We start from the raw sequence: 55,232 nt of genomic DNA on the forward strand, positions 1-55,232 counted from the left end.
CAATGGCCGTATTGTCATCCTGAAAGCCGCTGAAGTAAGAATCATAGTGGGCAGACAGTAAAACCATGCGGTCCGGATGACGGCCGGGAATACTTCCCACGATGTTGTAGGTGGTACAGTCCCGGGTGACACGGCTGTCTGCATCCAGGGTGATGGTTATCTCGGCAGTGCGCTCCAAAAGCTCTTTTAAGGGATCGGAGTCCTTCCGGGAGATGGAGAACGCAGGTGCATTCTCCGGGCCTGCGATATCCTGGGCATTTAAGGCTTCGTCATCGATCTCTCCGTAGCCGCCGCTCTGCACAGCGATCAGCGCAGCAGCGCCCTTTAAGTGTGCCTGGTAAACCGGGTAATTGATCCACCATTCATCGCGCTGGTTGATATCTACGAGAACCAGCTTGCCGGTGACATCCTTCCCTTCGTAGTCAGCAGCGGTTCCCTTTCCAAGATACATCAGGGAAAATTCCTTCGGTCCGTCGGTAACAAACGTCGTCTGGTAAGCGCCAAGCTGGATCTCGTGACGAGTACCATCTTCACCGGAGTAGGAAAGAACAGCTTTTTTAAATTCCCAGCCATCTACCTTGACGGCATCTTTTCTCACATCGGAAAGGCCAATGGCTTCCATTTCCTGTTTCAGCATTTCACCGGTCTCAAACTCGGCGCGGGAACCGGCCGGACGGTAGCCCAGAACCGGATTGGTGCGAAACTGCTCCATACGCTTGGCCAGCCGGTAGGAGTAATCTATATCAAGGTTTTTCAGAATGGATTCCTGTAAGTTCATGTATGTGCAACCTCCGTTTTTACAATCAAAATGATTATAACAGATTATAACACTGAATGACAGGATAGGAAAGAAAAATGGTGAAAAAGAAAAATTCTAAAAAAACTACTTGATTTTCTGAAAATTGCGTGGTAACATTCAAATCAACAAAACAAAACAGTCTTCAGGGCGGAGTGAAATTCTCCACCGGTGGTAAAGCCCACGAGCCGCAAGGCATGATTCGGTGTAATTCCGAAGCCGACAGTACAGTCTGGATGAAAGAAGAAAAACGATGTGCATTTCCGGTGGGAATGTACCGTATCAAGTTAGAATCGAAGCTCTGGAATTCAAATTCCGGAGCTTTTTCTTTTTTTGGACCTGGGACCTGCAAAGGGAGGCATGTAATTTTGACGGAATATGAATGGATGCGCCGGGCCATAGAGCTGGCAAAACAAGGAGAGGGCTGGACAAGTCCAAATCCGCTGGTTGGCGCTGTGATCGTAAAGCAAGGACAGATCATTGGAGAAGGCTATCATGCCAGATATGGTGAATATCATGCAGAACGAAATGCCCTGATGGCCTGCACAGAACCGGCAGAGGGGGCGGATCTGTATGTAACGCTGGAGCCATGCTGCCATTACGGGAAGCAGCCGCCTTGTGTGGAGGCCATTGTGCAGGCCGGGATCCGGAGGGTGTTCGTTGGTTCGGATGATCCGAATCCGCTGGTAGCAGGAAAAGGGATCCGGTATCTGCGGGAGCGGGGCATCACAGTGGAAACCCATGTGCTGAAAGAGGAATGCGATCGTTTGAATCCGGTATTTTTTCATTACATCCGAAAAAAAACGCCCTACGTGGTTATGAAATATGCCATGACGATGGATGGAAAGATTGCTGCCTATACCGGCGCGTCGAAGTGGGTTACCGGAGAGCAGGCCAGGGCATATGTTCAGCAGGAGCGGCACCGCTATCGGGGAATTATGGTGGGAGTCGGTACCGTGCTGACAGATGACCCCATGTTAAGCTGCAGGATGCCCGGCGGGAGAAATCCGGTGCGGATTATCTGTGACACGCATTTGCGGACACCGGTTTCTTCTCAGGTTGTGAAGACGGCAAAAGAAATCCCTACGATCCTGGCAGTCTGTGAGACAGACAGGAGCAGATACCAGCCTTATGAAGAGGCCGGATGTCAGATCCTGACACTGCCTGATGCTGATGGCCATCTGGATCTGAATGCCCTTATGGAAAAGCTTGGGGAAGAACGGATCGACAGTGTTCTCTTAGAGGGCGGAGGAACCCTGAACTGGGCAGCCTTAAAAAGCGGAATCGTACGTGAGGTACATGCTTATATGGCACCAAAGCTTTTTGGCGGCTCGGAGGCAAAAACTCCGGTGGAAGGCCGGGGCGTGCCTGACCCTGCAGAGGCGGTACATTTAAAGGTCAGGGAAATCCGTCACCTGGGAGAGGATTTACTGATTGAAAGTGAGGTGCAGGATGTTTACGGGAATTGTTGAAGAAATCGGAACGCTCAAAAGGATTGTCTGGGGCACCCATTCGGCGGCACTCACCATTCAGGCAGATCGTGTTCTTTCGGACGCGGCAGTAGGTGACAGCATAGCAGTGAACGGAATCTGCCTGACGGTCACGAGTCTGGGAAATGCAGCTTTTACGGCAGATGTGATGCACGAGACGCTGAACCGTTCCTCCTTAAAAGGGGCAAAGCCCGGCATGCATGTGAACCTGGAGCGTGCTATGGCAGCAGGAGGACGGTTCGGAGGCCACATTGTGAGCGGCCACGTTGACGGAACCGGAACAATCCGGGAAATCCGGACGGATGACAATGCCGTGTGGTATACGATCAGTGCGGAGCCAAAGCTTCTTCGCTATATCGTAGAGAAAGGCTCCATCACCATCGACGGTATCAGCCTGACGGTGGCAGCTGCAGCTGCAGACCACTTTTCTGTATCCACGATCCCGCATACAAATGCGGTGACAACGCTTGGAGAACGGAAGGTTGGAGATCTGGTCAATCTGGAAACCGATATCATCGGAAAATATGTGGAGAGACTTATGCGTCCGGAAGAACCGGAGACGCAGCAGAATACAGGAGCCGGCATGAAGCATAAGACAGAAGCATCCGCTGGCGGCATCACGAAAGAATTTTTGACCAAATATGGTTTTTAGGATACAGGAAGGAGAATAAGCATTATGATTCAGTACAATACAGTAGAGGAAGCATTGGAAGAGCTTCGAAAGGGACATGTCATCCTGGTGACAGACGATGCAGACCGGGAAAATGAGGGTGATTTTATCTGTGCGGCAGAGTACGCTACTACCGAGAATATTAATTTCATGGCAACACACGGAAAAGGCCTGATCTGTATGCCGATGTCTGCAGCTTATGCGGAAAAGCTCCAGTTTCCGCAGATGGTTTCGAACAATACGGACAATCATGAAACTGCATTTACGGTTTCTGTGGACTGTGTCGATACTACGACCGGTATTTCTGCGGCGGAACGCTCTGTGACGGCATTGCGCTGTGTAGCCGATGATGCAAAGCCGGCAGATTTTCGCAGACCGGGTCATATGTTCCCACTGGTGGCAAAGAAAAACGGAGTGCTGGAGCGAAACGGACATACAGAAGCAACCGTTGATCTGTGCCGCCTGGCCGGTTTAAAGGAATGCGGCCTCTGCTGTGAGATCATGCGGGAGGACGGAACGATGATGCGCACTTCGGAGTTGATAGAGCTGGCGAAAAAGTGGGATCTGAAATTTATCACGATCCAGGCTCTGCAAGCATATCGGAAATGCCATGAGAAGCTGGTGGACCGGGTGACCGTAACCCGCATGCCGACAAAATATGGAGAATTTACGGCATACGGATTTGTAAACCGTCTAAACGGCGAGCATCATGTGGCACTGGTGAAGGGCAGCATCGGCGATGGTGAGGATGTTCTTTGCCGTATTCACTCAGAGTGTCTGACAGGTGATACCTTCGGTTCCCTGCGCTGTGACTGCGGACAGCAGTTTGCCGCAGCTATGACCCAGATTGAACAGGAAGGCAGAGGTATTCTTTTGTATATGCGTCAGGAAGGACGGGGCATTGGCCTTATCAATAAGCTGAAGGCTTATGAGCTGCAGGAACAGGGCATGGATACACTGGAAGCAAATCTGGCTCTGGGCTTTGCGGGAGATGAGCGGGAATATTACATCGGCGCACAGATCCTGAAAGATCTCGGGGTGAAGAGTATGCGGCTTCTCACCAACAATCCGGATAAAGTGTACCAGCTTTCCGAGTTTGGCATGACGATCAGGGAACGGGTACCGATTCAGATGAGTGCCACAAAATATGACCTGTTTTATCTGCGGACTAAGCAGCAGCGTATGGGACATCTGCTGCGGTATTAAAACTGGTTATTGAGAATCATATAATATATAGAAGAAAGAAGGAACAATCATGAGAGTACTGGAAGGAAAAGTAGTAGCACAGGGAATCCGCGTAGGAATCGTGGCAGCAAGATTTAATGAGTTTATCACATCGAAGCTGGTGGGAGGTGCCCTGGACGGGCTGAAACGTCATGACGTAAAAGAGGAAGATATTGATGTGGCCTGGGTGCCGGGTGCTTTCGAGATTCCGCTGATTGCGTCTAAAATGGCAAAGAGCAAAAAATATGATGCAGTGATCTGCGTTGGCGCAGTGATCCGCGGCAGCACAAGCCATTATGATTATGTGTGCAGCGAGGTCTCCAAGGGGATTGCCAATGTTTCCTTAAACAGCGATATTCCGGTGATGTTCGGTGTGCTGACAACCGACAATATAGAGCAGGCTATTGAACGGGCCGGAAGCAAGGCGGGAAATAAGGGATACGAGTGTGCCACCGGTGCCATTGAGATGGTGAATCTGATCCGCGCACTGGAGTCATAAAAACAAAAAGCCTGGAAAATGCGGCCACTTTTGCAATGTGAAGCAATAAAATATTGACGAATCTTATTTTTCGGTTACAATAGGTAATAGCGATGTTATTACAAAGAACTGAAAGTGAGGAAATTTGCGATGTTAAGACAGGTTTCTGTTTATGCTGAAAATAAAAAGGGGGCATTAAAGGTCATTACCGGAATTCTGACTGAAGCTCAGATCAACATACTGGGTTCTGTTACCAACGACAGCGCGGAGTATGGAATCATCCGCATGGTAGTCACGGATCCGGATAAGGCGCAGGAAATCCTTCAAAAGGCAGGTTATCTTTGCCGCCTGACCAATGTGCTTGGCATTGAGGTCGAGGATGAGGTTGGAAGCTTAAACCGTGTGCTGGCAGCATTCCTTGAGAGCAACATTAACGTAAATTACCAGTATCTGTCCTTTAACCGCCAGTCCGGCAAGCCGGTCATGGTACTCCACACCGATGATTGTGAGTTCGTGGAGAAATGTCTGGCAGCAAAGGGCTTTCAGATGACCGAAGTATAAAACAACAGGATCCGATAAAATGAGGGATGTGATGGTAGTATGCCAGGCATCCCCATTTTTGGTATTGGCAGGAGAGAATGACATGAAATTTGATAAACTGGAACAGAACATTATTGATATGATCAAGGAGGAGCAGGCCAAGCTTGGTTATCGGAGGGAAAATATCCGCCTGTATTATCCTCTCAGTTCCCTGGTCCATCTGACCGGAGAAAAGCTTGGAGAACAGGAGATGCTGGCCCTGCTGACTGAATTCGGCAAAAAAACAAAGACATGTCTCGGCGGCGTGACGGTTGCGGCAAAGAAGGAACGCTTCTGTTTTCTGATTCCGGAGGAGGGTGTTGCTTATGTAAAGGAACATACCAGACCCAATGAATTTATCCGCGATCTTGTAGAACTGGTGGGAAAGCACGGCTGTACTATGGAGGAAATCAAAGCACTATTTGAAAAACAGCCCTGGCCGGTAACAGTGGAGCCGGTGAAAAACGGAGAATTTGATATTCTAATCCGTTTTGACAAAGAGGCAGAGGATCCTTATTACTATTGTTTTAAAGACGAAGGATGCCACATCATTTATCACCGTTTTTTACCGGAAGATTACGCAGATTTTGAATTTTAGCATGCATAAGCGGGAGGAACCATATGCCAGTATTTGATTTCAGTGACGCGCCGGACAAAAAGAATCCGGCCGAATGTACGTACACCACGTTTCAGTCCAGTGAGCCGGAGGCATCACCGGAAAAGCCAATCCTGATTCTGGATAACAGCAGGAAAAAGTGGCAGCACCATTCCTGTGGAATGTTTACCAATCCGGTCAAACGTACGACCTTTGAATTTCATGAGGAGGACGGCACCGTCAGTGCTGATATTTTGAAAATTGACGCGCGGTTTGTCAGTCTGTTAAAATGGCTTGGCGAAAACCATATCAGTGTGCGTTTATCAGGAGAAAACCGTCCGGAGGGATATGCGGTTTACAAAATCCGGGAAACTGCCTTTGGCGGTGGTACGAAGCTTTCTGCGGAGGACGGATTTTTGCAGTTCATGATCGAGCGCCTGTTTGCAAGCAATGCTCCCGGGGAAGCGGAGAGCGATGAGAGCCTGGAAGAGGCCGGAGATGACATGAAGCTTACCAGCCTTCAGAGTATTACGGACTTTATGAATTGTGCAGGAAGAACCTTGCCGGACAACATCCGTCTCTGGGCCAGAAGAAACCTTGCGGTGGCACGATCCCATGAGGTATCTCCAGAAGAACGCCGTCATGCGCAGCGGGCGCTTTCCATCATGATGAATGTGCAGTGGAAGAGTAATTATTTTGAGTCCATCGACCCGAAGGAGGCACGCCGCATTCTGGATGAAGAGCTTTACGGCATGGAGCGGGTAAAACAGCGTATCATTGAGACGATCATTCAGATCAACCGGACTCACACACTTCCGGCTTATGGACTTTTGCTGGTAGGACCGGCTGGAACCGGTAAATCCCAGATTGCCTATGCGGTAGCCCGGATCCTGAAGCTGCCGTGGACCACGCTGGACATGAGTTCGATCAATGACCCGGAGCAGCTTACCGGAAGCTCCCGCATCTATGCCAATGCAAAGCCCGGCATCATTATGGATGCGTTTTCCATGGCCGGCGAGTCCAATCTGGTGTTTATCATCAATGAGCTGGACAAGGCGGCATCCGGCAAGGGCAACGGCAATCCGGCAGATGTGCTTTTAACCCTGTTGGATAATCTTGGTTTCACGGACAATTACATGGAGTGTATGATCCCGACTGTGGGCGTGTATCCCATTGCGACCGCCAACGATAAAGCTCAGATCAGTGCGCCGCTGATGTCACGTTTTGCAGTGATTGATATTCCGGATTATACGGCAGAAGAAAAGAAAATAATCTTCTCCAGATTTGCGCTGCCAAAGGTTTTAAAGCGCATGGGCTTAAAGGCCGGAGAGTGCGTGGTAGCGCCAGACGGACTGGATGCAGTTGTGGAGTTTTTCGCCGGAACCAGCGGAATCCGCGATCTGGAGCAGGCGGCCGAGCACATTGCAGCAAATGCGTTGTATCAGATAGAAGTCGATCATGTGTCCGCGGTGGTATTTGACCGGGAAATGGTCATGAATCTACTGGGATGATAGTCAGTTACCCGGCATTCTTTATCTGTATGCCGGGTAACTGCAAAATATAAAATAAAAAAATTCAAATTGTTGTTGACAATTAACACAATTTATATTATACTACAGAACGTAGCGAGGCGTGGCTCAGTTTGGTAGAGCGCTGCGTTCGGGACGCAGAGGTCGCAAGTTCGAATCTTGTCGCCTCGACTCACTTCAGCTTATGCCTGAAGAAATGGCCTCATGGTCAAGCGGTTAAGACGACGCCCTCTCACGGCGTAAACTCGGGTTCGATTCCCGATGAGGTCATATGCTTTGGATGTAAGTCCAAAGCATTTTTGTTAGGTCGCTTCTGTAGCGCAGTTGGTAGCGCAACGCATTCGTAATGCGTGGGTCGCCGGTTCGAGTCCGGCCAGGAGCTTATGAAGAAACCCCTTGAGAAATCAAGGGGTTTCGGCGTTTTATGGTTATTATGCTATCGTGGAAAAATGAGCGAAAAATATGGATTTGGGGACTATTTGGGGACTATTGAAAAAGTAGTCCCCAAATTGCATTTTAAGACTGGTTCACGGCGGCATCAGGCTCAGCCAGAAGAACGCTGCTCATGATATCTGCAGCCTCCTCACTGCCCTGGTGAAAGAAGTAGGCATAGATGTTTAATGTGGTACTGGTATTGGAGTGACCAAGGACACCGGACACGGACCTGGGATCCAGTTTTTTATTAATCAGGATGGAAGCGGTGGTATGTCGGAGGTCGTGCAACGTCAGGTTATCTGGAATCATCTCAGATTCATCTTTTGCAATATTGGTGTTGTAAATCCGGATCACGCGCTTGAACTCTGTTCTGGGGCTGTCAATGTGCATCTGGGCGCCATCCTCGCGGATGAACACGAAGTTGTCCCGGAACTGTTTGCCACGAGATCCTTTCCAGTAATCACCGAGCTGCAGGCAGATTTGTTTCTGTTCTTTCAGGAGCTTCCTGGCAGCGGCAATTACGATATCCGGAACGGCGCACTGCCTGGTCGCGTAGGTTTTGGTTTCTTTATGAATGACATGACCGTTCACATTAGCGGTAGATTTGGAGAAGCGGATCGTATTTTTTGAAAAATCAATATCACTCCACAGGAGAGAAACAATTTCTCCACGCCGGGCACCAGTGAACAGAGCAATGTAGAAGAAAAGCTGCCATTTCAGATCAAGGGACCAGAGCTGTTTGTATTCTTTGATTTTTACCATCTTACCATTGCGCTTTACGGTATGCGCCTTCCGGTAAACGGTAACCGGATGGTCCAGAATCCACAAAAAGCGCTTTGCCTGATCGATCGTGAGCTGCTTGGTTTTGTATTCTCGCTTGACTTTGCCGCGGCCACGCTGTTTGCCGGCATAGATTAAAGGATTGATGGAAAGATACCCTTCCTCAACAGCGTAGGAGAGTACGGTGCTGATGGCGGCACGGTATTTGGTAATGGTCGATTCAGATAATGATCCTTTTTTGCCATCGAGCCGGGAATTGTCTTTCCGCAGTTCTTTCAGGAATTCTTTCACAACATGGTTTGTGATCTGAGTCAGCTTGATCTGACCTATGGCTGGGATGATGCGGTCCCTGAGCCGCTGCTCATAGTCGGCCAGTGTGGACTCTGCCAGAGCCTGAGACTCCTTCATGTCGGCCAGAAATATCCGAGAAAACTTTTCGAAGGTTGTTTTATCTCCTGCAGTACTAGCTCCAGCCTTGATCCTATCCTCAAACCGTACAGCGTATTTTTCTGCTTCTTTCCTGGCCCGTTCTTCGGACCATTTCGGATCTGGAACAAAGGTGTCTGTTTCCCGGATCTTCTTGCCGTATGAATCATAACCGCAGGACACTGTGATTTTATAAGTGTCTCCACGTTTCTCTATAGATGCCATAATCATTCCTCCTTAAAATTGGGTACAAAAAATACACCTCTTGCGAAGGTGTACCAGGAATGATATAATTCTATTGCTCGTAGGTATTCTATCATTCTGGGTACACCCAGTAAGAGATTATCTATGTGAAAAGCCGTTCGGTGCGCCAACATCGGGCGGCTTTTGTTTTCAGTTAAAAATTACACAATTCAAAACTTTCTGCATTAATTCGATCTAAAACACGTGAAGAAAGTCCATCTGAAATGTTCTCAGAAATAATTTTATTATTTTCACATATTAGAATAATCAAATAAAAAAATTTCATTAAAGAAAATCCAAATTCTGTAAATGTATTAAGGGATACATAATCACCTTGACTGATCTGTTCACGAGAAATTTCATCATACAATGGCTGTCCCCAAAATATTTCATCAAATTCATGGTCTGCAATAAAATAAAAAAGGCGTGCGAATAAATAATCATCTGATGACAATTTTAACAATTTGCTATTAGGGGATAACCTATCTTGCATAAAATCAGCATTTAAGTTGTCTTTAAACAAAGCGATAACTTTAATAAGAAAACGATAATCTTTCGCAGTAATGTTTTGTGCGGGGTTAAGACATGCACAATTTTTAACAACTTTATCGATCAAATTGCGCGAATCTTCCGCAATGATAGATTTTACATATTCAGTGAGACGATTTTTCTGATTGAGTTTGTGTAGAGCACAAACAAAGTAGATCATCACTATAAGTAAAACACCACCAAACGAAATGGATTGTTGCGAGATGGGCATTTTTCACTCCTTCCAGTAATTACCATAAAACTATGTTTGACTAATACGATATAATAACACAGCACCCCGCTTTAGCGGCCATGCGAAAGGAGTACATCTACTATGGATCCAGCAGAATCTACGCATTGTATTATAGATCTGCCAGAACGCTATACATAAATCTTAATTTTCAAGGACATACTCAAATCTATTTACTCTTAAACTGATTGACGGCGGGGTGCGTATATTATCCGACGTCTTTTTTAATGGTTCTTACTGGTGGATATTTTGCCTCCAGCTCTTCCGGTGTTTCCGGAACGCCGAAGAATAAGTCATTTTCTCGTATGCTGTCAGCAGCGTGAACAACAAAGTCCAGGACAGTCTTCCGATCTTTCTCATTCATATTTATAAAAACATCAATCAGAGAACATTCTGCCTGAGACAGGCCGTAGCGCTCCTTTAGAGCATCGAGTTCTGTTGCAGGGTTAGGGGTAAACATTTCCCCTTCGCCGGTTCGCAGCCAGGGTTCGCTGACATTAAATTCTCTACAGATAAGAAGAACGGCAGCGTCACTAGGATTGCTTTTCCCTGTTTCATAAGTAGCAACCGTATTTCTTTTAACTCCGAGACGATCTGCAAATGCCTGTTGTGTTAAATTCAAAGTTCTTCGGAGTTCTTTTAGTCGCTCATTCATGGCACACACCTCCTTTCTGATGTGTTTATTATATACTGCCAAATGTGGCATGTCAACAAAAATGTTTTATAGCCACAAAATGCATATTGACAAATGCCTTAATGCCACATATAATAGTTTTAGAACCACAAACTAATTAGGCTCATGAAGGGAGGAGAAAACGTTGGATAAAGCTGAATGGTACAAAGCGGTTCAGCGATTCATTGAAGCAAAAGGGATAGCAGAAAGCAATCGGAATCTCGAATCTGAATTTGATGCCAGAACGACACATGTTCCAGAAATAGATGGCTGGATGACAGTTGTAAACATGAACGGAGGAGAACACATGTTTACAAACCGAGAATTCACCATACCAGAATGGAAACTGATGTATCCGGAAAGCTTTAGAGGGAGAGAGATACGAGAAGAGCTGCGAAAGAAACGTCGCAGAAAAATGTGCAGGAACCGTTTGATTAGTATGATCATTCTGTCCCTGGTGATTGCCATATGGTATGTCAGAATAGCGTCTTAGAAAGCAGATGATAAAGCCCAATGATTTTGTCGTAGTCAATAACAAGCTGGACAAGAGCGCTAGCAACACTAACTATGATGGCACAGGTAATAGACTTTTTGGCAATTTGAAGTTGCTCATGATCATATTCGTATTGTTCAAGAGCGACAGAACCGGTTTCGGTGATGATAAATCTCCAACACATGTCAAATCCCCATTTTTCCATGAAGGGCTGTTCTGTTTTTTCTTGCTGGTGAAAATTTTCTTCATTAGAAGCCGATGTAGTTCGAAGAAAATTTTGAAAATGCAGGTACTTGAGAGCAGATTCTACGCGAACTTCTTGTGAGTGGAATTTTTTCAATATTTCTTCACCAGAACTGCAGGGATGATTTGATATGTACCGTAATAATTCACAATGGAAACTGGAAAGAACCATAAGACACCTCCAACTGTATTTTGAAATATTATACAGCCGGAAGGTAAGAGAATCAAGGAAGGAGAACCGTATGGAGAACAGAAGTACAGCAAAAGACATCCGGATGAAGGATGCCGAGAAACTGATGGCATATCTGAGCAGCCTGCCAGAGGAGCAGCGCGGCGATGTGGTAATGGCATCTTACTACTTTGCGCAGGGTGTAGCGGCAGCAGGGATGAAGAAAGGAGAGCAGAAAGTTGGGTAAAGAGGAAATCTATAATCAGATAGCAGAGATTCTGGGTGAGCTTAGAGCGGTGGATGCCGTTGGGTTAGCGAAAAGCATGATTGTGGAAGAAATCCGAAGAGCTCTTGCTGGAGAGGAAGAAGCATCAGTTAGAGTGGCGGTATTCATCCGCTTGATTAACTCAGCAGAGAAAGAGATTAATCTGGATGAACTTGATCCAGAAGAACGAAAACTGCTTTCCGAAAATTTCATTAAAAGCTTAGAGGGTGTGAAATGGTACCTTTTTGGTGCGGAGGACAAGAGAGGAGAAACGAAATGAATAAAGGCAGTATTGAGATGATGCTGGTTGAAAGAGATCGGGCAGAATTCATGATCCGCAGAATGCACGAAGATATTCCTCGTTGTGCTTTTCTGAGCAAGTGCAGCGAGTACCGTGGTCGGATTCATGTTCTGGGATTTCTGGGACTGCTGGAAAGCTGGGAGGAAGATGAACTGAGCAGAGCCATCACAGCCCGCGAACATGAGTTGGCCCTGGAAGAGAGGAGGAAGAAGCTTGGTACCGAGAATGAGAACGATTGAACAATGCGCAGCGTATTTCAAGGAACAGGACCCAGCGACAACGTTGACGAAATACAGAATCCGGGAACTGGTTCTAAACAAAACTGTGCCGCATGTGATGTGCGGAAAGAAGTATCTTGTAAACCTGGACAAACTGATCGAATATCTTTCCGGACCGGAACAAGAACCGGAAAAGAAGCCAGAGCCGAAGCGGGTGAAAATCCGCAGACTGGTGGTCTGATGAAAGGAGAGTGGAGAATATGCAAAATGTGCGGCTTGAAGTGGAACGTGTCTATATTGTGCACGTCAAGGGAGTACATATGCCCGAAATGTCGCTACAAATTAGAAGCAGCCGTCGGCCGTGGCAGAAAAAGCCGGTGAGCAACCTGGTGTTGTCTCTGATCGTGGCACTGGGGTTTTATTTAGGAATTTCCGTGGTGACATTTAGGGAGCGTGGGTATCTGACCCTGCTTGGAATGGAAACACTGCTGTCGCTGACGGTGTGGCTGTTTGTCTATTACATTTTGGAGGAGCTGAGAAGGAAATGAATAAGAAGAGAAGACAGTATCGGGCGTGTGAATATTGTGGCGCGGCGCTGGATCCGGGCGAACGGTGCGAATGCAGAAAGATCAGAACCTATGAGGAACAGCATGGTCTGCGCTTACTTCATGATACAAAAAAATGCCGGTGCTCATAGCGGTGAGCACCGGCAACCGAAGAAGTGTCTTCTCAAAAATAAGACGCCTTGATTATATCATGATGGCGTAAGAGGTGCAAGATGAAAAGCAGCGTAAAGATAGAAATTTATGGAAACCGGGAACGGTACTGGGGTTATGTTCGATTTACGGACAGCGAAGGAACGGAGCATGTGCGTACCGCAGCCGGGAAGCGGGAAGATAGCTTGAAGAGCAACACACTGCAGGCGCTGATTGAATGCCTGAAGCTGCTGATCCGGCCGTGCATGGTCGATGTTTATACCAAAATGGATGAGATCATCGAACCGTTCAAGCAGGGATGGATTTACAACTGGGAAAAGAATGACTGGACGAATGCGAAAGGACGGCGCGTGCAGTGCGCAGATCAGTGGCAGGAGGCAAAGCTGCTTCTGTCAGAGCATTCTGTGAGATTTATGAAGATGGAGGATGATAAGCAATGAGAACAAATATGAAGCGGTCAAATGGGATGGCCGACCAGAAATCACACAAATTGCGCATGGACGGAATGGCCATGGCACTGAGAATCGTTGAGGAGTATGGCGTGGAAGGCCTGCGGGAAGAGGTGAAAACCCGTAATGCAGTGTTTATTCCGCTGGAGGTAACCAGAAAGTCCGTGGAAGATCTGAATGATTTACTTGGAAACCGGATCCTGAACACCTACAGAACAGAAATGATGTTCACGCTGAACCAAAAATTTGGTTTCGGCCCCAAGCGGCTACTGAAATTCTATGAAGAATTTGGCAATACAGTTGATATGGTGCAATGCCTGGATCCGTTCGGAAAACCATATGAAAAAATGTCGGAGCACGCGGAGATTGTAAACCAGAAAATCGGTAAGGATATTCTGGATGTGGATGAGATCAAAAAGATCGAGGAAGAGAATGCGGAGGGTAAGAAACGTCTGATTGAATATGAGTATTTACTGGACTTCCTGCATCGGAAAGGATTTGACGATGCTGCAGCGTGCCTGAAAGAAGCTGCGGAGTGGGAGGGCTGAGATGGCGAAGAGCATTTTGCAGAAGGATAAAGAGTGCTTTTTGTGCACCAGGATGCAGGACTTGGAACAACACCATATATTCGGAGGGCCGAACCGGAAATGGTCAGAGAAATATGGTCTGAAAGTCTGGCTGTGCCAGCGATGCCACCGAGATCCGAGACAGGGGGTTCATTTTAACCGGGATGTCATGAAAATCATGCACCGGACAGGGCAGCAGGCATTCGAGAAGGAACATAGTCGGGATGAATTTATGAACATCTTCGGAAAGAACTATTTATAGGCGGTAATGCGTCCCCACGGGGCATTACATAGATGTATTTGTTTTGCGGTAATGTGTCACGACATGCCGGTACTGCCCCCGCTGACTTTACGGCGGGGGAGAAAGAAGGGAAAATGAAAGAATATTTGTGTAATTACTGCGGAAAAGTCATATCTGGCGAACATGCCATGATCAAAACGCAGAGAGGAACGGAATTGCACATCTGCAAAGAATGCATAGAAAAAGAGTTCCAGAAAAAAGAAGTTATGGAAAAGGGAAGATGATTTTATGGGAATCATAAATCAGATTGCAGAATACACCAGACTCTGCCGGGAACTTTCTGAACTGCCACGAAATGCAGAAAGCGAAGAGGCATATGCGCCTATAGAGCAGAGCAGACAGGAACTTCTGGCTCAGATTAAGAAAATGAGGGTAGAGTTAAAAATGGATGAGGAGAAACCATGAAATTAAAAGATGCGCATCATATAGTAAAAAAGATGGTTGCTCAGGCGAACAAGAAAGAGCGAACGGCACTCAAAATCGCATGTGTATGTATGGAGAAAAGCATGCCAAAAGAGCCGGTACGGAGAGAGCTTCCAGAAAAATTAAGCAAGTTGACACCAATCATGCATTGCAGATCATGTGGTGCATGGATATGGCCGGAAGAGCATCGATATTGTCCTGTTTGTGGACAACGGATGAAGTGGTAAGAGAAACAAAGTAATCGATAAAAATGAAATAACAGAGGAAGCACAGATGAATAAGACTGAAAAAATGGTACTGATCTTGCATGAAAAAGGTATATCTGTATCTGACATTGCGGCTAGACTCGGTAAGAGAGAGTCAACGGTATACACATATCTGAGCAAGAATGGAAAATCTCATCGTAGGCAGAAAAGTCAGCTTGGGATTAGTACCCAGAGAATTAAACAGGTCCGTAATAGGGCACAGGTAGGGAATCGGATACGCGTGAAAAGCGTGAAGGCTCTGATGTTTGGTGATGGAAACATAAAGCAGGGAAGTGTTCCGGTTATGGCAAAGGTGCTTTCAAAAGCAAACCGGTATTTTTGCCTGGTTGAGTTGCCGGGCGGCACTCGGGAGTGCATCCTGTGGATTGATATGGTCGGTGAGAATCTGGACAGATACTAAGGAGGACAGGAATGAATTGCAAAGACTGCAGTTATAAAGAATTTCATGACGGGAACGGAAGGCCGGGGCGTTATTATTGCCTTCACAACGAAGCTAGGTACGCAAGAAACAAATGCGAACCTACTCCTATGATTTGCAGAACGGAGAGACATGATGACAAATTAACTATTAAGACCGCGCCGAGATGGTGCCCGTTAAATAGAAAAGGGGAAAATGATGAATAGATTAACTCAGAAGCGAGTGAATGGAATCAAAACCGGTTACTGGTCCGCCGGCAAGAAAGATGAACTGGTAGCGCGGCTGGCAGAGTATGAGGATACTGGCCTGGAGCCGGCAGAGGTGCTGCAGCTGAAAAAGAATACAGTGCAGTGGATTCCAGTAGCTGAGCGAATGCCGGAGCGAAACAAAAGCGTGTTGCTGTGCATGAAGAGCAGGTCATCAAGAACCGGTATGTGCATACAGACAGGAAGCTATGATAACGGTTTCTGGTTTATTCAGGGCGCAGCAGGATATGAGAGCCTGGCAACATTCGAGTTTCACGTGCTTGCCTGGATGCCATTGCCGGAACCGTACCGGGGAGGTGAATATGAACGATGAAAGAGATGATGCTGAACAAGCTCAGTGGTGCGCTGATTGGTCTCGGCGGTATTGGACAAAACGACTTCGGCGCCGCCAGCATTGGCGTAACGTGCAGTTGTGCATCAAACTGGCATGGTGTGAACTTGTGGCAATATTGAAAGGGAAAGGTTGAGAAAGATGTTTGTAAAGCAGATTACAATGGAAGAGGCCTTAAGACTGGCAGCCAATGGAAATGAGGTTATGACCCTTGTGCCAGGTGAAGAGGAATGTGATTGGCGGGAAATGATGCCAGACACCCTGCAGAATATGCTTTCCCGGGTCATGTTCTTCCGGGGAGAGCCAGCATTAATTAAAACTGAATTTGGAGGATGCCATGAAAAAGGGATTGAGCTGCGAACTGACAAATGACAGCGCAGGAAACATGATGCTAACAGTAAGAAAAGAACGTGGAAAACTCACACTGGATGATATCAGAGCCGCTGCCACAGAATACGAACAGGATTATTATGCATTAATCCTCAAATGTATGGATGGGGATATGAGTCAATACTGGACGGATGACCTTCAGGGCGATGCGGCAGAATTGTATCCGGCCGCAGATTTTTTGGAAGTCTCTGGAAGGGCGAAGGTGATCTAAATGGAGTTTACACTAATCGAGAAAGGCAAGCTTGAAAAGATTGACCGGTTGCTGGAACGTTACGGGCGGATCCAGCGCCGGAGAGCCTGGCATAAGCGCAGCCGGACAGGGAAGTGGAAGTAAATTCTATGACTAACTTATGACTTTTATGACTAAGCTCAATTAAGATTGGAGAAAAGAATATGGCTGGAAAGAGCATTTATTTTACACGAAAAGAGCTGGAGGGACTTAGAGATTTTATTAAGTACCTTGAGACAGATGGAAAGCCAGATGATGAAGAACTATACGCTTACTGGTTGGGAAGAATCGGGACGGCGGAAGGAAAGATTATAGACGCGTGCGAAAATTAAGATATCAAAGTGTATGTATCGATCAGCATATAAAACCATTGGTAGATTATAGCGATATGAAAGATTATAGTGCGACGTGTCGTCATTGGTAGGACATTAAAGAAGAAAATTTGTTGCCAAAAGAGAAATATGAATTGATAAAAGATTATATCGAAGAGGAGAAATAAATGCGAAAGTGGAAGAAAATTATTGCAGTTGTAGGAATTATCGCAGCGTTTGGAACTACGGGTTGCACAGCCAGTTGGGAGCGAAGCGTAAAGTCGTTCAGTAGTAATTATGGTGGTGGCTTAAACCGTACTGTCACTGTATATGATTATAATGGCACAGAAATCAAAAGTTGGTCTGGAAAATTTGATGTTTCCGATAGCGAGAATGAAGTATATTTTGACGTAGACGGTAAGAGGGTAATTGTTCATGGCGGTATCGTCATAGACGAGGAAAATTAGAATTTGGAGGTGCTGAGGTGATAGAAATCAAATGTACAAAGCGAGATCAGGACAAAATTATAAGAGCGTTGGAAGTCATGGAATTACCGTGTCTTTTTCCAAAAACCGCAAAAAATTGCGCCCTTACTCCTGGAGAGAGTTGCAGAAAATGCTTAACAACAAAAATAAAATGGGATATTCAGTAAACTGAAATAACCAGAAAAATAAAGAAAGCTACACACCGAAAAGGAGGTATCGGTATGGCAGGAGGAAGACCGAAAAAGGGAGCCGCTGAGAAATACGTGAAACAGAACATCACTATGGAGCCGGAACAGCTGAAAAGGTTAATGCTCTACTGCCAGAAAGAAGACCGGTCAATGTCCTGGGTGATCCGGAAGGCTCTGGAGATGTATCTGAAAAAAGTAGCATAACGGTAAGTATCAATACTTACTGAAACTGAAATTTGGAGGTCATAGATAAAATGGGAATCAATTTGAGAACTAAGCCGGTATCAGAAATGGATATATGCGAACTGCCATATAATGATTGCTATGTGAAAGACCGGCAGGCAATGTACAGAGACTACGATACAGATATGTCAGCCAGAGACCTGATCAGAGTGGCTTATAAGGACAGAAACGAGGATATGCCGCCGGAATTCTACACGGATGATGAGACATTCGATGAGATTATTTATGATAATCTGCAGTTTGGCATTGATACATTTGATGGTCTCATGGCTGTGTTTTATCGGCAGCTTTGGTCCAAGGCGGAAATGCGAGAGGTACTGCTGGATATATCAAAAATCTATGATATTACGGCGTTTATTTAAGATCTAAGGATAAGGAGATTATCATGAAAATGCTGCTGACTAATAACAGTAGAAAAATGGCCGGTTTGCCGTTACATAGAAAAAAGGACAAGAGAAAGCGCTTTTTCACACGTTGCAATGCTGATGAGGTTATTGATGCGTTTTTGGATTATTGTAATTTGGAGGATGCAAAATGATGATGTTAGAAGCCATTGGCAAGGCAGCCATGCTGGAACAGTTGGCAGAAGAAGCTGCGGAGCTTGCACAAGCTGCATTGAAGGAAGCGAGAATCTTACGGGGCAATAACCCTACACCAGTGACGCTGGAAGAGGCTGAGGAACATCTGGTTGAGGAATATACGGATATTTGCCATTGTGCGATGGAGCCGGATGTGCCGGTAGATTGGGCACAGATCGAGGAAAAACGGGAGCGGTGGAAGGACCGCATGTTTAGTTCCCGGCATTAATGCCGGGAGCATGGGCACTTAGCTCAGCTGGTTAGAGCGGCGGCCTTATAAGCCGCGTCTGCCGAGGGTTCAAGTCCCTCAGTGCCTATTTAGATAAAAAGGGGGAGATGCCAATGAATTTCAAAAGGATTAACTCAGGACACAAGAAAAGCGGTACACCAACCGGTCAAAGTCATGTGTACCGCATCTATGCTTAAGGATATTATACCACAGATTAAATCCTTGGGCAATAACGGGAGGTAATCTATGAATAATCAAAACATGAAAGCAGCGATAATCGACAATGTGATCGTATTAATGTCAAATCATATGTCTCCGGATCTTCTACAGCTTCTGGAGAAAGCCCTGATTGATGAGTTGGCAGACGTGAAGCTGGAAAAGCTGAACACCCTGCCGATGGATATGAAAGACAGTATGGACAGCCAGAACCAATATATTATTAAACTCTTCTTATATAAAAAGAAAAATCTTAAAGAAGCCACAAAGTGCGGTTATCTGATGGCGGTGAAGCGGCTGATCACACTGATTTATAAACCACTGACGCAGATTGATGAAATGGACATTTATCGGTATTTAGACTGGTATGAGAAAAAGAATCTGCAGGAAACAGGTAGAAAGAACCAGGCAACTACGATTAACAATGAGCGTCGCTTCTTATCGGCATTCTATTCCTGGATGCGAAAAGAGAAGATGATTTCGGACAATCCGGTGGATGCGGTGGAGCCTTTAAAGGTTGCCAGAAAGCCGATTGATTATTACAGCGAAGAAGAAATGGCTATGCTACGGGATGGGTGTGCTTCCCTTCGTGATCGGGCCATCATTGAAGTATTCCGCTCTAGCGGTGCCAGAGTGGGGGAAATCGTGGCAATTACTGTGGATATGGTAGACTGGGCAACCGGAGACATAATGATCTGCGGTGAAAAGGGGGATCGGTATCGTCCGATCTATCTTGATGGAGAAGCGCGGTATCATCTCAAAAAGTATCTGGATTCCCGTACAGATGCGGATCCGCATTTGTTTGTCGGGAAGAAGGCACCGCATAGACCTTTAACGACAAGCGCAATCAGGCGGGAAATGAAAGTTATAGCAGAGCGTACAGGCGTTACATGTCGGGTTTATCCGCATAAGATGCGCAAGACCCTTGGCATGGATTTAAAAAACCATGGTGTTGATATCGGAACGATTCAAGAGATAATGGGACATGCCGGTCCGCAGGTAACTGCATTATATTATGCCCAGTCGACTCCGGAGACTCTCCGGACGGCACGGAAACGGGCATCTTAAATGAGCGGGGGAAGGACCCGCCTGAAACTTGATTTAGCAATTAACTTTAGACGGGCAGGACAGAAAAATGTACATGAAGCGGACTACAATATATGGGAATCGAATTGAGGTTCGGAAGTATCATACCTTCCGGTGCCCTGGAAAAGGGGAACGGGCGCGGGGAGAACGGAAGCAGCCGACAAAAGAACAGATGGCAGCAGCTAATGAGCGACGCGCGGTAAAAAAACTGAAAATGTTAATGATTGAGAACTTCGGCGCAGGAGACTGGCACTTGGTACTGACCTACGCAAAAGACAAAAGGCCGGATGCAACAGGCTGCCGGAAGCTGTTAAGGAAATTTTTTGAAAGATGTCGGAAGCTTTACAGAGCAGCAGGAGTGCCGCTGAAATATATCATGGTGACTGAGTGGGAGGCGAAGGCTATACACCACCACATTGTGATCAGTGATATTCCGGGAATCCATCGTGTGCTGCAGGAGATTTGGAAGGAGGGCGGGATCCATCTGACCCCGCTCTACCAGAATAAAGAATTTGATGATCTGGCAGAATATCTGACCAAGGAGACGAGAAAAACATTCCAGAGATCGGACAGTCCGATGAAGCAGCGCTGGACATGCAGCAGGAATCTGAAACGTCCAGAGGTACATACAGAACAGGTCAATGCAGGATCCTGGAAGGAAGAACCATCAGTGCCGAAAAGCCTGGAACAGGAGGGATACGTGCTTGATAAGACATCCATTGTTGCAGATGTGGATGCCATGGGATACCCATTCCAGGAATACACTATGATCCGCTACGAAAAAGAGAGGAGGCGGTGATCGTGCCAAGACAGCATCAATGTCTGTGCCCGTTCTATGAATGCCATTCCAGAAAGGGGAGGGCGCAGGCAACCATAACTTGCGAAAACGTCATGAAGAATGATGGATTCGGCGTAAAGAATCAGCTTCTCTTCGCGTCATACCTGGACGAAAAAGCATATCATGAGATGTTCTGCATGGATACCTACCAGGACTGCCTGTATTACAAATTTATAAAAGCTGTAAAGTACAATGAGTGACCGGACATCCGGGCACATTTTGGCGTGCGCACATATGCGGGCGCGCGCGTAGATAGTAGAGAGACCATCAGGGCCTCTTTATTTGACGTGGAAAAACTGGACAAAATCGTACATTCCCTCGGCGGTCGTCGGGGGCTTTTTGCTGTGCAAACAAAAATTTACCCTAACTGCTATACTCACCAGAAAAGGCAGGTGAGAAGGTGGCAAGACAAAGATGGGAGGAGTGGGCGAACGATGAGAACCGGCTTGCGGTACTCCAGGCATGGGCCAGGGCTGGCCTGAGTGATGAACGGATAGCGAAGCATATCGGGATCAGCAGATCCACGCTGAATGAGTGGAAGAAAAAACACCAGTCAATCAGGGATGCGCTGAAGACAGGAAAAGAAATAGCAAACCGCCAGGTCGAAAATGCGTTGTTCCGGCTGACGCAGGGCGGTACTGTAAAGGTGAGAAAACTGTTTAAACTCAAAAAAACACAGTATGACAACAATGGGAAAAAGATGTCAGAGGAAGAATATTTGGAAACCGGCGAGGAAGATGTATATATCGAGCCAGATTTCAAGGCAATTTCATTCTGGCTGCGTAATAAGATGCCGGAAGAGTGGCGAGATAAGATTTTGGATAATCCAAACGATGAAGGGCCGCAGGAGAATCTTATCATTCTGACACCACGCCAGGTGAACCAGATGAAGGAGGAAATCAATGCCGGTCAGAACGAAAAAAACTAATCAGGGAGCGGATTTGCCGGATCCAAGAAAAGTTTTGTGGTGTCCGCAGCCAAAACAGCAGGAAATGATGAGCCGACCGGAATATGAGGCATTGTACGGCGGGGCAGCAGGAGGTGGAAAAAGTGATTATCTTGTTGCAGAAGCCCTGCGGCAGGTAAACAACCGGTTCTACCGCGGCATTGTCTTCCGGCGGGAATATCCGCAGTTGGTGGACTTGATTGACCGGTCCAGGGAACTTTATAAAGCGGCGTATCCGCGGGCAAGATACAACGAGTCAGGGCATGTCTGGAAGTTTCCAAGCGGCGCAAAGATATATTTCGCAGCCATGCAGTACGAACAGGACAGGCTGAAATATCAGGGTCGACACTTTGATTTTATTGGATTTGACGAGCTGACTCATTTCACGGAAAAACAATATACATACCTGTTTTCCAGAGCGAGACCTTCCGGTCCGGGGACAGAGGTGTATGTACGGGCCACTGCAAACCCTGGAGGCATTGGCCATGGATGGGTAAAAAGCAGGTTTGTATCAATCACAACACCTGGAACCAGAGTTGTGACAGATGTTGTGATCCATGACCCGAAGGGAAAAGAAATTAAACTGTCAAAAGACAGAATCTTTATCCCAAGTAGCGTGTTCGATAATCCTGCGCTGCTGGAAAATGACCCGGGATACCTAGCGAGCCTAGCAATCATGCCGGAAGCAGAACGCAATGCCCTGCTGTATGGAGATTGGGATTCCTTTGAGGGGCAGGTGTTCACGGAATGGAAAAATGATCCAGAGAACTATGAGACACGCCAGTGGACGCATGTGATTGAGCCGTTTAAGATTCCGTCCGGTTGGGAAATCGTGCGGGGATACGACTTCGGTTATGCAAAGCCGTTTTCGGTCGGATGGTATGCGATTGACTATACTGGAACGATTTATCGCATCCGGGAGTATTACGGTTGCGTGGAGGGATCACCAAACGTTGGAACGCAAATGGAGCCTACGGAACAGGCGCAGATGATCCGTCAGATTGAAGAGACGGACGTGAATTTAAAGGGCCGGAAAATCACCGGCATTGCGGATCCGTCTATCTTTGACCGGTCCCGCGGAAAATCGGTAGCCGATATGATGGCGGAAAAAGGAGTGTACTGGTCTGGTGGTGATAACCACCGCATTGCGGGAAAAATGCAGTATCATTACCGCCTGGCATTTGATGAGAATGGAATTCCAAAGTTTTACGTGTTCAATACATGCAAGAACTTCATCCGGACGATTCCGAATCTGGTCTATGATGAGAAAAATGTGGAGGATATCGACACCACGCAGGAAGACCATATTTACGATGAATGCCGGTATGTATTCATGCAGCATCCGATTCCGATGCGGCGCAGCGTGAAGAAAGAAATTCCGTTGGAGGATCCGCTGGATCTTTTTGCGGAAGAGCGAAAGAAAGCACATAGAATAATCAGAATTTAGGAGGAAGCATGGAAGATGGACGCAAAGTAGGTCCGGAGCAGGTCCGGAAGGCCTATGAAACATATAAAAAATATCGAAGCGGCCTTGAAGCGTTTCAGCAGCGAGTCATCAATGCGGAAGAATGGTGGAAAAATAACCACTGGGAGCGCTTCCAGGGAGGAGACAAAGATACGGATTTGAAGCCGGTTAGTGCCTGGTTATTTAACTCGCTGATTAACAAGCATGCAGATTTTATTGACAACTACCCTTGCCCGGCTATTCTGCCGCGGGAGGCATCGGACGAAGAAACAGCAAAGCTGTTATCAGAGGTTGTGCCGGTTATCCTAGAAAACAATGGTTTTGCAAAGACCTATAATGCAAACTGCTGGGATAAACCAAAGATTGGGACAGCGGTGTATGCTGTGATGTGGAATCCATCCAAAGAGAACGGCCTGGGAGATATTGAAGTTAGCAGTGTCGATGTGTTGAACATCACCTGGCAGCCTGGAATTGAGGATATCCAGAAGTCCAGAAATATCTTTGTGACAGAGGTGGTAGATGCAGATCTGCTGAAGGAACAGTATCCGGATGTTGCCGATCAGATCACAGCTGGGAATCTGGCAGACCGTCCTAAATACCTCTACGAGGAGAATATGGACACCACCGATAAAGTCATGGTGTTTGACTGGTATTATAAACATGTATTTCAGACGGAAACCGGAGGCAGCAGGACTATCCTGCATTACTGTAAATTCGTGAATGACATTGTACTGTATGCTTCAGAGGATGATCCGGAATATGCAATGGATGGATGGTACAATCACGGCAAGTACCCATTTGTTTTTGACGTGCAGTTCCCGGAAAAAGGATCTCCTGCTGGTTTCGGATATTTGGATGTCATGGTAAATCCGCAGGAGTACATTGACCGCCTGGATCAGGTCATCATGAAAAATGCGCTGATGAATAAGCCGCGTTATTTCGTGACTGGATCAGCAAACATCAACGAAGATGAGTTCACGAATCTGTCGAATGACATTGTGCACACATCGGGGAATGATGTATCGGATCAATCCATCCGGCAGATTGAGCCACCTGTGATCGGGGATATCGTATTCAACCAGAGGGATGCAAAGGTCAATGAGCTGAAGGAAACGAGTGGAAACAGGGATTTTTCCCAAGGCTCTACAAGCAGCGGCGTGACAGCAGCATCGGCTATCGCGGCATTACAGGAGGCTGGGAGCAAACTGAGCCGCGATATGATTAAAGGGACCTATACGGCATACCAGGAGATTGTGGAACTTACGGTGGAACTGATACGGCAATTCTACGACCTTCCAAGGTGCTACCGGATCACGAAGGAAAATGGCGCTGCGGAATATGTACAGCTGACTAATCAAGGATTGAAAGATCAGGCTATGCCGGGAATTGGTGATGATTTATCTATTCGTCGCCCGGTGTTTGATATCAAGATATCTGCGCAGAAAGCAAGCCCGTATTCTAGGATAGCTCAAAACGAGCTGGCAAAAGAGCTTTATGGACTTGGAGTATTCAACCCTCAGATGGCCGATCAGGCTCTGTGCGTGCTCAGGATGATGGATTTTGACCGCAGAGATGAAGTGATCCAGATGATCGAGCGGAACGGTACCATGTACCAGCAAATGCAGCAGATGCAGGGGACCATGATGCAGATGGCGGCATTGATCGCGAAAACGACAGGGGACACCTCGATCATGCAGACGCTACAGGAGCAGGGGGTACCGGGGCCGGACATGACGGCCATCAATACGGATGCAGGGCAGCAGATAAAAACAGATTCTCTTGGCAGAGCTATGAATACAGATAACAGCACGCAGGGGAAGGCACGTCAGCGGGTGAGCAGTGCAACGGAGGTGCAGTCATGACAAATATTGTGATTAATATCGGACCGGATACCATGAAATTATCTATGGAGGGGCATGCATGCTATCAGATGGATGGGAATGATGTCGTTTGCTCTGCGGCGTCGGCTATGGGGCAGGCATTGGTAGATGCAATGTTTCATACGCCAGATATTCGCGCTGTGGCAAAACTGGAAAGGGGTAATTTATTTTTGAAAGCTCATTACAGAGAAGAGCAGAAGGGGTTAATAAAAAATCGAATGGCTGTAGCTATGAGTGGCTTCCGGATGCTTCAGGAGGCATACCCGGAGAATGTATCTTATACATGTCAAGAAGGATAACGTTGCTGTGCAAACAAAAATTCTTGACATGTGATAATGTCGTATCAGACACTCGGGAAAGACCGTGACAGACACTCGGGAGAGACCGTGAATATAGACACCCGGGAGAGACCGGAGGGAGGTAACATGTACAAACTTGATTTACATATGTTCGACGGAGGCGCGGCAGCAGGAGGCGCACCTGCAGCAGGAAGTACAGCACAGGCAGGAGGAACCGCAACGCAGGCGGGGGGAACAGCAGTGCAGACAGAAGGAACGCAGTCTGGAGAACAGGAAGGCGAACAGTCCAATCAGCTTACGCCGGAAGAACAGCGTAAGGCTGATTATAAGAAATTCAAGGAACAGTACAAGGATCTGTACGGAGAGGATGTCAAAAAACAGGTAGACAGAAGATTTGCACCAATGAACCGCATGCAGCAGCAGCTGGATTCTCAGGGAAGGATTATGCAGGTGATTGCTGCCAAATATGGCACGGATGCATCGGATGTAGACGGCATGATCAATGCAATCAATGCAGACAGCGCCTACTACGAAGAAAAGGCTCTGGAAGCCGGCATGCCGGTGGAAAAGTATAAAGAATTTATGAATCTGCAGGCACAGAACAAAGCTATGGAAGAGGCACAGAGGCGGGCGGAAAACCTCCGGCAGGAGGAGCAGACCTGGGCGCGCTGGGATGCGGAAACAGAGCAGTGCAAGAACCTTTATCCTGATTTTGATATTCGATTCGAAATTGAGAACAATGAAAACTTCGCAAAGATGCTGGGAGCCGGATGTGATGTAATCACTGCATACCGGGTCACGCATTTTGACGATATTACACAGGGCTTAATCACCAGATCAGAGCAGGAGACAAAGAAACGGGTGGCTGATACTGTAAGAGCCGGAGCATCAAGACCGGTGGAAGGAGCAGCTGGCAGCAGCCCGGCCGCAAAGAGCCAGATGGATATAATGGGAATGTCCAGGGCAGAGTTCGCGGATCTGAAGAAAAAAGTTCTGTCCGGAGAGGTAAGCCTTTAAGGAGGACAAATGTATTTAGAAAGCATGACTTATGCGGCGGATATTCCGTTCGTACTGGATCTGCACATGTTTGATGCAAATCCGAACACTAACGTAACCACTCAGAGTACGCTGTCCGCGGAGATGAAGACGTTCTACGATAAAAACCTGATTGAGAACGCATCCCCACTCCTGGTACATGACAGATGGGCGCAGAAGCGTGACATTCCGCGAAACGGCGGTAAGAAAATCGAGTTTAGAAAGTATGTACAGCTCGGCAAGTCTCTCACTCCGCTGACTGAAGGTGTTACTCCGGACGGCCAGAGCCTTTCTGTAACCAAGATCGAGGCAGAAGTGAAGCAGTACGGCAACTATGTAACCGTATCCGATGTGCTGCAGATGACGACTATTGATAACACCATCGTGGAAACCACTGACCTGATCGGCGGCCAGGCAGGAACCTCGCTGGACACCATTTCCAGAGAGGTCTTAAACGCCGGAACCAATGTGCAGTATGCAGAAGGCCAGGTATCTTCCAGAGCAGCACTGAAAACAGAACACAAACTGACCGTAAGAGCCGTAAAGATGGCTGTCCGTACTCTGAAAAAGCAGCTCGCGTCCAAGATTGACGGTTCATACTGGGCCATCATTCATCCAGACGTTGCGTTCGACCTGACCGAAGACCCAAACTGGATTGATGTGCACAAGTATGCAAAACCGGAAGAAATTTTTGAAGGCGAAATCGGTAAGCTCGCAGGTGTGCGCTTTATAGAGACTACGGAGGCAAAGATCTTTGCAAAAGCTGGGGCAGCAAAGAGCAGCAGCGATGCGACTAAGATTGATGTATACTCTACCCTGTTCTTCGGCGCAAATGCGTATGCGACGACCAAGATCGAGGGCGCAGGACTTCAGACCATTGTGAAGCAGCTTGGATCTGCCGGGACTGCGGATCCTCTGAATCAGAGAGCAACCATTGGTTGGAAGGCCACGAAGGTTACTGAGATTCTGTCGAATGAGTACATGGTACGCGTAGAGACCGGATCAACCTACAGCGATGGAGCAGCGAACTAAGGAGGGCATATGGCTGGGAAAAAAACAGAAAATCAGAGCGTAAATCTGGACGTTGCAGAAGAGAATGAAACTGCGGTTGAAATTACTGTAGAGAGTAATGCGGAAGATGCACCGGCGGTACCGAAAGAGAAAATGGTAAAGCGGCGGCTGTTCAAGGATAATGACAAATACCAGGCGGATGTGTTTGTCTGCGTAAACGGAAAAGCATATACCATCAAACGTGGAGTCGATGTTGAGATTCCAGAAGAGGTGGCCGAGGTGCTGGACAATGCAGACGATCAGCTGATGGTGGCTGCTCAGAAAATGGACGAGCTGACTTATCGGGATCCGAAATAAAAGGAGGGCGCACTTGTGATAACAGTAAGGAACCGAACACTGATCGTTCCAGAAGGGGAACGGGTGATCGGTACAGATTACGATAACAATTCTGAGGTGCGTCAATTCCGGGTAGAAAAAGCGCCAGGTGGGATAGACATATCTCACCTGGCTTTTCGTTTGGATCTGATGTACCAGGGAGAGATATACGATACCTGTAAGTTGGAAAAGGAAGAACGCGAAGACAGTATGATACTTGCATGGACGGTGGCAGCAACAAACGTAGCACATCCAGGCACAGTATGGATATCGTTGAGGGCGATTGATGATGCCGGTACGGTGAAGTGGGGAAGCAATGCAGCAGCCCTGTATGTACAGTCTTCTGTGAACACCCCGTCACATGCAAGCGGCATGACAGAGCTTGAAGAGCACGAGAAAAAAATGGAAGATCTGCTCTTGAAGAGCAAAGAAGCGGTGTCGCGGGCGAATAATGCAACAAGTAAAGCTGAGACGGCAATTCAGACAACGACTGAGGCGGTAAAAACAGCACAGACTGCAGCAACAAGTGCAGGATCATCAGCGGATTTGGCGGAAGCATGGGCGCACGGAAAGAAAGGATATACCGCACAAACGAATGACAATGCTATGTATTGGAGCGAACAGTCAAAAAAACGCGCGGAAAGTGCGAAGGAGCAGGCTGATCTTGCAAAAATCTATGCTGACAGCATTGCACCACTCATGGATCGTGGGGAATATTCATCCGGAACGACTTACCAGGAAAATGACCTGGTAAAGTACCAGAACGCAATATGGAGATGTAAGATTGACGGGACTGCATCAGTTCCGCAGGAAGGGGAAAACTGGACGCTGTTTTTCAGAGGGGTTCAGAGTATCAATGAACTGGTGGCTGCTGATGCACAGGGATTACTAGGACAAGCAGGAGCGCAGCAGGTGAATGCACAGGCTTTGATTGATGCGGTGGCAGAAAAGATAGCGACAAAGCTACTGTTGAAGAGCGATGTTGTCAGCCAGTTGGTCAACGATGCAACAAAAGCAGCCAGTTCCGCTGCTGTATATGCGTTACAGCAGAAGCTTGGAACCGGAGATCTTCCGAACGGAATGAGTGATGTTGTGGCGGGGTTAGCGGCGTTAAATAGTGATTTTTTTAATAGGATTGATGCCACAAAAATATCTTTATTAACACAGCCGAGTGGAACAACAATACGGCAAAAAATTGAAAACTGCCAAAAAGGTACATTGTACTCATGGGCACATAATCCTAGCGAATTATATAATCCCACTGGAAAAAGCGGTACATGGAGCTTCTTAATTATAAAAGTCGACAAAGAAATGTATACTATTTGCCTTGCTTGTGAAGGTGGCAGTAAACTCTACATATATTCATATAACGCAAATGCTTGGTATGGAATGGATGGCACTGTTGTACGGCAATTTAACTAACTTACTATAAGTGTAATGACCGGCCTGACCTAACTACAGTGGAATAAAGGTAAAATTATATCGTGTCAGAGAGATATTGTTACCTCGGATGCTACAATTGCCCTGAACAGAAACGCTAAGAGTTGTCCCTTTGGTAAATTTGTTCATTACAAATATATTTATTGTATTATCTGTTTGAACAGTTCCGTCCCACTGCTCTCTTCCTTGAACGTATGCATTCTTTACCATATAGTAAAAGCTTGCATTAGCATCCGAAGATTTACATAAAACCTTCCAATTCCCAATCATGATACAGTCAAATGGAATTGTGACCTCGCTATCCCATAATGTAGTTGTTGAATCAGAAGATAATGTCTGGGTATCAGCAGTAAGATATCGTTCCTGAAGCGTAGGTGTTTTTGCATTCAAATCACTATTCTAGGACCAAACTTTTAAAAGAAAGGAGAAAATCATATGGAAAAAATCAAGTTTAATGATTCGTTATTTGAATTAGTAGCGAATGGCTACCAGCTGCAGCAGGACGGCGGTCGCATTGTCTTTCAGCCAGGCGAAGCAACCTTTGAAGAAGCTGAGGCTGCTGTATCTGCCGCAACCTCGATCATGCTCCTGGACGATGTCGGAGAACCGTTGGCATCTCGGAGAGATCTGGTATATGCCGGCCGCATGACCAGACAGTCTGATTATGTGATTGGTACAGAAAAAGAAGAGACCGGAACTGATGAGGGTGGCAACCCGATCTACACCTACAAGGATGTGACTGGCCCAGTGATGATTGCAGAGTTTCGGCTTCCGGATCTCAGAGAGGCTTATAAATCTCTGGAAGAAGAGATGACCAACGCTCAGATGGCCATTGTAGAACTCTATGAAGGAGGCGAGGCATAATGGCAAGAGTGTATGCAGATTTGGTGCGCAAGGGTAGAATTGCTCTCGATGCTGTACCAAAAAAGATTAGAGCAGATGTTGAAAACGTTTTAAACGGTGCCACCCGATAGTTGGAAGAAAGGACTACATATGAGTATCAAACACAGAACCGAAACCCCGAACATCCCTTATGGCCCGGCAACCGGAGTACCGACCCCGGAACCGCACAATGAGGCCTTAAGCACCGGCCCAGATCACGAGTACAGCAAGGACAGCACTCCGGGCACTGCAGATCATGCAGAGCCGAGACATGTGCAGGGCGGACCAGGACATAAGGAGTGCGATCACGAGTAAAGGAGATTTATGATGGTAGCACTGATTTTTCAGTATATAGCCGCACATTGGATAGAATGGCTGTTTGCGGCTATCTCCGGAGCTCTGTTCGCGGCATATCGCGGTTTATCGAAGCGATTAAAGACCGAAGTGGTAAAGAACCAGGCTATTAACGCAGCAGTACTGGCTCTGCTCCATGACCGCCTTTACCAGGCGTGCCAGTTTTACATAAGCCGTGGATACTGTACGGTGGGAGACCGGGACAACCTGGAGTATATGTTCAAACCGTACAAAGCTTTGGGTGGCAATGGAACTGGAGAGGAACTTTATAACAGATGTCTGGCCCTGGAATATGGGCCAGCAGAAAGAGAGGATTAAGATATGATGGATTTTGGCATTGCCAGCGTAGCGGCAATAACGGTGGTGTGTTATCTGGGAGGCATGGCTTGTAAGGCATCTGCCAAGGTTAATGACGAAGTCATCCCGGTGGTATGCGGAGTGACCGGCGGTATCCTGGGCGTAGTTGGTATGTATGTGATGCCGGACTATCCTGCAGCGGATGTGATCAACGCGGCAGCAATCGGCATTGTGTCCGGTCTGGCAGCAACCGGAGTGCACCAGGCCATGAAGCAGTTAAAAAATGAATGAGAGGTATAGTCATGGAACTTATCTTTAAAAGACAGGCAACAGTAGCGAATACACCAATCGTAATGAAATTCGATGTATTTGCGAATGTATATCTGGTGAAAAATTTAACTGACGGAGATATTTATGTATCATTCGGTGGGGGGGCAAGTAAAGAAAAAGGAATACTGATTCCGGAGAACTGCAGTCAGATTATATCCGGACTTTCTGGAAGTCAGGTTCAGGATCCGGCACGAGGCGTTGTTACCATCATTCCAATGACAGACAGCGAGAAGGGAGTTGAGGTCCAGTGTCTCGAATGGTAGGAAAAGATACCATCATAGGAATGGGCTTTATTGGATTAGAACATGGTCGGCTTTACAACATGAAGCGTGGACCGAATGTTATCACAGCAACCATAACGGGAAGACGTATAGTGTTGGAAAAGTGCGCAGGTGGAAAACTGAGAGGTCTGATATTATATGGCAAATCCACGCAGGTGACAACGACAGGGGCGCAGTTAATTGACATCAATTCGTTTCAAAAAGATAATAGGGTTTCAGTTAAAATAGTAAACAATTATTCAATCGAATTAACTTCGACAATTGAAAAAGACGCTTCTGACAGCAGCAAAGTATACTCAAATGCATTAATCGATGCAGACATTTTAGTTGGAAAAACAATAACAATGTCTCATGATGAATGGAATAGTAATGTTCCAAATGAAACTGCTGTATGTGGAATTATGTACGATCTTAATGGGGGAACCAAATATTATCAAATTAATACTGCGTCAAAGATAATAACAGTAACTATTCCATTAGACGCAAAAAATTGTAGAATAAGACTCTTTTTGGTTGAAAACGCGTCTGAAACTGTTAAAGCAGGTACATACACAGCGATTATTAAAGGACTTATGATCTGTGAAGGAACTGTGGCTAAATCTTGGGAGCCATACACCGGCGGTAAGCCGTCTCCATCACCGGATTACCCGCAGGAGATTCAGAGTGCGTTGGGTAATTTTACTGTGCGAGGTAAAAATATATACGATTCATCAATTCAATGGGGTGCATTTGGTTGGAGTGGAACTGTAAGAAACACGCAGAACAAAGTAACGGTTACAGCAAAGAACGGATGGGTACACGCATCATTTCTTAGCCCAGTAAAAGGAGAAACTGTTACATTTTCGTGTACATATAAACAAACAGAAACGACGTCTAAAGATACACAGCAAGCACTTTGTATTGTTACAACGCCTGATGGAAAATTTCCAAATTCAGATAATAATATTGTTTATCAAACAATATCTCCAAACACAAATGAAACAACTATTTCTGCAACGTTTATATCTGATACTTACATTGGTATCTTTCTAAGAGTTGAGACAGAAGGTATTGGCTTAACGCGCACAGTTGAATTAACCAATATCCAACTTGAATATGGATCTAAAGCGACATCTTACGAACCATACAAAGGTTCAACTTCTTACACTTTCGCACCAAATGGTCTTCCAGGCATTCCGGTTTCCGTAAATGGTAACTATACCGACCAATTTGGTCAACAATGGGTCTGCGATGAACTTGACTTTGAACGTGGAGTGTATCGTCAACGGATTAAGCATGTAAATGTTGTTTTTAAAAAAGGAGCTTCATCTAGCACACATAGTGGATATAGACATATGGCAGGTGATATTCAAAATATGTCTAGGGAGCATACAGAATGTTTGTGCAATATTGCAACGCATTCCAAAAATGCAGCCTATGGAACAGAGGGTGTTCGTGCAAGTGGAGCGTATAATGCACTAGTTCTATACTATGAGAATTTGACGCTCGATAATGTTCCTGCCGATGTTGCTTATATTCTATCTGATCCAATTGAGACCTCACTCTCAGAAACCGACATTGCCGCTTACCGTGCTCTCACCATCTATGACCCGACAACGGTCGTAGAAACTAACAGCGGTGGATTAAAAGTATCGTACAACAAAATTGTGAAAAAATTAGTCGAGGAGCGGAGTGATCTGCCCAACATGTAAAAAGAAAGAAGGAAAAAATCATGATGAAAGCAATGTTATCTCAGCCGATGGCTGGAAAAAGTGAAGAAGAAATCAAAGCAACCAGAGAAAAGGCAATCAAAGCACTGGAAGCAAAAGGATATGAGGTCGTAAACACTTTCTTTACTGATGAGTGGTACAATAATGAGCGCATGAAGGAGCGTGGTGTGGTACAGATTCCGCTTTGCTTCTTGGCAAAGAGTTTAGAAAAAATGTCTCTGTGTCACGCAGTTTACTTTTGCAAGGGCTGGGAACAGACGCGAGGCTGTCGGTTAGAGCATGATGCAGCAGTAGCATATGGTCTGACTGTCATTTACGAAGAGTAGGAGGGAGTATTTCATGAATTTTACAGAAGCATTTAAAGCCATGAAACAGGGTGCAAAGGTAAAACTTCCAGGCTGGGGAGGATACTGGTACTGGGATCCGGAGAAGGAAACAATCATGATTCAGTGCAGACCACAGGATTCTGATAAGGGCGAGCTCCTGGATATCAGGGAAACGCAGCGTGTTGAATACACCATGCTGAACATGCAATCGGATGAGTGGGTGATTGCTGATGAAAGTAACTGTCCGGTACTTGGCGGCATTGCTGCATTTTCATTTGCAGATGCCATCCGGTATCTTAAACGAGGATTGAAGGTGGCACGACAGGGATGGAATGGGAAAAAACAATATATCCAGTTAGCAACAGCAATCTCCTACAAAGCGGCTGACGGTGAGATTGTAAATTGCAATCACGAAGCTATCGGAAACAAAGCAATCGCGTTTGTTGGAACTAGTGGCGTACAGATGGGATGGCTTGCATCACAGGCTGATATGTTGGCAGACGACTGGATGTTTGCAGAGTAAAGGAGTGATACCATGAGAGACATTTCGCTTTGTCACCCGCGCCTTCAGCGCATTGCATCCGCCTGGATGAAAGCCTGCGCCACCGAGGGCATCACCGTAGCCATCAGCGAAACCCTGCGCACTGCAACGGAGCAGGACGCTCTTTATGCTCAGGGCCGCACAAAGCCTGGTAACATCGTAACCAACGCCAAGGGCAGCAGCTACCGCTCGCAGCACCAGTGGGGCATTGCCTTTGACTTCTACCTCAAGATGGACATCGATGGGGATGGCAAGATCTCCGACGATGCATATAACGACAGCCAGGGGCACTTCCGGCGCGCGGCAGAGATCGGCAAGAAGCTGGGCCTTGCCTGGGGCGGTGACTGGAAGAGCATCGTGGACAAGCCACACCTGTATCTTCCGGACTGGGGAAGCACGCCTACCGCGCTGATCCAGAAGTACGGCACACCGGAAGAATTTATCGCTACCTGGGTGCCGGAGACGGTCAAGACTGGCTGGCAGCAGGAGGACGGTGGCTGGCGGTTTTACTTCCGGGATGGCAGCGGCAAGCATGTGGTCAACGCCTGGTACCGGGATGAGGATAAGTGGTACTGGTTTGATGGCGCTGGAATGATGGTCCATGACACCTGGTACCGCTACAGTGGTGACTGGTATTATCTTGGATCTGATGGCGCTATGGTCAAGGGCTTGCAGACTGTCAGTGGTAAGTGGTATTACCTGGACAAAAAAGGTCGTATGGTCACCGAGCCGGTAACTCTCACACCGGATCAGGATGGGGCACTGCAGTATCCAGGTATTGCAGCGTAAATGAAAAAAGGTCGGAAAAACTTCCGGCCTTTTGTACGTTAATAGTGATTTTGCGGGAATAGAAAATAAAATATCCAATGATAAAGAGTACGTGAATTCCTTGTATCAGCGCATCGGAGATTTTAAAAACAGGACATCATCATCGTTAATAAACGACATATCATTTATGATTCAAACCAAAGGAATTCATACCGGCGGTTTCGGTTTTGCAAATGTTGAATATGCTGACAGACCATCTAACGCGTCACTATGGGGATATATCGAATTTTTCCACCACGCCGATGGATACGTTACTGTTAAATATTATCCGGATAATATGCCGAAAATTTATACAGGTCAATTTATTATAGGTCAATCAACATGGGCTGTCCCGTGGTATTAAATGGTAAATATATATGGTTTGACGGAGTCTATCTTATAAAATCATGACATTAGTACCCAAGATTCCACTTTATTAGTACCTCCGTATTTTCCAAAATACGTCTGTCCTGTCCAGATTGAACGCTCAATGACATCGCTAGGACCTTCGCCCTTCAATATCATTAAATTTGCCTGTGTTGTTATAGGGAGGTTTTTAATGTTATCATTTAAAACATAAAAGATTCCTATTGATGGTTTAGACATCTTTGATAATATATCATTTACTGTAACATCGTTTAAAAGTCCTAGATCGGAAAGATTGGTGTATACGTGAAAGCCTTTTAAATCACTATTGGCATCCGGAACTGCGTAGTGGTAAAATGTATATACAAGAACATAGCCAAAGGGTAAGGCAATGGGATATAGTAAGAAGCATAATGTAAATGTTCGATTCATTTATTCGAGTTATGCGAAATGGTATGATTATGTTTTATCTACGCCCATAAATATAGGTTCGAGTCCTATTGTTGTCATAACCTTGTGAGGACCATTAACTGCATTGAGTTAGTGGTCCTTTTTTATTGCCATTCTTTCATACGATTCCATCAGTGGCGGGCCATCCTGCCGCTTTTGCTATGCAAACAAAACGATCGCGTAAATGTTAGGATAGCAAAAAGGAGGGTGACATGAAAGTAGGAAAATTAATAGAAACGATAACAGTGCTGATCGGGCAGCAGTACGATCTGGAAATGATGGTCGGCTGGCTGAATGAAATCGAAGGACAGGTTCTGGACCAGGTAGTGAACCGGTCCCAGGGATATGATATTGAATTTAAACCATTTACTGATGAGGACATGGAGCGCGAACTGACGGTGCCGGACCGGTTCCAGGACGTCTATATCAATTATCTCCGCGCTAAGGTGGATATCGCAAACCAAGAAACGGAGCGCTACAACAATGACGCTGCCATGTTTGACGCGGCGTGGAAGGAATATGCAGCCTGGCATATCCGGACGAATCTTCCGAAACCGGCACCCAAATTCAGAAATTATTGAGGTGGAGCATGAGATTGCCTTATTTAAGAACAACGCCGCAGCAGGCGGATAAAAGTGTGGGATCCTTCGGCGGGTTGAATACGCAGCTGGTGATCCAGGAAAATGAATTTTCGGACATGAAAAACATGTCCATAGATGGGTATCCGGCAATATCGGTCCGGCAGCCGCGCGGCGTGATCCAGAAAACAATCGGAAAACCGAATGGTCTGTTTTATAAAAATGGGTTGATGTATGTGGATGGCACGGCTTTGTATTATAAAGAGAAAAAGATTGCAGACGTATCAGACAGCCGAAAGCAGATTGTAGGGATTGGTGCTTATGCGGTGGTGTTTCCAGACAAGATCATGTACAACACCAGCACAGGCGAGCTGAAGCAAATGGAAGAAACCTGGACGCAGTCCGGAAGTGCTGCCTTCGCGCAGACCACGCAGGGATCAACCCTGGTAAAAATCACAAGCACGGGGATTGGAAAAAAGTTTTCACAGTATGATTCGGTTCTGATCAGCGGTTGCACGAACGCAGCGTTTAATAAATCCATCATCCTGCAGGAGGTGGCTGATAATTATGTGGTTGTGATCGGCAGCCTTTCTGCTCAGTTCACCCAGGGCAGCGGCCTGACAATCAAACGGACAGTGCCGGATATGGATTATGTCTGCGAGAATGAGAACCGGTTGTGGGGATGCTCCAGCAAGAATCATGAAATTTATTCTTCCAAGTTGGGTGATCCGGCGAACTGGCAGTCATTTGAAGGCATTTCAACGGATTCTTATGCCGTGACAGTGGGATCCGACGGGGACTTTACCGGTTGTGTTTCCCATCTGGGATATGTGATCTTCTTCAAGGAGGATACAATTCACAAGGTTTTTGGCAACAAGCCTTCCAACTACCAGGTGTCCACATCCTCACCCGTGCGTGGAATAGCGAAAGGAATGGAGCGGACAGCTTGTATCGTAAATGAAACGCTGATCTATGCAGGACGGGATGATATCTGCAGCTATGATGGAGCACAACCGGATTCCGTGGGAGATGCGCTGAAGAACCTTGAATTTGTTGATGGAGTAGCGTCACATCATGAGGGAAAATATTATGCATCCCTGCAGGCGGGAGGCTCCTGGGGGCTGTATGTCTATGATCTGAAACGGACCATATGGACGAAAGAAGATGCCCTTCATCTGGTTGATATGGTTTATGGAGACGGTGATCTGTATTGCGTAGATGAGAAAGGAAATCTTTTCACCGTCACAGGAAAACGGCAGGAAGTGATTTCATGGTATCTGGAGAGCGGAGATCTTCTGGAGGGTACAATTGATAACAAGCACATCCGGAAACTTCGCTTTCACATCCGGATGCAGCAGGAAACGGAAGTTTCCGTGTTGATGCAGTATGATGATGACCCAGAATGGTATCGTGTAAGCACGTTCCGGTCAAAAACCTATCGTACTCATGTTGTGCCGGTTATCCCGCGGCGCTGCCAGAAATACCGTTACCGCCTGGAGGGATGTGGGGATATGCAGCTGATTGCGATCAGCAAAGTGATTGGATTAGGAAGTGATGTGAATGTCGGTATTTAAAGAGCTGGTGTTGAGCAAAGAAGAGGACAAGAAATCTCTAGTAAAAAAACTGTATCGGTTCAGCGAGGACTTGAAATTCACACTTTCCAATCTTGACGAGGACAACTTTTCCAGAAGCTTCTTAGACTGGGAGAGTGAAAAGAAATCATTAACCAGGACCATCAAACATGATGCGGACGAACTGCAGATAAAATTTGAAGATCTGGAAGCAGATTCTTATGGGCAACTGGAACAGTCGGCTAAAAGTATAAAATTATTGGTAAATCGCGGAAGTGTAGTGGAGACTATGCTGTCAAGAATGGAATTGTACGGCGAACATATAGATCTGAAAACGGGGCATGTGACGATTGATGCTAATAATATGAAACTGGATGCGGCGGGGAACGCTACGTTTTCAGGAGCTATAACGGGCGGGACAATGAATCTGGGAAATAACTTCGCGGTCGACGCATCGGGCCATGTCGTTCTCCAGGGAGATTTGAGGTGCAATTTGCTCAATCCGAAAAAGAAAACGACGGTGGGAGGTGATGTCACAGTAGAAGGAAGCGAAGGATATGGAGGCTGCACTGTTGGAAGGACCCTTACCGGATCAGAGGCTTATATTGTGGATTCACTGAGCTGCAAAAAGGTAACGGAAACATCGGATGCACGAGTAAAAACGAATGTGACAACACTTTCGGCACCGGATATGACAGCCATATGCCCGGTTTCCTGGCATTTTAAAGCAACAGGCAAGGAGAGTATCGGATTTATTGCCCAGGAGCTTGATAAGCCGGTGAGACGGCAGAAATCATTACGTGTGGAGTATGGAGAGATGGGGGCGATGTGGGTAGCTGCTATTCAGGACAATCAGCGTCGCATTGATCGGATCAGAGGAAAGATAGAAGGGAGGGAGTAGATGTCATATTTTAGCGCGCCGACGTTGGCAAAAGATTCGGACATGGCAAAGATCCGAAGCTATATCATGCAGCTTAATCAGCAACTCCAATATAGCCTTTCAAGCTTGGACCCGGAAGACAATTTTTCTCAGGAGTTCCTAGTAAGCTACCAGGAAACGGACAAAACTATTTCGCAGCTGGAAATCAGCATGAATGGATTCATGTCAGAATTCAAGAACCTGGAAGCAGGGGTATCCACTCAGATCAGCACACTGAATAACGAGATTAAATTGAAGGTATCAGCAGAAGAACTGTGTTCGGAAATTTCCATGGCTCCGGGGACCATAGCATTTAAGACCGGATATTTAACGATTGATGCAAAAAACTTTAAATTATCCAAAGATGGCACGGCGGAGTTTTCCGGGAACATTACAGGGGGATCTATCAATATCAATGACCGCTTTGTTGTCAGCGAAACTGGCAGCACGAAAATTGACTCCGGAGCATACACGGGATCCATCCAGTGTAGCGGTCCGCTGGCAACGGAAACATTGATCACTTATGGAAACTGTGACGTAGATGGATCAATAAGCTGCCAGCAGATGAAGGTGACAGGAACGGTAACATGCGAGACTTTATATCAGTCTTCGGATGAACGGCTGAAAGAGCATATTGAGGATATTCCGGAAGAAACAGCACTGAGGATCGTGCTTGGACTAAAACCGGTTGAGTTCTCGTATATAGGGAGAGAAGAGCGGCAGATGGGATTCCTGGCACAGGATGTAAATGCGCTGCAGGAAGTCATTGGAACAAATTTGCCGCTCACAGATCTCGGAGAAGATGGGTATTACAGAATCCCATATAGCACCTACGGCGCTTTGTATGCCGGTGCAATCAAGAGTCAGCAGCGGCAGATTGAAGAATTGGAGAGAAAATTATAGTGAAATATTTTATGTATGATGAGATCCAGGTGCGGACATTGGCAGAAATCCTGAGCAAAATCAGGGTTGAGGGAGTGCAGCAGGCACGGTTCCTGGTCATGATTGAGAACATTTTGGATAAGGGAAAACTGATGGAAAAAGAGGAGGAAAAACAGGATGGCACTTGCAACAGTACAGGGGTATCTGAAAAGAAAGACGAGTCCAGTCATAACGGTGGGGAAAAGCAGTGCGAGTAGCGGACCGGGAGTAACAAAAAATCCGACACCGGCAGTAACGCCAAATCCGACACCGGCAGCATCCAGGGCATTTCAGGCTGCAGCAAGTCCGAATACGGGGAGTGGTTCGACGGCTTCAGGCGGTAGCCAGTATCTGACTGGATACACTGCCAACCCATTTGCAACATCGTCAACAACGGATCGTTATCTGCAGAGACTCAATAAGCTGGAAAAAAATGCGCCGGGAGAGTTTCAGAGCCAGTATTCCAGTGATATTCAGAACATCATCAACAGCATTAAAAACCGGGAACAGTTTAAGACAGATGATGTCTTTAAGAGTGATCTTTACAACACTATGCGGGAGCAGGCAATTCAGAATGGTCAGAAATCTATGCGGGATACCATGGGCAGCGCACAGGCAGCCACAGGCGGATATGGAAGCACCTATTCACAGGCGGCGGGGCAGCAGGCTTATGATAATGCGCTTTCCAATTTTAACAACGCGACATTGGATATCTACGACCGGGTATACAATCAGTACCTGCAGGAGGGCCAGGAACTCTATAATCAGCTGAATATGTATAACAACCAGGATTCCATTGATTACAACCGCTATCGTGATACGGTTGCAGACTATCAGGCTGACAGAAACTATTATGCCGGCCGGTACGATTCTTCCTGGAACCAGGACATGAGCCAGTATCAGCAGGATCAGGCAATGCAGCAGTGGGCGGAGAACTACGCTTACCAGAAGACTCAGGACGCCTTGGCGCAGCAGAACTGGCAGACACAGTTTGACTATCAGAAACAGCAGGATGCCCTGGCACAGCAGAATTGGCAGGCTCAGTTTGATTACCAGAAGGAGCAGGATGCAAAGCAGTTGGCCCTGGCGTATTCTAAAGCGCGTTCAAGTGGTTCTGGCAAATCGGGATCATCAAAGAGTAAAAGTAAGGCTTATAGCAGTGATGATTTAGTTAAGTTCGCAAAGGATTTACTGAATGAAAAAGACAATCGAGGTGGACGCTTGTCAAAATCATATTATGTAAATGATGCGTCTGGAGTAAGCAATATACTGCAGCAGTACCTTGGAATTGATGCGGATACAGCAGCGAAAGCGGTAACGGTGGCGCAGAAAGATAGCAAAAACAAAACGGATAATAGCTATACATACCGTAAACCGAGATAGGAGAGGATATGTCAGGAAAGTTGTTCAAACAGTATAAGGAAGATCAGGGAACCGGAAATAGCAGTCTTTATAAAGCGTACAAAAGTTCGATGGATTCTGGTCTGAGTACCGGGAATTCCACTATGGACCGTTATATTGAACATAAACGCCAGCAGGAAGAAGAAGCAAAAGAACGAAAGCGGCTTCGCGATGTAAGAGTAAATCGGGAGGCAAGGGAGAGGCAAGTAAAAAATGCAAGTTTAAATAAAAGTAGAGCCGATATGACCGATTTTATGCGGCAAGAGCGAGAAAAGATTCAGGATGATCATGCGGCAGAAGCGTCTCGGGCGCGGTTTCTCAGCGGATCCGATATGACAAAAATGAAATCCCTGGCTGAAACGGCTAAAAAGAAAAGGGACAATGAAAGACAGAACTACTTAGAGAAAAAAGCGAATGATGCAAAGGGAGTGGCTGAATATGGACCATTCAGGGACGGAACTGTGCACATTACGCCATACGAGGATATTAAGAAGCGCGCAGATTTTCAGACAGGGGCTTATCAGGGGGCGAAAGATGATCGGAATCCAATCGGAACTGGAAACACTATGAAAGGATTCTGGTCAAATGCTGCAGATGGAACGATGAATCCGTTTCGTATAGCCGCACGGGCAGTGAAGCAGTCCAACGGACTGTACAATCATAGCTTTCAGTCCATGACCGATGACCAGAAAACCATGTATAACTATCTTTATCACCGTTATGGCGCGGATCAGGCAGATCGGTACGCGAGTGCCATAGATGATGAGCTGAATGTGAAAGCAGGACGCCAGGGAGCAGAAACTGTATCAAAAATGGGCACTGTTCCTGCTGTGGGTCTCAATGTGCTTGCGAGTACAGCAGCAGGATCAGAACGCGCCGTCAAGGGCCTGGGACAAGCCGTGGACATGGTAACCGGAAATTACGAAACTGCCCCGGTATCAAATTTTGATGGTTACCTGCAGCATCTGCAGGAGAAGAGCTCCGGAGCGGCCAGAATTGCTTACGATTTGGCAAACTCTACCGGATTCATGCTGCCGAGTATGCTTGTGGCACCTGCAGCCGGAGCAGCCATGGGAGCGGCAGCCGGTTCTGCCTTGGGTTCTGCCATGTTCGGTGCGGCTGCCGGCGGTAACTCCTATGCAGATTCTATCCGGGAAGGTCAGGATGTTGAGACGGCGCAGCTTTACGGTGCGCTGAATGCTGCAAGCGAAACTGCAACGCAGGCATTCCTCGGTGGCCTGAATAATGTGAGCCTGGGGCATCCGAAAGTAAAGAGTGCCATTGATACAGCAGTGCGGAAAATGATATCCAATCCAGCGGTGCGGGACCGTATGATACAGGCAGCCGGATACGGCGCAGATATGGCAGCAGAGGGCTTGCAGGAGTACACGCAGGAGCTTCTGGACAAGGCAAGCCGGAATATGCTCTTCGGCGAGAAGAACAAGATTAGCCTGGCAGATCCGGAAGCCTGGTATGCAGCCATGCTCGGTGCGCTGAATGCCGGAGTTCTGAATGCTCCGGGAGCAATCGCGCAGGAATTGGATTACCGTTCAACAGGAAAAAACATCGTTCCGGAATACAGCGAATTCGCAGAAGGCATCAACACGGATCAGAGCTATGCTGCAGCAGAGACGCAGCAGGAAACCAGAGATCTTCAGGAGCTGGCACAGCGTTATGCGCAGCAGCAGGAAAACGGCGAAAGCATCCCGGCCCGAGACAACGGGAGATTCCTGGAAAGAATGGAAAATTTCACGGAAAATGTACAACAGGGCGAAGAAATTACGCAGAACCAGGAAAAAGATGCTCAGAACACGGAAAAAAATGCTCAGAATATGACCGATGATGTCCAGGAAGAGATAGTGCAGAAACCGGAAATGAATCCGCAGAATGTTTCGACTGCGCCAGTAGAAACGCAGCTTGAGACTGGAAGTATAGAAGACGATACTTTGGGGGAGCTGTCTGAACAGTATGGAAAATATGGCAAGAATGCTTATGTGGACTATTATGATCACGAGACGGATCTTCCCCAGTATAGCAGAACCTTTGATCGTGTGTACGATGCTGGCCGTTGGGGAATTAAAATGGACGAGGCAGTGCACCAGGAGGCGTTGTCAACATTAGGACGCGAAAAGCTGGAAAACATCTGGAAAGCCGGGGCACAGGACCGCGAGATGGTAACTAGCAACGTGAACCGTGAGACGGGAGAACCGCTGAACATGACACAGGGAGAAGTACGGATTGGTGGCCTTAGCCAGACTGCGGAAAATGCCTCATCAGCACAGAAAACCTTTGCGCAGTACATGGGTACAAGAACCGGCCTGACCTTTGACCTGGTGGACGGCATGGAGCAGGGCGGTGCTGTGGCTTCTTACGAGAAGGGCAAAGTGACACTGGATATCAACAGCAAGGACTTTCTGGGCAGCGCTTCACATGAGCTGACCCATTTCATCCGGGATTATGCCCCAGGTGAGTACAATGAGTACGCAGACACGGTCATCCGGCAGATCATGAAATCAGAGGGTATGGATCTGCAGGAAGGAACGGAGTCATACATCAATAACTACATGAGCCAGGCCGGGCAGCAGTTAACCAGGGAACAGGCCGTAGAGGAAATTGTTGCGGATGCTTCGCAGAAGTTTTTCAACGACGAGGAATTTATCAAAGAGGTAACGCAGAACCGAAACTTGGGTCAGAAAATCCTTGACTTTATCAATGATGTGATTGACGCCATTAGGAGTTTGATTAAGACTGGCAGCACCAGGCAGTCAGCCAAAGCCCTGGAAGAGAACCTTGTGTACTTCCAGCGGGCCAGAAGAGACTATATGGCAGGCCTGGAGACGGCGAGTGAGAGGTATAAGGCAGGATACGAGATTGAAGGGAATGAAGGAGAAAGATTCAAGCTTATAGGAAAAGATGAAAACGGAATTGAAACATATGAAACATCAGAAAATGTAAAAAATCTAAGCATAAAAGAACGTAAAAATATTATGCTGAATTCGTTGCTTGAAGAATTCCATGGAAGGACAGCGAAATTTGAGCATGAAGGGAAAGTGGATTACGCTGTTTTAGATGAAGCTGGAATTCGAAAAGGCATATACGGAGATAAAAAGTCTCAGAATGCAGGATATAAGACGAAAATAAATATTGGGGCAGATAAAAATTATTTTGAATTACTGGAGAATTCAAAGTACTATAGAAGTTCATTGGAACAGGGAAAAACTACAGCCAGTGGGGTACATGATAATACATTATCATGGGACTATTATTTAAAAACGATTAAGGCAGACGGAAAGTTCTACGATGTACTGATTAATGTTAGAAACACAGGCAAAGATCAATTTGTATACGATGTGTCATTAAAAGGGAAAAAAACAGAGCCGCCGAGCAGTACACGAAGTACATTAGGTCAAGGCGACTCTGTATCTACTACTGTACAGGATAGAGGAGCTATTGTCAAGAAAAAATTCCAGCTCAAAGATCCAGTAGAGGAAACCGGTACTCTGATTGCGGCTGTTGCTCCGGAAGGAACCGACGAAAGCGTCATGACAGCGTTGGCCGATCGCGGAATCAAGACGGTAAGTTATGACCCGGAAGTAGAAGGTTCCAGAAACCGGGCGGTGAATTCAGTGGAAGGCATCCGCTTCCAGATGGAGGACATGGACGATTACCTGTTTTATGATAATCATTATGTGAAGAATATCATAAAAGAGAACCAGGAACTGAAGGAAGCAAATGAATTGCTGAAAAAAGAATTTACCTTGACGGCCAAGGACGAGCTGCGCCAGGATGATATTCGGAAGGCCTGCGGGAAGGTTTTGAAGGAGTATAACAGTAAAGCAAAGCTGGAGACCGTGGCATCGAATGTCACGAAATTATTTGAGTATGTGCGGTCTGGTGACCGGATTGCCTGGGATGAGGCAAGTGAAGTGGCAACGGTTATTGGTCGGTCCATACTGGAACAGGCACAGCAGAAAGACACCGCGTTAACCGAGCAGTATAAAGATCTCCGGAAGCAGATTAAAGATACAAAGATTCTGATCACTGATCAGGATAAGGCAGATCTGGCAGCAGCAGGAGGGTATAATAGTTTCCGTCAGAAGTATTTTGGCCGAATGAGTTTGGGAAAAACTGGTATTTCGGTGGACACGCTCTATCAGGAGTTATCATCACAGCATCCGGATCTTTTTGATCCAGATATTACACATCCAGCTGATCAGCTGATGCAGATCGGTAATGTGCTGGATATAACCCAGCCACAGGTATTGAACCCATATCACGCGAATATGGATGAAATGGCTTATCATGTTGGTCAGGAACTCCTTCAGGAATACTGGAATGTCCGGCAGCCGGCACCGACCTTTGCAGACCGCAAGGCAGAAGAATTGAGAAAAGTGCGGCAGCAGTATAATAATAAACTGGATGCGTATAAACAGAAAATGGGAGACCAGTATACAGCCCTGTTGAATGAAACTAGACGCGAAAATGCTGACATGAGAAAAGCACATGCGCGGGAACTTTACTGGCAGAAGGAAAAATTTAATACAAAAATGAAAGATCGGCGGGAAGCTCTTGCGAAGCGGGAAGCCAAGGAAAGTGTTATCAAAGAATCTGCGAGGCTCAGAAAATGGCTTTTGGAACCAAATGACAAGCAGCATATTCCGGAAGAACTTCGAACCGTGGTAGCGGATTTCCTTAGCAACATTGATTTTTCTTCTAAGACTGATTACAACGGAGCGAAAACTCAGAGAACCATGGCGTGGGAAGAGGCATTAAAAGCCTTTAACACAATTAAAGAGACTGGACAGATTACAGATCAAGATGGAAATGTGCGTTATGTCGATATAGACCCGGATCAAGTGGCCAGAATGGAAGAATTAAATAAAAAGGTGAAAGGTATAGACCGTCTGGAAGATTTGGATTCCTATAGTCTGCAGGAGTTGCTAAAGACAGTCCGATCCATGAAATCGACAATTACGGAAATTAATACTTTAAAAACCAACAAAAAATATGGTGAAGTTAGTCTCCTGGCAGAAAGCGTATTCCACGATACGGATTATATGAAAGACCGGAAAGAATTTAGAGGACCGGTTGGTCAGGTGGATAGCCTTTTGAATATAAAGATGATGGATCCAGTAACAGTGTTTCATAAAATTGGTCCGGCTATGGAAACTGTGTATGATTCACTCACGACTGGTTGGGATAAGAAAACCAAACTCTTGAAGGAAGCATCAGATTATTTTAGTGAGGCATTGAAAGAATGCGGGCTCAAACCGAAAGATATTCGGGGATGGACCGGTAAAAATCCGGAGAGACATAGTTTCTCACTTTCCGGCGGAGATATAACATTGTCAACCGGTCAGATTATGGCGCTATATGAGTTAGATAAGCGAGGCCAGGCGCGGAAGCATATTTATGATCAGAAGGGCGGCATTAAGGCCGGAGAGATTGATCTTGGTACATCTTTAAAAGAAAAACGTTTATTGCCGGAGCGGTTGCGGGGGAATAAACCAATTAGGGTTACTGCGGAAGACGTAAAGACGATCACGGCTGTGCTTACTGACTATCAGAAGAAACTGGCGGATAAAATGCAGCGATTCCTTGGAGATAATGCGGCAAATTGGGGAAATGAGGCATCAAGGGAGATGTATGGATATGATAAGTATAAGTCCAGAAACTATTTTCCAATCACAACGGACAAGGATTACATCATGCAGCCGGAGGGCAATAAAAAGGATTCCACTATTCGCAACCTCGGCATGACAAAGAGCACGAATGCCTATGCGAATAATCCGATTATTGTTGAAGATATCTTTGATGTGTTCACACGGCATGTGGATCAGATGAGCAGCTATAACGGTTTGCTAGTACCGCTTTCTGATTTGCACAAGCTTCTGAACTATAAAGATGCACGGGGATTTAATGGTTCCAGTATTCAGGAGCGCATCAAAGCCACACTTGGAACTGGTACGGCAAAGTATTTGGATAATCTGGTAGATGATATCAATGGATCTGTCCATACCAGGAATGATACAGGAATTGCGGATATGCTTATGGGCAACATGAAGGCTGCGGCGGTAGCAGGAAACCTTCGTGTTGCAGTACAGCAGCCTGGTTCCATTGCCCGCGCTTATGCAGAACTTGATGCAAAGTATATTGCCAAAGGGCTGATAAAGGGAGCCAACTGGGACATCATCACAGAATATGCGCCGATTGCGCAGTGGAAGGATTGGGGATTTTACCAGATGCAGGTATCACGCCGCATGAAAGATATCCTTGTAGAGACTGACAGTGCAAAAGACAGATTCGTCAATAAAACTATGGTGCTGGCCGAACTTGGTGATCAGGTGACATGGAAACGTTTGTGGAATGCTGTGGAATATGAGACTATGGATCGGCATCCGAATCTGCAGAAAGGCTCTAAAGAATATTACACAGAGGTGGGGCACAGATTTTCGGAAATTATCTACAAAACACAGGTGGCAGATTCTGTTATGCTTCGCACCGAGGTCATGCGGTCAAAAGATGCCCTGGCAAAGATGGCAACGGCATTTATGGGGGAGCCGCTGAAAACTTACAATATGCTGTATCGTGCAGTATGGGATCTGAAAGCTGGAAGACTTGATAAAAAGACAGCCAGAAATAATGCGATGAGGGTGGCAGCAGCTTTCACGGCTAATGCTTTCCTAACTGCAGCCGCAGCAGCAGCGGTTGATATGTTCCGTGATGATGACAGGGAGAAAGACCTGGGAGAGAAATTCCAATCTCATATGGCGGCCAATATGATTGACAATGTAAATATACTGAATAGCGTTCCATACATTCGAGATGTAATTTCTACCGTCCAGGGAAACACTGTAAAGCGTACCGACATGCAAGGAATCCAGGATGTATATTATGCCTGGAAAAAAGTATACAAGGCGATGCAGAAGACCGGGAAATACACGCCACAGTACGCTTTTCTGGAAGCATTAAGATCTACCAGTGCCTTGACAGGTATTCCAATCAAAAGTATCACTAGAGATGCCTTGTCCATCATTGATACAACAGTAAGCTCCTTAAGCGGCGCAGGAGAGTACGAGGCTACGAAGATGAAATACGGTCTGTCATTGAAAGATAACAAGAGCCTTTATGTAAGCATGATGATGAATGCCACAGAAGCGAGAGATAAGGCGTTGGCTGACAAAATCAAGAGAGACCTTATGGATGCTGGGTATACGGAAGATGACATCGAGAAGCAGATGAACCAGGAAGTTAACAAGGAGATAAAAGACAATATTGATATCATTTCTGCGGCTGACAAATATGATTACCAAGACAAAGAAAGCAGAGATGCTTTCGAGGAAGAAATCTGTACATATATTGAGCTGAAGAAAAAAGCTGGAAAGACGGAGAAAGATGCCTTGTCGTCGGTAAAGACCAAATTGGCAGCTCATTATACAGAGATGTATCAGAAGGGAGACCAGAAGACCAAAAAAGAAGTAATTGAAAAATGTAACCGATTCCGTTACAAAGGTAAGGCAGTATTCAATGGAACAGAATACAAAAACTGGGCAAAGAAATAAACGAAAATTATAATTTCGCAGCTTCGTTTAAGCGTGTTTTTGGGGACTATTTGGGGACTACGGCACTTAAAAGATAGCATAAGTAACCGAAAAATAGCAAAGGCAAGTGCTTAAAAAATGGCTTAAAACCTCACTTTTTTACACACATCAAAGAGCGGTGAAGGCAAAAATCAAAGTTCGTAATGCGTGGGTCGCCGGTTCGAGTCCGGCCAGGAGCTTATAAGAAAAAAGAAAATCTCCCCAAAAAGCAAGGAAAATCAAGGGTTTCCAGCGTTTTGGGGAGATTTTTTTATACTTTTAAGATTAAGTATGAATAAGCAATTTTAAGAAGTTTTTAGGGGGAAACTGGGGGAAATCTGGGGGAAAAATACCTTTCCCCCAATTTTCCCCCAGAAAAAACTTATTTTTATCGAAAAATAGATATTTTAATTGCTAATAAGTATTTATAAGTGTGAAAAAGTTCTCTCGGTGTTTTTCTAATCCTCCATAGTCTATATAGGAAATAATTTTACGAGGTGGACTATGATGACAAAACAAAATAGAAAATCAGATGAAATAACTTTTAGCGAATATAAAAAAAGTGGACGTTCTTATGTAAGGGCACGTCAGTGGGTAACATTAATAGATGAATCAGTTGAGCGGATGGAAGGAAGTGGAAAAAATCGGGTAGATGCCAGAGCTGCCTTGCAGGTGAATATCGAAAAACGCAATGAGCGTATCCAGTATGGAATGAAGAAAGACGATGGGGATATTACGCTTGCTGAGGCCGTCAAGAACCTTATTGAAGAGCGTGCTAAGGAGTATGATAGGGAAAAGGGCAGAGAAGCCCGTAGAGACGTTTCTACGAAACGAGAATGGGATGTCTTTCACTCGTTGCTTTGCCCATTTGAAATTGCAAACAAAAAGCTGAACTGCATTTTTGTTAAAGATATAGAAACTTACCGGAAACAGCTTTCAAATGCGCGCTATGATAAGCATGTCACAAAGAAGAAACATGAGCCAGAATATGTATACTACAGTGCTTCCACGCTAAATCGAATTATCCGCCTTGTTGTGACCGCTATTGATGATTATTATTTGTATCGCCCAGAAAAATCGCCGGCGATTGTATTGAAACAATTTAAACAGAGTGTACCGGCAAAAACAGAAGAAGATTTTTTGATTGGAGACGAACTACCGAAGGTGCTATCATATTTCCAACAAATGAGGAAGGAGCACAAATATGAATTGGATCCTACCTGTGCAGATTTATTTACTATTGCACTTTTAATTGGTGCAAGACCAGGAGAAATATTTGCTTTGCAAAAGCGTGATTGGAATGGAGAAACCAAAGAATTAAGAATCCAGAGAACGGGAGAATATGAAGATGGTAGAACGAAAACTGCAACATCCATTCGAATCTTAACATTGTCAGCAGTAGCTGCAGCAATCATGGATAGACGTTGTTTTGGAATTGGTCCAGATGATTTGATTTTTCCAGGAACTAAAAATAATTTGCTTTCTCCATCCAATGTAAATAAGAAATTGAAGCGGTGGTTGAAAGAAGCTGGTATCCAGAAAAATCTGCATCCTCATTCATTAAGAGGTTCGTCTGGAACATACCTTTTGGATCATGATGTGCCGATTGAAGTGGTCTCCCGGATGTTGGGACATCAGAACGTATCAACAACGCAGAATTTCTACTCTACATATACAGAAACACGTAGGAAGAAGGATGCTACCGAAATTTGCAATGCATTTGATCAGTTAGATGTGTGATATAGAAGAAGCCGCCAGCAGAAGAGATGCTGACGGCTTTTACTACGCAGTCAGCGGCGTTCCGAATTCTTTTACGGTCTTCGTAGAAATTCCTACATATCCGCCAGCCATATCTTTTCCTGTAATGGTACAATACTTTTACTGAAAATTATCAAAACCCGTGAAGGACATGCAGGAACTGTTGTCCCGATGAATTATTATGCAGAGTTCAACTGTTTTACAGAATATACCAAAGAACAGATTAAGGCAAGAGCTAAGGCGAAAAGTGCTTCGAAGAGTAAAGCGAAGAGTAGTGGGAAAAATGGAACGGCCGGAGGGCCGGCGACAGCAGATGAGGAGCAATCTTCTGCAGCTACGCAAACTGTGCGCTCAAAAGAAGAAATTATGCGGCGGCAGGAATTAGCTAAGCTGGCACTGGATGAAGAAGAGGCAATCACTGCGGCAGCTTTGAGTGAGATTGAGGCCGAACGCCCAGAAACATTCATTAACGAAAGCGGAATCCCTGATGAGCAGGTAAAAGCAATCTTTGAAGCATGTGGTATTCATCTATAATTGGAGGTAGGGCAATAAATGAAAAAGACAGAAGTAGCACAAAACAATACGGCATTATGTAAGGCATTGGTGAGTTTGCGGCAGCCCGGCGTGAAGCCAGATGCAGGAATATTCTGCGTGGCTGTAAAAAAGGACTTAGCATATTGCAACGGGCGAATCGTTTCTCTGGACGAGAATTTTCGAAATTGCGTTGTGAATGGGTATGACAAGGCCGTAATGGATGCGATATATAGCATATGGGCATCCCGTGAGGATAAGTCAACAAATGAATGTTCAATTCGCTACACAGAAATTTATGCCCGCATGAATCCCGGAAAAAATTGCATCTGGGAGAGGATACTCATAACAAAATCAGAAATGCCGTTATGAAGTTGCGGCATTTGGAAATTACCTTATCATTGGTTAATGACTTAGACCGAGTCCTTACATATTTCGGATACAATGTAAAAGATGTAGATTTAGAGCAGATGGAAGCAAAAGGTGGCAGATTCTGCATCAGGGGAAAACTAATAGATGCGCAAGTCGTATATTCAACTTTACCGACAAGAGCGAAAGATGGAACTCCGTTAGAAACAGATGGAATTATTTTGAAAGGTTGTCCAATCCTGTATCAATATGCTCTTGCTCAGCGACAGATTATTACGGTTGATGCGGAATACCTGAATATAACCGGCAGACTAACAGACAAGAAGATTGCTGTTCGGGATTATCTGATCAGTTACATCCGATCCGGTCAACACAGGAGCGAAGATTTCAGTCTCACTGTCGGCTACCAAACCATATTCGAAAATTCTGGAATCAAGTGGAATGAAGACCGAAGAATCCAGCCAAAGAACCGTGAGTTTGTAAATTCAATGACCAAATCTAAGCTGGAATCTCCTGACAATGTCAGGAGAGAAAAGCGTCTTTCGGCAGAAGTAATTGTTTTGTAAATTGGATATGCGGACCCGCAAAATCGATTTTATTTTGGGAGCTATCTTCCATTCTCTGTATGTAATCATACAGAGAGGAGGAAGCAAGGTGCGTCCGATTGCTGATATGCCCTACATCATTGGCTTGAAACTGCGGATTTATCCAACGAATGAACAGAAGGATATGATTGCCGTGAACGATGGTGTTGCGAGATTTATATACAACCGTCTGGTAGCTCGTAACCGTGAAATGTATCGGCTTAGAAAAGTTGGTTGTTATATCCAACCGATTACCGATCGTTTAGATTATTTGCTATCGTTAGGTCAGAATTCTTCTGGCCTGAAAGCAGCGTATCCGGTTTTAGAAGACAATCGTATCGATGCACAAACTATTGCGAATGCAATCAGTAAGAAATATCAATTATACAAATGATAAGGAAAATTTGAAATGGTTTTAAACGCTACGGAATGGGTAGAGAACCATATTGGTGTGGATATCCAGAAAGAGATAGTGATCACATATAAATTTGCAGCTTTTAAGGGTGCTGATCAGTTGTTTCGAATTTCTTCGGTAGGGCGAATGTGCCAGATAGAGTATGAAACGGCTGGTCGGAATGTGGTAAATACGCAGACGGTGTATGCTGGGGAAGATTTAGATATAATGGTGACTGAGATAGATAGGGAATATTATTTGTGCGGCATCGAGGAGTATTGGAAGATGCTGAACGAGCAAAAAGAGGTTTATTTGTCGTAAAGCTGCCTAAAAGCAAGGGTAACATGCCATGGAATAAGGACAAAGAGAAGGTTACCTTTACAATGACAGAATCAAAAATTCTCTATATGGCCGGAATCTGGCAACCAACAGAGCATTATAATCAATTCACTATTCTCACAACTGCCCCGAATGAGTCTATGTGTCCGGTTCACGATCGGATGCCGCTGATCTTAAAACCGGAAGAAATTATTCCATGGATTCAGGATTGGGAGAGTGCAGAGAAGTTGCTTCGCAAAACATCTCCTCTTCTGGAACGTAAGCAGGAATATGAACAGTTGTCTATTTTTACCATATAGCGTTATGCATACCTTAAATTATCAGACGATAAAATGCCATAATAACGGTATTTAGAAAAATGTGCACAAAAATTTATCAATTAGCAAAAAGTGTCTAAAAACTGTATTATTATTCAAAAAATAGTGCTATACTTGTCTCATAACATTATTCGGATATGGATAATATAACGACGGAGGTAGCGAGTATGAAAAACAAAAGATATGCAGCTTTGGTGATGGCAGCGATTCTGGCGGCATCAGCAGCTATGCCTGCAATGGCAGAAGTGGTGATTGATGGTGATAGTAGTTACAGTTCAGGAACGACGGTAGATTCTGTAACCGCGTCTGATCGTGAGGCAGATGCAGCGGTGTCCGTATCAGAGGGAGATTCTGTTTCTGTAAAAGGCGATGTAGACGCAAACGTCACGGGAGGAGTAGGTGTGTCTGCTGACAATGGAAAAGCAGATATTGGCGGCAATGTAAAAGCAGAAGACAATAATGCGATAGAAGCAGACAATAAATCAGAAGTCAGTGTGGCAGGAAATGTCGAAGGCGACGGAGGAGTACGGGCCGATGACTCCAAAGTGTCTGTAGGTGGAAATGTATCAGGAAAAGATATGGGCATAGAAGCAGTGGACGGAGCTACTGTTGACGTTGAAGGAAATGTTACATCAAAAGATAATGCGGGTGTAGAAGCGAATAAAACAGATAGAGCTACAGATGCAACCGGAGCAACTAAAGTTACGGTGAAAGGTGACGTTACATCTGATGATTTTATCGGGGTTGATGCTTCAAATGATTCAATCGTAGAAGTAGGAGGCAATGTAAGCGGTAAAGAAGCAGGAGTAAGAGCAATCGGAACTACTGAAAATCCAGATGCTGGTAAAAAAGAAGAAATTGCTAAAGTTACAGTAGGTGGCAATGTATCAGCAGAAGGAACCGGAGTGTATGCTGAAAATGCTGACGTAATTGTAGGTGGCAATGTTAAAAGTACGGAATCAACGGCAGTTGATGCATGGGATGCTAATGTCAGCGTAGATGGTAACGCATATGGATATTCTGGGATTAAAAATGAAGATTCTGATATTTCTATAAAAGGAGATATAACGAGTAACGGTGGCACAACTGTTGGAATTTTCGGAACGGAAAAAACGACTACAATCATTGGCGGCAATGTTAAAGCGGCTGGTGGCGAGGATGTTATTTTAGACGTGTCAGAGAACAAAAATGCGGATTCAGAACTTGCGATTGCCGGAAAAATTGAAAATGAGAAAAATAACGCTCAGATAACAGTAAGAATTGATGATGAAGGTAAAGTGACCAACTTACCGGAAATCATTATCGGTGAAATTGAAAATATCAATAAACTGGATATTATGGGAACTCCGGACGGGACAGACCCAACCAAAGTTTCAGATGATCTGAAGAAGGAAGTTCTTGACAATATCAAATACATTGTCAGCACCAATACGGAGAGCCTGAACGGAAATGGTACAATCACTGTTACCAAAGTTGGTGGTGGATCCTTAGATAAAGATAAGAGTGGACTGTACGAAGTTGGAAAAGCTACTGAAACCATTACCATTCACGTTGCAACAAAGGACGGTTATGAAGTATCCGAGATTAAAGCTGGCAAGGCAACTGCATCTCTTGTCAAAAATGCAGACGGTACATATTCCGTAACCATCCCGGCAGGTGGCGGCGTTAATATTGAGGCGCTGATTAAGGCAATCGAGACAAAAGCTGTTTATACATCTTCTTCTGATGACGATGATACTTCCAGCAGCAACGGCACTCCTTCTACTTGGGGATCCAATGGCGCAAACTGGACCTTTACGAAAGCAAACGGGCAGAAAGCAAAAGAAGAGTGGCAGCAAATCAGCTACAATGGCACTTTATACTGGTATTACTTCGGGGCTGATATGAACATGTCTACTGGATTATTTACAGATGCAAGCGGTCATCAGTATTATCTGAATCCGACAGAGGGTGCTTTAAAAGGAACCATGGCAACCGGTTGGGTTGAGGTAGATGGCAAGTGGATGTTCTTCAACGACGGAAGCGTGGCAGATCTTCCGTTAGGCTGCTATGTAGAAGGTATGGCAAGATAGTATATTTTCATTCAAAAAGCAAGGAGTCTGAGAGAAATCTCAGGCTCCTTTTCATATTCAAAAAGAACTGAGTTCGTTTTTCGGTTTCTCATCCAAATGTTCCCTCTACCGCTGTAATAATTACCTCAGTGCGCGGATTCTCTTTATCCCAGTACACGCGGCTCCCATCGGTGGAAACGATAATCTTAGC

73 protein-coding genes, 4 tRNA genes, 1 pseudogene and 1 riboswitch (2 of these 79 cut by a window edge) are annotated in these 55,232 nt (G+C 45.8%); of the genes and pseudogenes, 72 read left to right on the plus strand and 6 right to left on the minus strand.

Annotated elements, in window-relative coordinates; genetic code table 11:
* A protein-coding gene (locus tag ACMP1L_RS12370) for a M28 family peptidase (protein ID WP_418453185.1) crosses the window boundary here: on the minus strand, positions 1-778 show its 5' end (the start). The gene continues 1,286 nt to the left of window position 1, outside the view; the window shows 778 of its 2,064 coding nt (coding positions 1-778); the start codon lies at positions 776-778; the stop codon falls past the left edge of the window.
* 155 nt (positions 779-933) lie between these two features.
* A riboswitch (FMN riboswitch) is annotated at positions 934-1,048 on the plus strand.
* 113 nt (positions 1,049-1,161) lie between these two features.
* On the opposite strand from ACMP1L_RS12370, the gene ribD reads away from it, so the two are divergent.
* The 10 genes from ribD (at position 1,162) to ACMP1L_RS12420 (ending at position 7,743) form a co-directional block, all read left to right on the plus strand.
* The gene (ribD, locus tag ACMP1L_RS12375) at positions 1,162-2,268 is read left to right on the plus strand and encodes a bifunctional diaminohydroxyphosphoribosylaminopyrimidine deaminase/5-amino-6-(5-phosphoribosylamino)uracil reductase RibD (protein ID WP_418453256.1); all 1,107 of its coding nucleotides are present in this window, start codon (positions 1,162-1,164) and stop codon (positions 2,266-2,268) included.
* Complete coding sequence (locus ACMP1L_RS12380) at positions 2,249-2,938, plus strand: riboflavin synthase (protein WP_177303993.1); 690 nt, start codon at positions 2,249-2,251, stop codon at positions 2,936-2,938. The genes ribD and ACMP1L_RS12380 overlap by 20 nt, the downstream gene beginning before the upstream one ends.
* A 24-nt stretch (positions 2,939-2,962) precedes the next feature.
* The gene (locus ACMP1L_RS12385) at positions 2,963-4,162 is read left to right on the plus strand and encodes a bifunctional 3,4-dihydroxy-2-butanone-4-phosphate synthase/GTP cyclohydrolase II (RefSeq protein ID WP_177303992.1); all 1,200 of its coding nucleotides are present in this window, start codon (positions 2,963-2,965) and stop codon (positions 4,160-4,162) included.
* Positions 4,163-4,211: 49 nt separating this feature from the next.
* A complete protein-coding gene (gene ribH, locus ACMP1L_RS12390; protein WP_118732326.1) occupies positions 4,212-4,679 on the plus strand; it encodes a 6,7-dimethyl-8-ribityllumazine synthase in 468 nt (155 codons plus the stop codon).
* 129 nt (positions 4,680-4,808) lie between these two features.
* Positions 4,809-5,219, plus strand: coding sequence for an ACT domain-containing protein (locus ACMP1L_RS12395; protein ID WP_118732325.1), 411 nt, complete (start codon positions 4,809-4,811; stop codon positions 5,217-5,219).
* Positions 5,220-5,301: 82 nt separating this feature from the next.
* Positions 5,302-5,835, plus strand: a complete 534-nt coding sequence (locus ACMP1L_RS12400; RefSeq protein ID WP_118732324.1) for a DUF3877 family protein — start codon at positions 5,302-5,304, stop codon at positions 5,833-5,835.
* A 23-nt stretch (positions 5,836-5,858) separates the two neighbouring features.
* Positions 5,859-7,343, plus strand: coding sequence for an AAA family ATPase (locus ACMP1L_RS12405; protein WP_118732323.1), 1,485 nt, complete (start codon positions 5,859-5,861; stop codon positions 7,341-7,343).
* Positions 7,344-7,458: 115 nt separating this feature from the next.
* Positions 7,459-7,532 (plus strand) — tRNA-Pro (locus ACMP1L_RS12410).
* Positions 7,533-7,559: 27 nt separating this feature from the next.
* Positions 7,560-7,631, plus strand: a tRNA-Glu gene (locus ACMP1L_RS12415).
* Positions 7,632-7,670: 39 nt separating this feature from the next.
* Positions 7,671-7,743, plus strand: a tRNA-Thr gene (locus ACMP1L_RS12420).
* A gap of 134 nt (positions 7,744-7,877) precedes the next feature.
* On the opposite strand, the gene ACMP1L_RS12425 is transcribed toward ACMP1L_RS12420, so the two are convergent.
* The 3 genes from ACMP1L_RS12425 to ACMP1L_RS12435 form a co-directional block, all read right to left on the minus strand.
* Complete coding sequence (locus tag ACMP1L_RS12425) at positions 7,878-9,227, minus strand: tyrosine-type recombinase/integrase (RefSeq protein WP_418453186.1); 1,350 nt, start codon at positions 9,225-9,227, stop codon at positions 7,878-7,880.
* A 172-nt stretch (positions 9,228-9,399) separates the two neighbouring features.
* On the minus strand, positions 9,400-10,005 hold the full coding sequence (locus tag ACMP1L_RS12430) for a hypothetical protein (protein ID WP_418453187.1): 606 nt from the start codon (positions 10,003-10,005) through the stop codon (positions 9,400-9,402).
* A 226-nt stretch (positions 10,006-10,231) separates the two neighbouring features.
* Entirely contained in the window at positions 10,232-10,678 is a 447-nt protein-coding gene (locus ACMP1L_RS12435) for a helix-turn-helix transcriptional regulator (protein WP_418453188.1), read from the minus strand.
* 163 nt (positions 10,679-10,841) lie between these two features.
* Here ACMP1L_RS12435 and ACMP1L_RS12440 point away from each other — a divergent pair, with 163 nt between their 5' ends.
* Complete coding sequence (locus ACMP1L_RS12440; RefSeq protein WP_418453189.1) at positions 10,842-11,189, plus strand: hypothetical protein; 348 nt, start codon at positions 10,842-10,844, stop codon at positions 11,187-11,189.
* Here ACMP1L_RS12440 and ACMP1L_RS12445 read toward each other — a convergent pair.
* A complete protein-coding gene (locus ACMP1L_RS12445; RefSeq protein WP_418453190.1) occupies positions 11,173-11,604 on the minus strand; it encodes a hypothetical protein in 432 nt (143 codons plus the stop codon). The genes ACMP1L_RS12440 and ACMP1L_RS12445 overlap by 17 nt on opposite strands.
* A gap of 70 nt (positions 11,605-11,674) precedes the next feature.
* On the opposite strand from ACMP1L_RS12445, the gene ACMP1L_RS12450 reads away from it, so the two are divergent.
* The 61 genes and pseudogenes from ACMP1L_RS12450 (at position 11,675) to ACMP1L_RS12750 (ending at position 55,042) form a co-directional block, all read left to right on the plus strand.
* On the plus strand, positions 11,675-11,848 hold the full coding sequence (locus ACMP1L_RS12450) for a hypothetical protein (protein WP_418453191.1): 174 nt from the start codon (positions 11,675-11,677) through the stop codon (positions 11,846-11,848).
* The gene (locus ACMP1L_RS12455; RefSeq protein ID WP_418453192.1) at positions 11,841-12,146 is read left to right on the plus strand and encodes a hypothetical protein; all 306 of its coding nucleotides are present in this window, start codon (positions 11,841-11,843) and stop codon (positions 12,144-12,146) included. Before ACMP1L_RS12450 ends, ACMP1L_RS12455 begins: the two co-directional genes overlap by 8 nt.
* Complete coding sequence (locus ACMP1L_RS12460; protein WP_418453193.1) at positions 12,143-12,406, plus strand: hypothetical protein; 264 nt, start codon at positions 12,143-12,145, stop codon at positions 12,404-12,406. Before ACMP1L_RS12455 ends, ACMP1L_RS12460 begins: the two co-directional genes overlap by 4 nt.
* Positions 12,407-12,449: 43 nt before the next feature.
* Complete coding sequence (locus tag ACMP1L_RS12465; protein ID WP_418453194.1) at positions 12,450-12,626, plus strand: hypothetical protein; 177 nt, start codon at positions 12,450-12,452, stop codon at positions 12,624-12,626.
* Positions 12,627-12,645: 19 nt separating this feature from the next.
* Positions 12,646-12,933: a hypothetical protein gene (locus ACMP1L_RS12470; protein ID WP_418453195.1), complete on the plus strand. Its 288-nt coding sequence runs from the start codon at positions 12,646-12,648 to the stop codon at positions 12,931-12,933.
* Positions 12,930-13,082 (plus strand): hypothetical protein, encoded by a 153-nt coding sequence (locus ACMP1L_RS12475; RefSeq protein ID WP_418453196.1) that lies wholly within the window; start codon positions 12,930-12,932, stop codon positions 13,080-13,082. Before ACMP1L_RS12470 ends, ACMP1L_RS12475 begins: the two co-directional genes overlap by 4 nt.
* Before the next feature lie 81 nt (positions 13,083-13,163).
* Positions 13,164-13,541 carry an RNase H family protein gene (locus tag ACMP1L_RS12480; protein ID WP_418453197.1) on the plus strand — a complete coding sequence of 126 codons (378 nt, stop codon included), beginning with the start codon at positions 13,164-13,166 and terminating at the stop codon, positions 13,539-13,541.
* Entirely contained in the window at positions 13,538-14,098 is a 561-nt protein-coding gene (locus ACMP1L_RS12485) for a hypothetical protein (protein WP_418453198.1), read from the plus strand. The genes ACMP1L_RS12480 and ACMP1L_RS12485 overlap by 4 nt, the downstream gene beginning before the upstream one ends.
* Position 14,099: 1 nt before the next feature.
* A complete protein-coding gene (locus ACMP1L_RS12490) occupies positions 14,100-14,378 on the plus strand; it encodes a hypothetical protein (protein ID WP_418453199.1) in 279 nt (92 codons plus the stop codon).
* Positions 14,379-14,645: 267 nt separating this feature from the next.
* Positions 14,646-14,822 (plus strand): hypothetical protein, encoded by a 177-nt coding sequence (locus ACMP1L_RS12495; protein WP_418453200.1) that lies wholly within the window; start codon positions 14,646-14,648, stop codon positions 14,820-14,822.
* Positions 14,819-15,067: a zinc ribbon domain-containing protein gene (locus ACMP1L_RS12500; protein ID WP_418453201.1), complete on the plus strand. Its 249-nt coding sequence runs from the start codon at positions 14,819-14,821 to the stop codon at positions 15,065-15,067. Before ACMP1L_RS12495 ends, ACMP1L_RS12500 begins: the two co-directional genes overlap by 4 nt.
* Before the next feature lie 46 nt (positions 15,068-15,113).
* Positions 15,114-15,212, plus strand: a pseudogene (locus ACMP1L_RS12505) (hypothetical protein); the annotation flags it as partial.
* A gap of 114 nt (positions 15,213-15,326) precedes the next feature.
* Entirely contained in the window at positions 15,327-15,506 is a 180-nt protein-coding gene (locus ACMP1L_RS12510; protein ID WP_418453258.1) for a hypothetical protein, read from the plus strand.
* A gap of 213 nt (positions 15,507-15,719) precedes the next feature.
* Positions 15,720-16,103 (plus strand): DUF551 domain-containing protein, encoded by a 384-nt coding sequence (locus tag ACMP1L_RS12515; RefSeq protein WP_418453202.1) that lies wholly within the window; start codon positions 15,720-15,722, stop codon positions 16,101-16,103.
* Positions 16,100-16,243, plus strand: a complete 144-nt coding sequence (locus tag ACMP1L_RS12520; RefSeq protein ID WP_418453203.1) for a hypothetical protein — start codon at positions 16,100-16,102, stop codon at positions 16,241-16,243. The genes ACMP1L_RS12515 and ACMP1L_RS12520 overlap by 4 nt, the downstream gene beginning before the upstream one ends.
* 19 nt (positions 16,244-16,262) lie before the next feature.
* A complete protein-coding gene (locus ACMP1L_RS12525) occupies positions 16,263-16,493 on the plus strand; it encodes a hypothetical protein (protein WP_418453204.1) in 231 nt (76 codons plus the stop codon).
* On the plus strand, positions 16,459-16,722 hold the full coding sequence (locus tag ACMP1L_RS12530) for a hypothetical protein (protein WP_418453205.1): 264 nt from the start codon (positions 16,459-16,461) through the stop codon (positions 16,720-16,722). The genes ACMP1L_RS12525 and ACMP1L_RS12530 overlap by 35 nt, the downstream gene beginning before the upstream one ends.
* On the plus strand, positions 16,723-16,845 hold the full coding sequence (locus ACMP1L_RS12535; protein ID WP_418453206.1) for a hypothetical protein: 123 nt from the start codon (positions 16,723-16,725) through the stop codon (positions 16,843-16,845). It abuts the gene before it with no gap.
* A gap of 59 nt (positions 16,846-16,904) precedes the next feature.
* Positions 16,905-17,072, plus strand: a complete 168-nt coding sequence (locus ACMP1L_RS12540; protein WP_418453207.1) for a hypothetical protein — start codon at positions 16,905-16,907, stop codon at positions 17,070-17,072.
* A 167-nt stretch (positions 17,073-17,239) separates the two neighbouring features.
* On the plus strand, positions 17,240-17,518 hold the full coding sequence (locus tag ACMP1L_RS12545; protein ID WP_418453208.1) for a hypothetical protein: 279 nt from the start codon (positions 17,240-17,242) through the stop codon (positions 17,516-17,518).
* A 239-nt stretch (positions 17,519-17,757) separates the two neighbouring features.
* Positions 17,758-17,928 carry a ribbon-helix-helix domain-containing protein gene (locus ACMP1L_RS12550; RefSeq protein ID WP_418453209.1) on the plus strand — a complete coding sequence of 57 codons (171 nt, stop codon included), beginning with the start codon at positions 17,758-17,760 and terminating at the stop codon, positions 17,926-17,928.
* A gap of 50 nt (positions 17,929-17,978) precedes the next feature.
* Positions 17,979-18,329, plus strand: a complete 351-nt coding sequence (locus tag ACMP1L_RS12555) for a hypothetical protein (protein ID WP_418453210.1) — start codon at positions 17,979-17,981, stop codon at positions 18,327-18,329.
* Positions 18,330-18,352: 23 nt separating this feature from the next.
* Positions 18,353-18,505, plus strand: coding sequence for a hypothetical protein (locus tag ACMP1L_RS12560; protein WP_418453211.1), 153 nt, complete (start codon positions 18,353-18,355; stop codon positions 18,503-18,505).
* On the plus strand, positions 18,502-18,774 hold the full coding sequence (locus ACMP1L_RS12565; protein WP_418453212.1) for a hypothetical protein: 273 nt from the start codon (positions 18,502-18,504) through the stop codon (positions 18,772-18,774). The genes ACMP1L_RS12560 and ACMP1L_RS12565 overlap by 4 nt, the downstream gene beginning before the upstream one ends.
* 12 nt (positions 18,775-18,786) lie before the next feature.
* Positions 18,787-18,862 (plus strand) — tRNA-Ile (locus ACMP1L_RS12570).
* 158 nt (positions 18,863-19,020) lie between these two features.
* The gene (locus tag ACMP1L_RS12575) at positions 19,021-20,058 is read left to right on the plus strand and encodes a tyrosine-type recombinase/integrase (protein WP_418453213.1); all 1,038 of its coding nucleotides are present in this window, start codon (positions 19,021-19,023) and stop codon (positions 20,056-20,058) included.
* A gap of 67 nt (positions 20,059-20,125) precedes the next feature.
* A complete protein-coding gene (locus ACMP1L_RS12580; protein WP_418453214.1) occupies positions 20,126-20,875 on the plus strand; it encodes a rolling circle replication-associated protein in 750 nt (249 codons plus the stop codon).
* Between the two features lie 2 nt (positions 20,876-20,877).
* Entirely contained in the window at positions 20,878-21,114 is a 237-nt protein-coding gene (locus ACMP1L_RS12585) for a hypothetical protein (protein WP_418453215.1), read from the plus strand.
* A gap of 200 nt (positions 21,115-21,314) precedes the next feature.
* Entirely contained in the window at positions 21,315-21,842 is a 528-nt protein-coding gene (locus ACMP1L_RS12590; RefSeq protein WP_418453216.1) for a helix-turn-helix domain-containing protein, read from the plus strand.
* Complete coding sequence (locus tag ACMP1L_RS12595; RefSeq protein ID WP_418453217.1) at positions 21,817-23,307, plus strand: phage terminase large subunit; 1,491 nt, start codon at positions 21,817-21,819, stop codon at positions 23,305-23,307. Before ACMP1L_RS12590 ends, ACMP1L_RS12595 begins: the two co-directional genes overlap by 26 nt.
* Positions 23,308-23,315: 8 nt before the next feature.
* Positions 23,316-25,187 carry a portal protein gene (locus tag ACMP1L_RS12600; RefSeq protein ID WP_418453218.1) on the plus strand — a complete coding sequence of 624 codons (1,872 nt, stop codon included), beginning with the start codon at positions 23,316-23,318 and terminating at the stop codon, positions 25,185-25,187.
* Entirely contained in the window at positions 25,184-25,504 is a 321-nt protein-coding gene (locus ACMP1L_RS12605; RefSeq protein ID WP_418453219.1) for a ribosomal-processing cysteine protease Prp, read from the plus strand. The genes ACMP1L_RS12600 and ACMP1L_RS12605 overlap by 4 nt, the downstream gene beginning before the upstream one ends.
* Before the next feature lie 126 nt (positions 25,505-25,630).
* Complete coding sequence (locus ACMP1L_RS12610; RefSeq protein ID WP_418453220.1) at positions 25,631-26,521, plus strand: hypothetical protein; 891 nt, start codon at positions 25,631-25,633, stop codon at positions 26,519-26,521.
* A gap of 9 nt (positions 26,522-26,530) precedes the next feature.
* Complete coding sequence (locus tag ACMP1L_RS12615) at positions 26,531-27,571, plus strand: N4-gp56 family major capsid protein (RefSeq protein WP_418453221.1); 1,041 nt, start codon at positions 26,531-26,533, stop codon at positions 27,569-27,571.
* Positions 27,572-27,580: 9 nt separating this feature from the next.
* Positions 27,581-27,907 (plus strand): hypothetical protein, encoded by a 327-nt coding sequence (locus tag ACMP1L_RS12620; RefSeq protein WP_418453222.1) that lies wholly within the window; start codon positions 27,581-27,583, stop codon positions 27,905-27,907.
* A 15-nt stretch (positions 27,908-27,922) separates the two neighbouring features.
* Entirely contained in the window at positions 27,923-29,347 is a 1,425-nt protein-coding gene (locus tag ACMP1L_RS12625; RefSeq protein ID WP_418453223.1) for a hypothetical protein, read from the plus strand.
* Positions 29,348-29,800: 453 nt separating this feature from the next.
* Positions 29,801-30,229: a hypothetical protein gene (locus tag ACMP1L_RS12630; protein ID WP_418453224.1), complete on the plus strand. Its 429-nt coding sequence runs from the start codon at positions 29,801-29,803 to the stop codon at positions 30,227-30,229.
* Positions 30,229-30,339: a CD1375 family protein gene (locus ACMP1L_RS12635; RefSeq protein ID WP_418453225.1), complete on the plus strand. Its 111-nt coding sequence runs from the start codon at positions 30,229-30,231 to the stop codon at positions 30,337-30,339. Before ACMP1L_RS12630 ends, ACMP1L_RS12635 begins: the two co-directional genes overlap by 1 nt.
* Before the next feature lie 19 nt (positions 30,340-30,358).
* Positions 30,359-30,562 (plus strand): hypothetical protein, encoded by a 204-nt coding sequence (locus ACMP1L_RS12640; RefSeq protein ID WP_418453226.1) that lies wholly within the window; start codon positions 30,359-30,361, stop codon positions 30,560-30,562.
* Between the two features lie 9 nt (positions 30,563-30,571).
* On the plus strand, positions 30,572-30,919 hold the full coding sequence (locus ACMP1L_RS12645; RefSeq protein ID WP_243025744.1) for a hypothetical protein: 348 nt from the start codon (positions 30,572-30,574) through the stop codon (positions 30,917-30,919).
* 6 nt (positions 30,920-30,925) lie between these two features.
* Entirely contained in the window at positions 30,926-31,189 is a 264-nt protein-coding gene (locus ACMP1L_RS12650) for a phage holin family protein (protein WP_475544552.1), read from the plus strand.
* A gap of 11 nt (positions 31,190-31,200) precedes the next feature.
* Positions 31,201-31,491 carry a hypothetical protein gene (locus ACMP1L_RS12655; protein ID WP_418453228.1) on the plus strand — a complete coding sequence of 97 codons (291 nt, stop codon included), beginning with the start codon at positions 31,201-31,203 and terminating at the stop codon, positions 31,489-31,491.
* Entirely contained in the window at positions 31,476-33,200 is a 1,725-nt protein-coding gene (locus ACMP1L_RS12660; RefSeq protein WP_418453229.1) for a hypothetical protein, read from the plus strand. The genes ACMP1L_RS12655 and ACMP1L_RS12660 overlap by 16 nt, the downstream gene beginning before the upstream one ends.
* Before the next feature lie 20 nt (positions 33,201-33,220).
* Complete coding sequence (locus ACMP1L_RS12665) at positions 33,221-33,544, plus strand: DUF4406 domain-containing protein (RefSeq protein ID WP_418453230.1); 324 nt, start codon at positions 33,221-33,223, stop codon at positions 33,542-33,544.
* Positions 33,545-33,557: 13 nt separating this feature from the next.
* Positions 33,558-34,067, plus strand: a complete 510-nt coding sequence (locus tag ACMP1L_RS12670) for a DUF2829 domain-containing protein (protein ID WP_118542943.1) — start codon at positions 33,558-33,560, stop codon at positions 34,065-34,067.
* 12 nt (positions 34,068-34,079) lie between these two features.
* A complete protein-coding gene (locus ACMP1L_RS12675; RefSeq protein ID WP_418453231.1) occupies positions 34,080-34,874 on the plus strand; it encodes a M15 family metallopeptidase in 795 nt (264 codons plus the stop codon).
* Between the two features lie 1,046 nt (positions 34,875-35,920).
* A complete protein-coding gene (locus ACMP1L_RS12680) occupies positions 35,921-36,289 on the plus strand; it encodes a hypothetical protein (RefSeq protein ID WP_418453232.1) in 369 nt (122 codons plus the stop codon).
* A gap of 8 nt (positions 36,290-36,297) precedes the next feature.
* On the plus strand, positions 36,298-37,860 hold the full coding sequence (locus tag ACMP1L_RS12685; RefSeq protein WP_418453233.1) for a hypothetical protein: 1,563 nt from the start codon (positions 36,298-36,300) through the stop codon (positions 37,858-37,860).
* Complete coding sequence (locus ACMP1L_RS12690) at positions 37,847-38,758, plus strand: tail fiber domain-containing protein (RefSeq protein WP_418453234.1); 912 nt, start codon at positions 37,847-37,849, stop codon at positions 38,756-38,758. The genes ACMP1L_RS12685 and ACMP1L_RS12690 overlap by 14 nt, the downstream gene beginning before the upstream one ends.
* Positions 38,759-39,679 carry a tail fiber domain-containing protein gene (locus tag ACMP1L_RS12695; RefSeq protein ID WP_418453235.1) on the plus strand — a complete coding sequence of 307 codons (921 nt, stop codon included), beginning with the start codon at positions 38,759-38,761 and terminating at the stop codon, positions 39,677-39,679.
* Complete coding sequence (locus ACMP1L_RS12700) at positions 39,679-39,915, plus strand: hypothetical protein (RefSeq protein WP_418453236.1); 237 nt, start codon at positions 39,679-39,681, stop codon at positions 39,913-39,915. Before ACMP1L_RS12695 ends, ACMP1L_RS12700 begins: the two co-directional genes overlap by 1 nt.
* Complete coding sequence (locus ACMP1L_RS12705) at positions 39,836-41,080, plus strand: hypothetical protein (protein WP_418453237.1); 1,245 nt, start codon at positions 39,836-39,838, stop codon at positions 41,078-41,080. Before ACMP1L_RS12700 ends, ACMP1L_RS12705 begins: the two co-directional genes overlap by 80 nt.
* 350 nt (positions 41,081-41,430) lie before the next feature.
* The gene (locus ACMP1L_RS12710; protein ID WP_418453238.1) at positions 41,431-48,660 is read left to right on the plus strand and encodes a hypothetical protein; all 7,230 of its coding nucleotides are present in this window, start codon (positions 41,431-41,433) and stop codon (positions 48,658-48,660) included.
* A 522-nt stretch (positions 48,661-49,182) separates the two neighbouring features.
* On the plus strand, positions 49,183-50,418 hold the full coding sequence (locus tag ACMP1L_RS12715; protein WP_418453239.1) for a tyrosine-type recombinase/integrase: 1,236 nt from the start codon (positions 49,183-49,185) through the stop codon (positions 50,416-50,418).
* Positions 50,419-50,607: 189 nt separating this feature from the next.
* Positions 50,608-50,970, plus strand: coding sequence for a hypothetical protein (locus ACMP1L_RS12720; RefSeq protein ID WP_177303988.1), 363 nt, complete (start codon positions 50,608-50,610; stop codon positions 50,968-50,970).
* A gap of 18 nt (positions 50,971-50,988) precedes the next feature.
* On the plus strand, positions 50,989-51,339 hold the full coding sequence (locus ACMP1L_RS12725; protein WP_177303987.1) for a hypothetical protein: 351 nt from the start codon (positions 50,989-50,991) through the stop codon (positions 51,337-51,339).
* 11 nt (positions 51,340-51,350) lie between these two features.
* Positions 51,351-51,902 (plus strand): hypothetical protein, encoded by a 552-nt coding sequence (locus ACMP1L_RS12730; RefSeq protein WP_177303986.1) that lies wholly within the window; start codon positions 51,351-51,353, stop codon positions 51,900-51,902.
* Between the two features lie 88 nt (positions 51,903-51,990).
* Entirely contained in the window at positions 51,991-52,314 is a 324-nt protein-coding gene (locus ACMP1L_RS12735) for a helix-turn-helix domain-containing protein (RefSeq protein WP_418453240.1), read from the plus strand.
* A 15-nt stretch (positions 52,315-52,329) separates the two neighbouring features.
* Positions 52,330-52,635, plus strand: coding sequence for a hypothetical protein (locus tag ACMP1L_RS12740; protein ID WP_418453241.1), 306 nt, complete (start codon positions 52,330-52,332; stop codon positions 52,633-52,635).
* On the plus strand, positions 52,593-52,952 hold the full coding sequence (locus ACMP1L_RS12745; protein WP_418453242.1) for an SOS response-associated peptidase family protein: 360 nt from the start codon (positions 52,593-52,595) through the stop codon (positions 52,950-52,952). The genes ACMP1L_RS12740 and ACMP1L_RS12745 overlap by 43 nt, the downstream gene beginning before the upstream one ends.
* Before the next feature lie 185 nt (positions 52,953-53,137).
* Positions 53,138-55,042, plus strand: coding sequence for a hypothetical protein (locus ACMP1L_RS12750; RefSeq protein WP_418453243.1), 1,905 nt, complete (start codon positions 53,138-53,140; stop codon positions 55,040-55,042).
* Between the two features lie 88 nt (positions 55,043-55,130).
* Here the strand turns inward: ACMP1L_RS12750 and ACMP1L_RS12755 are convergent, their stop codons facing one another.
* Positions 55,131-55,232: the end of a RusA family crossover junction endodeoxyribonuclease gene (locus ACMP1L_RS12755; protein WP_177303982.1), read on the minus strand. The gene runs 318 nt beyond the window's last position; 102 of the gene's 420 nt are visible here — the last part of the coding sequence; its start codon lies beyond the right edge, outside the window — the gene reads right to left on this strand; its stop codon occupies positions 55,131-55,133.

It is taken from the genome of Ventrimonas sp. (genome assembly GCF_048380235.1).
Taxonomy (GTDB): Bacteria; Bacillota; Clostridia; order Lachnospirales; family Lachnospiraceae; genus Brotaphodocola.

Bases quoted from the DNA above. Each gene is read 5' to 3' on its own strand.
- ACMP1L_RS12460 (WP_418453193.1), top strand. From the start codon at position 12,143: ATGAATAAAGGCAGTATTGAGATGATGCTGGTTGAAAGAGATCGGGCA.
- ACMP1L_RS12630 (WP_418453224.1), top strand. From the start codon at position 29,801: ATGGAAAAAATCAAGTTTAATGATTCGTTATTTGAATTAGTAGCGAAT.
- ACMP1L_RS12750 (WP_418453243.1), top strand. From the start codon at position 53,138: ATGAAAAACAAAAGATATGCAGCTTTGGTGATGGCAGCGATTCTGGCG.
- ACMP1L_RS12535 (WP_418453206.1), top strand. From the start codon at position 16,723: ATGGAGTTTACACTAATCGAGAAAGGCAAGCTTGAAAAGATTGACCGG.
- ACMP1L_RS12400 (WP_118732324.1), top strand. From the start codon at position 5,302: ATGAAATTTGATAAACTGGAACAGAACATTATTGATATGATCAAGGAG.
- ACMP1L_RS12470 (WP_418453195.1), top strand. From the start codon at position 12,646: ATGCAAAATGTGCGGCTTGAAGTGGAACGTGTCTATATTGTGCACGTC.
- ACMP1L_RS12645 (WP_243025744.1), top strand. From the start codon at position 30,572: ATGATGGTAGCACTGATTTTTCAGTATATAGCCGCACATTGGATAGAA.
- ACMP1L_RS12710 (WP_418453238.1), top strand. From the start codon at position 41,431: ATGACAAAAATGAAATCCCTGGCTGAAACGGCTAAAAAGAAAAGGGAC.
- ACMP1L_RS12520 (WP_418453203.1), top strand. From the start codon at position 16,100: ATGAAAGAGATGATGCTGAACAAGCTCAGTGGTGCGCTGATTGGTCTC.
- ACMP1L_RS12605 (WP_418453219.1), top strand. From the start codon at position 25,184: ATGACAAATATTGTGATTAATATCGGACCGGATACCATGAAATTATCT.
- ACMP1L_RS12495 (WP_418453200.1), top strand. From the start codon at position 14,646: ATGGGAATCATAAATCAGATTGCAGAATACACCAGACTCTGCCGGGAA.
- ACMP1L_RS12480 (WP_418453197.1), top strand. From the start codon at position 13,164: ATGAAAAGCAGCGTAAAGATAGAAATTTATGGAAACCGGGAACGGTAC.
- ACMP1L_RS12425 (WP_418453186.1), bottom strand. From the start codon at position 9,227: ATGGCATCTATAGAGAAACGTGGAGACACTTATAAAATCACAGTGTCC.
- ACMP1L_RS12380 (WP_177303993.1), top strand. From the start codon at position 2,249: ATGTTTACGGGAATTGTTGAAGAAATCGGAACGCTCAAAAGGATTGTC.
- ACMP1L_RS12670 (WP_118542943.1), top strand. From the start codon at position 33,558: ATGAATTTTACAGAAGCATTTAAAGCCATGAAACAGGGTGCAAAGGTA.
- ACMP1L_RS12565 (WP_418453212.1), top strand. From the start codon at position 18,502: ATGATGATGTTAGAAGCCATTGGCAAGGCAGCCATGCTGGAACAGTTG.
- ACMP1L_RS12555 (WP_418453210.1), top strand. From the start codon at position 17,979: ATGGGAATCAATTTGAGAACTAAGCCGGTATCAGAAATGGATATATGC.
- ACMP1L_RS12675 (WP_418453231.1), top strand. From the start codon at position 34,080: ATGAGAGACATTTCGCTTTGTCACCCGCGCCTTCAGCGCATTGCATCC.
- ACMP1L_RS12720 (WP_177303988.1), top strand. From the start codon at position 50,608: ATGAATTATTATGCAGAGTTCAACTGTTTTACAGAATATACCAAAGAA.
- ACMP1L_RS12715 (WP_418453239.1), top strand. From the start codon at position 49,183: ATGATGACAAAACAAAATAGAAAATCAGATGAAATAACTTTTAGCGAA.
- ACMP1L_RS12485 (WP_418453198.1), top strand. From the start codon at position 13,538: ATGAGAACAAATATGAAGCGGTCAAATGGGATGGCCGACCAGAAATCA.
- ACMP1L_RS12385 (WP_177303992.1), top strand. From the start codon at position 2,963: ATGATTCAGTACAATACAGTAGAGGAAGCATTGGAAGAGCTTCGAAAG.
- ACMP1L_RS12635 (WP_418453225.1), top strand. From the start codon at position 30,229: ATGGCAAGAGTGTATGCAGATTTGGTGCGCAAGGGTAGAATTGCTCTC.
- ACMP1L_RS12740 (WP_418453241.1), top strand. From the start codon at position 52,330: ATGGTTTTAAACGCTACGGAATGGGTAGAGAACCATATTGGTGTGGAT.
- ACMP1L_RS12580 (WP_418453214.1), top strand. From the start codon at position 20,126: ATGTACATGAAGCGGACTACAATATATGGGAATCGAATTGAGGTTCGG.
- ACMP1L_RS12615 (WP_418453221.1), top strand. From the start codon at position 26,531: ATGTATTTAGAAAGCATGACTTATGCGGCGGATATTCCGTTCGTACTG.
- ACMP1L_RS12665 (WP_418453230.1), top strand. From the start codon at position 33,221: ATGATGAAAGCAATGTTATCTCAGCCGATGGCTGGAAAAAGTGAAGAA.
- ACMP1L_RS12490 (WP_418453199.1), top strand. From the start codon at position 14,100: ATGGCGAAGAGCATTTTGCAGAAGGATAAAGAGTGCTTTTTGTGCACC.
- ACMP1L_RS12540 (WP_418453207.1), top strand. From the start codon at position 16,905: ATGGCTGGAAAGAGCATTTATTTTACACGAAAAGAGCTGGAGGGACTT.
- ACMP1L_RS12620 (WP_418453222.1), top strand. From the start codon at position 27,581: ATGGCTGGGAAAAAAACAGAAAATCAGAGCGTAAATCTGGACGTTGCA.
- ACMP1L_RS12725 (WP_177303987.1), top strand. From the start codon at position 50,989: ATGAAAAAGACAGAAGTAGCACAAAACAATACGGCATTATGTAAGGCA.
- ACMP1L_RS12600 (WP_418453218.1), top strand. From the start codon at position 23,316: ATGGAAGATGGACGCAAAGTAGGTCCGGAGCAGGTCCGGAAGGCCTAT.
- ACMP1L_RS12395 (WP_118732325.1), top strand. From the start codon at position 4,809: ATGTTAAGACAGGTTTCTGTTTATGCTGAAAATAAAAAGGGGGCATTA.
- ACMP1L_RS12685 (WP_418453233.1), top strand. From the start codon at position 36,298: ATGAGATTGCCTTATTTAAGAACAACGCCGCAGCAGGCGGATAAAAGT.
- ACMP1L_RS12650 (WP_475544552.1), top strand. From the start codon at position 30,926: ATGGATTTTGGCATTGCCAGCGTAGCGGCAATAACGGTGGTGTGTTAT.
- ACMP1L_RS12500 (WP_418453201.1), top strand. From the start codon at position 14,819: ATGAAATTAAAAGATGCGCATCATATAGTAAAAAAGATGGTTGCTCAG.
- ACMP1L_RS12515 (WP_418453202.1), top strand. From the start codon at position 15,720: ATGATGAATAGATTAACTCAGAAGCGAGTGAATGGAATCAAAACCGGT.
- ACMP1L_RS12550 (WP_418453209.1), top strand. From the start codon at position 17,758: ATGGCAGGAGGAAGACCGAAAAAGGGAGCCGCTGAGAAATACGTGAAA.
- ACMP1L_RS12435 (WP_418453188.1), bottom strand. From the start codon at position 10,678: ATGAATGAGCGACTAAAAGAACTCCGAAGAACTTTGAATTTAACACAA.
- ACMP1L_RS12530 (WP_418453205.1), top strand. From the start codon at position 16,459: ATGAAAAAGGGATTGAGCTGCGAACTGACAAATGACAGCGCAGGAAAC.
- ACMP1L_RS12655 (WP_418453228.1), top strand. From the start codon at position 31,201: ATGGAACTTATCTTTAAAAGACAGGCAACAGTAGCGAATACACCAATC.
- ACMP1L_RS12475 (WP_418453196.1), top strand. From the start codon at position 12,930: ATGAATAAGAAGAGAAGACAGTATCGGGCGTGTGAATATTGTGGCGCG.
- ribH (WP_118732326.1), top strand. From the start codon at position 4,212: ATGAGAGTACTGGAAGGAAAAGTAGTAGCACAGGGAATCCGCGTAGGA.
- ACMP1L_RS12575 (WP_418453213.1), top strand. From the start codon at position 19,021: ATGAATAATCAAAACATGAAAGCAGCGATAATCGACAATGTGATCGTA.
- ACMP1L_RS12405 (WP_118732323.1), top strand. From the start codon at position 5,859: ATGCCAGTATTTGATTTCAGTGACGCGCCGGACAAAAAGAATCCGGCC.
- ACMP1L_RS12430 (WP_418453187.1), bottom strand. From the start codon at position 10,005: ATGCCCATCTCGCAACAATCCATTTCGTTTGGTGGTGTTTTACTTATA.
- ACMP1L_RS12595 (WP_418453217.1), top strand. From the start codon at position 21,817: ATGCCGGTCAGAACGAAAAAAACTAATCAGGGAGCGGATTTGCCGGAT.
- ACMP1L_RS12545 (WP_418453208.1), top strand. From the start codon at position 17,240: ATGCGAAAGTGGAAGAAAATTATTGCAGTTGTAGGAATTATCGCAGCG.
- ACMP1L_RS12705 (WP_418453237.1), top strand. From the start codon at position 39,836: ATGGCACTTGCAACAGTACAGGGGTATCTGAAAAGAAAGACGAGTCCA.
- ACMP1L_RS12690 (WP_418453234.1), top strand. From the start codon at position 37,847: ATGTCGGTATTTAAAGAGCTGGTGTTGAGCAAAGAAGAGGACAAGAAA.
- ACMP1L_RS12610 (WP_418453220.1), top strand. From the start codon at position 25,631: ATGTACAAACTTGATTTACATATGTTCGACGGAGGCGCGGCAGCAGGA.
- ACMP1L_RS12560 (WP_418453211.1), top strand. From the start codon at position 18,353: ATGAAAATGCTGCTGACTAATAACAGTAGAAAAATGGCCGGTTTGCCG.
- ACMP1L_RS12680 (WP_418453232.1), top strand. From the start codon at position 35,921: ATGAAAGTAGGAAAATTAATAGAAACGATAACAGTGCTGATCGGGCAG.
- ACMP1L_RS12450 (WP_418453191.1), top strand. From the start codon at position 11,675: ATGGAGAACAGAAGTACAGCAAAAGACATCCGGATGAAGGATGCCGAG.
- ACMP1L_RS12445 (WP_418453190.1), bottom strand. From the start codon at position 11,604: ATGGTTCTTTCCAGTTTCCATTGTGAATTATTACGGTACATATCAAAT.
- ACMP1L_RS12695 (WP_418453235.1), top strand. From the start codon at position 38,759: ATGTCATATTTTAGCGCGCCGACGTTGGCAAAAGATTCGGACATGGCA.
- ACMP1L_RS12525 (WP_418453204.1), top strand. From the start codon at position 16,263: ATGTTTGTAAAGCAGATTACAATGGAAGAGGCCTTAAGACTGGCAGCC.
- ACMP1L_RS12640 (WP_418453226.1), top strand. From the start codon at position 30,359: ATGAGTATCAAACACAGAACCGAAACCCCGAACATCCCTTATGGCCCG.